Source organism: Mucilaginibacter pocheonensis (assembly GCF_031456535.1).
GTDB classification, from domain to species: Bacteria; Bacteroidota; Bacteroidia; order Sphingobacteriales; family Sphingobacteriaceae; genus Mucilaginibacter; species Mucilaginibacter pocheonensis.
In genome coordinates this window covers 115,344-157,304 of the sequence record NZ_JAVDUU010000006.1, presented here as the reverse complement: position 1 = coordinate 157,304, position 41,961 = coordinate 115,344, and the positions used below count along the sequence as shown (strand labels likewise).

32 protein-coding genes (1 of these 32 cut by a window edge) are annotated in these 41,961 nt (G+C 42.5%); 10 read left to right on the top strand and 22 right to left on the bottom strand.

The window, feature by feature from the left end; genetic code table 11:
- Positions 1-71: 71 nt before the first annotated feature.
- The 19 genes from J2W55_RS25700 to J2W55_RS25610 all read right to left on the bottom strand — a co-directional run bounded on the left by J2W55_RS25700 (position 72) and on the right by J2W55_RS25610 (position 26,787).
- Positions 72-1,892 (bottom strand): glycoside hydrolase family 2 protein, encoded by a 1,821-nt coding sequence (locus J2W55_RS25700; RefSeq protein ID WP_310103460.1) that lies wholly within the window; start codon positions 1,890-1,892, stop codon positions 72-74.
- Between the two features lie 214 nt (positions 1,893-2,106).
- Complete coding sequence (locus tag J2W55_RS25695; protein ID WP_310103457.1) at positions 2,107-2,994, bottom strand: NmrA family NAD(P)-binding protein; 888 nt, start codon at positions 2,992-2,994, stop codon at positions 2,107-2,109.
- A 26-nt stretch (positions 2,995-3,020) separates the two neighbouring features.
- A complete protein-coding gene (locus J2W55_RS25690; RefSeq protein WP_310103454.1) occupies positions 3,021-4,085 on the bottom strand; it encodes an alkene reductase in 1,065 nt (354 codons plus the stop codon).
- Between the two features lie 96 nt (positions 4,086-4,181).
- Positions 4,182-5,168, bottom strand: coding sequence for a helix-turn-helix transcriptional regulator (locus J2W55_RS25685; RefSeq protein WP_310103451.1), 987 nt, complete (start codon positions 5,166-5,168; stop codon positions 4,182-4,184).
- Between the two features lie 88 nt (positions 5,169-5,256).
- Positions 5,257-5,724, bottom strand: coding sequence for a hypothetical protein (locus J2W55_RS25680; protein WP_310103450.1), 468 nt, complete (start codon positions 5,722-5,724; stop codon positions 5,257-5,259).
- A gap of 4 nt (positions 5,725-5,728) precedes the next feature.
- The gene (locus tag J2W55_RS25675; RefSeq protein ID WP_310103447.1) at positions 5,729-6,145 is read right to left on the bottom strand and encodes a DUF4267 domain-containing protein; all 417 of its coding nucleotides are present in this window, start codon (positions 6,143-6,145) and stop codon (positions 5,729-5,731) included.
- Positions 6,146-6,207: 62 nt separating this feature from the next.
- The gene (locus J2W55_RS25670) at positions 6,208-6,786 is read right to left on the bottom strand and encodes a Crp/Fnr family transcriptional regulator (protein ID WP_310103444.1); all 579 of its coding nucleotides are present in this window, start codon (positions 6,784-6,786) and stop codon (positions 6,208-6,210) included.
- A gap of 86 nt (positions 6,787-6,872) precedes the next feature.
- Positions 6,873-6,995, bottom strand: a complete 123-nt coding sequence (locus J2W55_RS25665) for a hypothetical protein (protein WP_310103441.1) — start codon at positions 6,993-6,995, stop codon at positions 6,873-6,875.
- 88 nt (positions 6,996-7,083) lie between these two features.
- The gene (locus tag J2W55_RS25660) at positions 7,084-7,587 is read right to left on the bottom strand and encodes a transposase (RefSeq protein WP_310103438.1); all 504 of its coding nucleotides are present in this window, start codon (positions 7,585-7,587) and stop codon (positions 7,084-7,086) included.
- Between the two features lie 11 nt (positions 7,588-7,598).
- Positions 7,599-8,069 carry a MarR family winged helix-turn-helix transcriptional regulator gene (locus J2W55_RS25655; RefSeq protein WP_310103435.1) on the bottom strand — a complete coding sequence of 157 codons (471 nt, stop codon included), beginning with the start codon at positions 8,067-8,069 and terminating at the stop codon, positions 7,599-7,601.
- Between the two features lie 347 nt (positions 8,070-8,416).
- Positions 8,417-10,549, bottom strand: coding sequence for a GH92 family glycosyl hydrolase (locus tag J2W55_RS25650; RefSeq protein ID WP_310103430.1), 2,133 nt, complete (start codon positions 10,547-10,549; stop codon positions 8,417-8,419).
- A 147-nt stretch (positions 10,550-10,696) separates the two neighbouring features.
- Positions 10,697-12,391 (bottom strand): RagB/SusD family nutrient uptake outer membrane protein, encoded by a 1,695-nt coding sequence (locus J2W55_RS25645; RefSeq protein WP_310103427.1) that lies wholly within the window; start codon positions 12,389-12,391, stop codon positions 10,697-10,699.
- Between the two features lie 18 nt (positions 12,392-12,409).
- Positions 12,410-15,640 carry a SusC/RagA family TonB-linked outer membrane protein gene (locus J2W55_RS25640; protein ID WP_310103424.1) on the bottom strand — a complete coding sequence of 1,077 codons (3,231 nt, stop codon included), beginning with the start codon at positions 15,638-15,640 and terminating at the stop codon, positions 12,410-12,412.
- Between the two features lie 246 nt (positions 15,641-15,886).
- The gene (locus J2W55_RS25635) at positions 15,887-16,966 is read right to left on the bottom strand and encodes a FecR family protein (RefSeq protein WP_310103421.1); all 1,080 of its coding nucleotides are present in this window, start codon (positions 16,964-16,966) and stop codon (positions 15,887-15,889) included.
- Between the two features lie 82 nt (positions 16,967-17,048).
- On the bottom strand, positions 17,049-17,618 hold the full coding sequence (locus J2W55_RS25630) for an RNA polymerase sigma factor (protein WP_310103418.1): 570 nt from the start codon (positions 17,616-17,618) through the stop codon (positions 17,049-17,051).
- 407 nt (positions 17,619-18,025) lie between these two features.
- Positions 18,026-19,744 carry a glycoside hydrolase family 26 protein gene (locus tag J2W55_RS25625; protein WP_310103415.1) on the bottom strand — a complete coding sequence of 573 codons (1,719 nt, stop codon included), beginning with the start codon at positions 19,742-19,744 and terminating at the stop codon, positions 18,026-18,028.
- Positions 19,737-23,489: a glycosyltransferase family 2 protein gene (locus J2W55_RS25620; RefSeq protein WP_310103412.1), complete on the bottom strand. Its 3,753-nt coding sequence runs from the start codon at positions 23,487-23,489 to the stop codon at positions 19,737-19,739. Before J2W55_RS25620 ends, J2W55_RS25625 begins: the two co-directional genes overlap by 8 nt.
- Positions 23,486-24,865, bottom strand: coding sequence for a glycoside hydrolase 5 family protein (locus tag J2W55_RS25615; RefSeq protein WP_310103410.1), 1,380 nt, complete (start codon positions 24,863-24,865; stop codon positions 23,486-23,488). The genes J2W55_RS25620 and J2W55_RS25615 overlap by 4 nt, the downstream gene beginning before the upstream one ends.
- Before the next feature lie 437 nt (positions 24,866-25,302).
- Positions 25,303-26,787: a lipase maturation factor family protein gene (locus tag J2W55_RS25610; protein WP_310103407.1), complete on the bottom strand. Its 1,485-nt coding sequence runs from the start codon at positions 26,785-26,787 to the stop codon at positions 25,303-25,305.
- A 239-nt stretch (positions 26,788-27,026) separates the two neighbouring features.
- Here J2W55_RS25610 and J2W55_RS25605 point away from each other — a divergent pair, with 239 nt between their 5' ends.
- Together J2W55_RS25605 and J2W55_RS25600 are read left to right on the top strand one after the other, a co-directional pair.
- Complete coding sequence (locus J2W55_RS25605) at positions 27,027-28,097, top strand: hypothetical protein (RefSeq protein ID WP_310103404.1); 1,071 nt, start codon at positions 27,027-27,029, stop codon at positions 28,095-28,097.
- 134 nt (positions 28,098-28,231) lie between these two features.
- Positions 28,232-29,275, top strand: coding sequence for a DUF4097 family beta strand repeat-containing protein (locus tag J2W55_RS25600; protein ID WP_310103401.1), 1,044 nt, complete (start codon positions 28,232-28,234; stop codon positions 29,273-29,275).
- 91 nt (positions 29,276-29,366) lie between these two features.
- On the opposite strand, the gene abc-f is transcribed toward J2W55_RS25600, so the two are convergent.
- Positions 29,367-30,956 (bottom strand): ribosomal protection-like ABC-F family protein, encoded by a 1,590-nt coding sequence (abc-f, locus tag J2W55_RS25595; RefSeq protein WP_310103398.1) that lies wholly within the window; start codon positions 30,954-30,956, stop codon positions 29,367-29,369.
- Between the two features lie 302 nt (positions 30,957-31,258).
- On the opposite strand from abc-f, the gene J2W55_RS25590 reads away from it, so the two are divergent.
- The 8 genes from J2W55_RS25590 to J2W55_RS25555 all read left to right on the top strand — a co-directional run bounded on the left by J2W55_RS25590 (position 31,259) and on the right by J2W55_RS25555 (position 39,303).
- Positions 31,259-32,533, top strand: coding sequence for a CehA/McbA family metallohydrolase (locus J2W55_RS25590; RefSeq protein ID WP_310103395.1), 1,275 nt, complete (start codon positions 31,259-31,261; stop codon positions 32,531-32,533).
- A 242-nt stretch (positions 32,534-32,775) separates the two neighbouring features.
- A complete protein-coding gene (locus J2W55_RS25585; RefSeq protein WP_310103392.1) occupies positions 32,776-33,183 on the top strand; it encodes a hypothetical protein in 408 nt (135 codons plus the stop codon).
- A gap of 50 nt (positions 33,184-33,233) precedes the next feature.
- Complete coding sequence (locus J2W55_RS25580) at positions 33,234-33,827, top strand: penicillin-binding protein activator LpoB (RefSeq protein WP_310103389.1); 594 nt, start codon at positions 33,234-33,236, stop codon at positions 33,825-33,827.
- 62 nt (positions 33,828-33,889) lie between these two features.
- Entirely contained in the window at positions 33,890-35,317 is a 1,428-nt protein-coding gene (locus J2W55_RS25575) for a COG3014 family protein (RefSeq protein WP_310103386.1), read from the top strand.
- A 93-nt stretch (positions 35,318-35,410) separates the two neighbouring features.
- Complete coding sequence (locus J2W55_RS25570; protein ID WP_310103384.1) at positions 35,411-35,830, top strand: DUF1801 domain-containing protein; 420 nt, start codon at positions 35,411-35,413, stop codon at positions 35,828-35,830.
- Between the two features lie 105 nt (positions 35,831-35,935).
- A complete protein-coding gene (locus J2W55_RS25565; RefSeq protein ID WP_310103381.1) occupies positions 35,936-36,343 on the top strand; it encodes an HYC_CC_PP family protein in 408 nt (135 codons plus the stop codon).
- Positions 36,344-36,499: 156 nt separating this feature from the next.
- Positions 36,500-37,015, top strand: a complete 516-nt coding sequence (locus J2W55_RS25560) for a DUF3347 domain-containing protein (RefSeq protein ID WP_310103378.1) — start codon at positions 36,500-36,502, stop codon at positions 37,013-37,015.
- A 17-nt stretch (positions 37,016-37,032) separates the two neighbouring features.
- Positions 37,033-39,303 (top strand): multicopper oxidase domain-containing protein, encoded by a 2,271-nt coding sequence (locus J2W55_RS25555; protein WP_310103375.1) that lies wholly within the window; start codon positions 37,033-37,035, stop codon positions 39,301-39,303.
- A gap of 135 nt (positions 39,304-39,438) precedes the next feature.
- Here J2W55_RS25555 and J2W55_RS25550 read toward each other — a convergent pair whose 3' ends face one another.
- Together J2W55_RS25550 and J2W55_RS25545 are read right to left on the bottom strand one after the other, a co-directional pair.
- Entirely contained in the window at positions 39,439-40,338 is a 900-nt protein-coding gene (locus tag J2W55_RS25550) for an NAD(P)/FAD-dependent oxidoreductase (RefSeq protein WP_310103372.1), read from the bottom strand.
- 131 nt (positions 40,339-40,469) lie between these two features.
- Positions 40,470-41,961: the 3' portion of a TonB-dependent receptor gene (locus tag J2W55_RS25545; protein ID WP_310103369.1), read on the bottom strand. 1,070 nt of this gene lie beyond the right edge of the window; only the last 1,492 of its 2,562 coding nucleotides appear in the window; the start codon falls outside the window, past its right edge; its stop codon occupies positions 40,470-40,472.

Below are 41,961 nucleotides of genomic sequence, written 5' to 3'. Positions count from 1 at the left end.
AAATATTAGCAGGCAGGTATATTCTGCCTTGGGAAATAAACACAGGGATTACTAACTCAAAACAGCATTAATTAATTCATGTCATATCCCGATTGGATAACCGCCTGGTTAACTTCTTTGATCCGCCTGGTTTCCATTTTTTCAACCTGGCGGTCATAGGTCAGTACGCCGTTTACTTCATGCTCTACGTCCGTAGTTTGGGTGTAGATGGCAACGCTTAATCCTTTGTATTTCATTAATTGTTCAACACGATCTAACAGGAATACATATTTATCGGTTAGTGCGGAGCGGGTTGGTTCGTAGTCATAAGCGTTATTTTCAACCGGCCACATATGGCCGCGCACAAATAAACCAACGCCACCAAACTCACCTAATGATGCGGCACGTTTACCATCAGGCACCGATGCACCATACGGACCAACGTAGATATGGGTGTCCACATAATCGCCATTACCCGGGTCGCCGTAGGGTTTTTGATAGTCGGGATTGTTGTTGAAACCAGAGTTTCCATTCACCAGTCGCGATGGATCATACTGCTTTAACCAGGCTGTGATATTTTTTACATCAAAGGCGCCCCAGTTTTCATTAAAAGGCACCCAGGTAATGATAGATGGTGAATTGTAGTGATCGTCAATGATTGCCTTTAGCTCTTTACGGAAAACGCGGCGGTTAACAGTCGTATCTTCATTTTGGTACCAGATAGCCGGCATGTCCTGCCAAACCAGTAAGCCAAGTTTATCAGCCCAGTAATAAAACCTTTGTGGCTCGGTCTTCATGTGTTTTCTGATCAGGTTGTAGCCGGCGTTCTTGGTATATTCAATATCAAATTTCAACGCTTCCTCTGTTGGGGCAGTCAATACGCCATCAGGCCAGTAACCCTGGTCGAGCAAACCCAGTTGCATCATAAATTTGCCGTTGATGAATGGACGAACAACACCATTCAGTTTTGCTAGCTTAATATTGCGCATACCAAAATAGCTCATTACTTCGTCAGCAACGCTGCCATCGTTGTTATGCAGCGTAATTTTCAGATCATATAAAAAAGGATTCTCCGGCGACCATAGCTCCGGCTTTTCTATCGGCAAGTAGAAATAAGTGCCTGTAGCCGCTTTAGCCTGTGATACTTCTTTTTTACCGTTTAGCGCAACAGCTGTAACACTACCCGGGCTGCTGGTATTTACCAATACTTTTAAACGCTTGCCACCCACATCGGGCAATAGCTTAATGTTTTTGATGTGGGTATGTGCAACCGGCTCCAGCCAAACGGTTTGCCATATGCCAGAGCTAAAAGTATAATCACCCCGCGGACCATTTTTGCCCGATGGAGCTTTGCCATCATTCGGGTCATGCGCCGCAACCACGATGGTATTTTTTCCCTTGCTCAGATATGGAGTAATATTAAAGCTGAATGCGTCATACCCTCCCGAATGACTACCCGCTTTTTTACCATTGATAAAAACCGTAGCATCATGATCTACCGCACCAAAATTCAGCAAAACATCTTTACCTTTCCATGTTGCCGGAATCTCAAATGTTCTGCGGTACCACAGGTTGATCTCCTGCTTTTTCTGCACCCCGGAGAGGAAAGATTCCGGGCAATAGGGTACCAATATTTTCTGACTCGCCCCTTCAAACGAGGCTTCGCGCTGTGGATTCAATGCATCCGGAGCTGATTTGCCACCTGTGTAATCCCATTTCCCATTCAGGCAAAGCCAATCGGCACGCTGCATTTGCGGGCGGGGATATTCGTTTAGGGGCACTTCCGCCTTTTGGGCCTGCTCCGTCCATCGTGTGGGCAGCTTGGCAACCTGGGCGTAACTATGGACACCAGGCAAAAAAATCAAGATCAGGAGATAAGCGATCGTCAGGAATTTTTCTTTAAAAAAAGGCATTTGTTGATAAATTAGAGCCTTAAATATAGTTGTTTATGTGCAAATACCCAGTTCTTTCAAACATCGGCTCATACGCAGGCAAATCGTACCGGGTGAAATCGATGGCCATTTTCCGACAAAAACCAACCTGGTATTGGCATTTCCAATCTTTGCAAATCTCAACCAATCAGCTATCGAGACCGCACTTAAATATGCGATCCCGATAGTACTATTCTTAAGCTTGCTCGTACCTGTTTTTAAATTCTTCTGCAAATTGTTCCAGCCTGATTTTTCCGGTCACCTTGCCGCCGGTTGTAAAAAAATCACGTGTCACAATACCTGCCCTTACGCCCTGGCCCAACTCAGTGATCAAGCCGGCTAATTCGGGCGGCATGCCCGCGCCCTGCATACCTTGTTTCAGTTGTTCGTCTGGTATTTCCGACCAGGTAAGGTCAGGTTTGCCTATCGCCTTGCCAAATAGCGAGGCTATTTGGTTGCCGGTAGCAACGTCGCTAACGATGTACTTAACCTCAAAACCATTGCCTTTAACCTGCAAATTGTCGGCGATGGCTGATGAAAGATCATCAGGATGAGTCAGTGCCAGCTTGTCGCCGCCACTGTAATTATTGCCAAAAATGTTCCTGTCCCTGATCAGCGGAATATCCCGGAAAAAGTTCACATAGAAAAATCCCGAGCGCAGCACTGTAATGTTTACGCCTTCCAGCTGTTTAAATATTTGTTCAACCCGGTGTACGCCCTGTACCGGACCGGTTCCTTTATCGGCATCGGCACCAACGCTGCTCAGCATTACAACACGAGACACACCCGCGTTTTTAATGGCATCCGCGTATGCCTTGCCGGCATCGGCTATATTCTGGATCATATTGGTGGCGCCCATGGCCGGCGGTACCATGGTATAAACCGCATCTGCTCCCAGAAAAGCATTTGTCAGGAATGCCGCATCACTAACGGAGCCAATGGCAGCCGTGGCGCCTAATGCCTCGATCTCGCCCTTGCGGTCATCCCTGGTAGAGATAACGGTTACCTGATGACCTGCTGCAATCAATTTTTTAACTAATGGTTTGGCTACATTACCTAATGAGCCTGTTGTGGTAATTTTCATGTCTGTATGTTTTTATCGGTAAATAATTAATCTAATTCGGGGTAATCGGTGTAACCCTGTGCACCAGGCGTGTAAAGCGTATTGTAGTCGGGCTCATTTAAAGGCACGTTTTTTTCAATCCTCCTCATGAAATCGGGGTTCGCGAGAAAACTACGGCCAAAAGCCACCAGATCAGCCGAACCATCAAGTAGTTTAGCTTCGGCTGTTTCTGCGGTTAAGCCATTGCAATAAATGATGGTGTTAGCGAAGGCATCACGTATACGCTGATGTGTATCTTCGGGGATGCCGGGATTGTTGGATATATGCAGATAAGCGATATTCAGGCGGCTCATTTCGCCGGCTAAATAAACATAAGTTTGATGCACCTCTTCCCCATCATAAACCGGCATATCGTTAGAGGTTAAATAAGGCGAAATGCGCAGGCCAACCTTATCAGCGCCGATAACGGCCGCGATCTGTTGTATTATTTCCAATAATAGGCGGCTACGATTTTCTATCGATCCGCCATAGTTATCTGTTCGATTGTTTACATGCGGGTTTAACGATTGTTCCAACAGGTAGCCATGTGCGCCGTGCAATTCCACACCGTCAAAACCTGCGGCGATAGCGTTTTTTGCAGCCTTAACGTGGTCACGTATAATGCGTGCGATGCCATCCGCATCCAGCGCTGCGGGCGCTGAGTATTCGTACATGCCAGTATCGGTATAAATTTCACCAGCGGCTTTCACATCCGACAAGCCAACTACCTGATAACCATCCGGCAAATTGCTGCTATGGGCAATACGACCGGTATGCATCAGTTGCAGGAAAATCTTGGAACCGCCCTGATGCACCGCATTGGTCGCCAATTTCCATCCTTCTACCTGGGCATCCGAAAAAATACCCGGAATACGCGGATAGCCCAGGCCGTCAGGGTTTGGCGAGGTACCTTCAGTAACGATCAGCCCAGCTCCTGAGCGCTGTTTGTAATAAGTGGCCATCAGGTCATTGGGCACGTTATTGATCGCCCTGCTTCTCGTCATGGGCGCCAATACAACGCGGTTCTTTAACTGAAAGACGCCTTTTTTATAATACTCAAATAACTTTTTCATTTTGCATTGTATTTGTTTTACAATGCAAATGTGATGGTTATCTAAAGCTGATAATAGCGCAAAAAGACGCAAAATAAGTCCTATCCGGCAGAATTATTAAGCTCGTGCTGAAAATCGTTTCGGCGTGAGGCCGTAATACTTCTCAAACAGCCGGCTAAAGTGGCTAAGGTTGGAAAAACCCAGTTCATAACCGGTTTCGGCCACAGAGTGTTTACCTTGTTTTAACAGAAAAGCCGCCTCTTCCATGCGGTTGCGCTGATAATAATTATAAATGGTATCTCCGAATATCTGTTTGAAAAGTTGTTTGAGTTTGGTCTCACTCATGGCGGCAATTGCCGACAGTTCGCTAAGCACCGGCGGCACGCTCAGGTCGCGTAACATCTCATTCCGGATATGCAACAGCCGTTCCACATCCGCACTATTAACGCTGTAATGGGCATTCGTGCTTTCCCGCAACACCAATTGCTGAAACAGTAAATAAATCAGTTCCTGTACCTTGATCTGCATATAAAAATGGCTCAGCTCATCCTCCATATTGACTGCTGTAATATGTTTCAGCAAGTTCTTTGTTTCTACCGACATATTTTCAAAGAAAAGGAACGAGCTTTTGCTGGTAGTAATCGTTTGTAGTGTTGAATTTGGCGTTTTAACCGCTAATATTATTTTTAAATAGGCCGGTTTTATTGCAACAACCATGTAATGAACGTTGTGACCCGCTGGAAAACGAATGGCCGAACTAAGATCATTCGAGGTTACCTGTATGGCCGCATCTTCCCGCTCAGAGAAACGCACTTGAGGGTTATCATTAAAAGCAATCTCGAGCGCTTCTTCATTGCTGTAAAAAAAGATGGTGATCAGTTCATTCCCCAGTCCGGATGAATTGCGTTTAATCACCAGATCTTCCTTTAGCGTATAATGGTGAAGCGTAATTTTGAAGTCAGGTCCGAAAATCAGTTTACGGATATAACCTTCGCCTAAGTCCCCTGGTATATGTAAGATGTTATTTTCCGCTGATACGCCTATATGACGGGCAAAATGCGTTAGAAAGTCAAAATCAGGCGTGGCGGAAAAACTGAAAATCATTGAATTACATTAAGCGTAATAAACCTACAAAATTTCATCTACGGTGAACACATTTTGCCACCCCAAATTAAAAAATTATAATCGACGATCAGCAATAATTGATCACAACAAGACTGGTGATTGCCAGGAGCAATAATAACGCCCGCAAACCGATCACCTTATCCCATCGTAGCTGCAATTCCCTGATATTGTTCACCAGCCGGCCGAATTTTATAGCATCGACCATGATATTGTTAACCGGCTTGGCCACAGTTAGGTATACGATAAGATGCACCAGCAGGGCCAGTAAAGCTAAGCCGGCCAGTTGACCCTGGGTGTTGTGTAAACCGGCAATAATCAATTGTAATAACGAGGCAAGGATTGCTGTAGCCCCGAAAAAGGGCATCCGGGCGTCCGCAACTTCATGAAAATGCCCCATGAGGTCAGCTATGGATCCGTCCTTACTTTTAGCTGCAGCTTTTTTACCTACCACTGCGAAGAACACATCTGTTCCAAAAACAACGGCCGTAGCAACTATCGCCACGCCGTTTAATATATGCATTAATAAGGTGCTCATTATATTAGCTTTTAGGGGTTGCATTGAATAAAAAGAAGGTGGTAATGATCATATATGCCGCTGTAATACCGTGGATTAGTAAATGTGTTACGTCTTCCGGGCCATTAACGGCCAGTACGGTTAGACAATCGGACACAGGGATAATGATGGCTGTCCCGAACGCGAACGCTGTAGCGCGGGGATTGCTCGAGATGAGGAAGATGAGTACCACGATCCCAGAAAAGATGTCCCTGATGCCTTTGACCTGGCCATAGGCCATAGCCTGTTTGGTATGTGCCAGCGGAATGCCGAAACCTTCGGCGCCGGCTTCCGGATACAGCATAAACCGTACACCCAGAAAAATGATGCCTATAGCTACCAGGGCGGTGAGCCAGTAAGAGGCCGAACGAGGGCCCCAGAATTTGATTGGTTGAGTTTTCATTTGCCTTATTGATTTGTTTAAGCAAATGTCGCCCCGCCAAATTCTTTACGCATTCACCCAGGTTAATTAATGCTACCGGTCGCTCTTTTTCTTATCCGGGATAAGGATTGTGGCTTAATGCCTACGTAAGAGGCGATATAGTATTGCGGTACGCGCTGACTGATATCAGAAAATGTTTGGAGGAAACGCTGATAACGCATTTCCGGCGAATCTTTGTAAAAAGAGGACAATTGCTGCAGCACATTGACAAATATCTGTTCTATACCAAGCCGGCCCAGGCGTTCACCTGTCCTGACTTCTTGATAAATCCGTTGCAAACCGTCATGACTGATAACATAAAGTGTGGTGTCCTCTAATGCTTGAATGTTCTTATTGCTTGGCTCCTGGGGAAGAAAGCTTTCGTAGTCGCATACAAAATCTCCCTCTCTGCCGAAATAATAGGTACCCTCGTTGCCATCCTCATTAATATAATATCTCACCAAGCCCGTCCCAATCAAGGCCACCGAACGGCACACCTGCCCTTCACGTAAGAAATGTTCGCCTTTCCCTAGCTTTTTCTGCGAAAAAAGCTGATTGATGAGGTGAGCCTCATCATCCGAAATAGTAATTATTTCTTTGAGCCTATCAATTAGTAATTGCATAGCTGATATTGTTTAATAATTGTTATACTTAGTCATAGCTATTTTCTGAAACGAAATTAACATACGCTCTGATTTTTAAAAAGCAATTAATTGGCTGTTGTAGCCAATTCTTCGTTTGCTGCCGCCAGCTCTTCATTGACGACCAAATATTCTTCGTTGGTAGCAGGCAGTTCCTCGTTCAGAGCCGCTTCAGAATTTTTTAAATCCATATAGCGGTCCGGGTTACCTTACCTCCAGGATGATGAAAGCCGCTCTGAGCTCTGCCTTGCTTTACCAATACCTTGTTATCAAATCGTTTTAATGTTGAAGGTTAAACAACTTGATGCACAAAGGAATAAGCCCAATCGAAACAGCCATAAAAATTGCCACTCGCACATGGTTGAGAGTTTGCCAAAGTGATGTTCTGCTGATCAAGTCCTTTGCTAATGATGGTGTTTCGGCCACTTTTTGAAAGTCTATAATATTCGGTGCAAAATATGAGAGTGTCCAAACCCTAACTGCAAAATGGATAGTGAACAAGAGCAATAGCCAATTTCTTACGGGATCAATTTTCCAACAAAAAAAGATAGCAAGTATGAACGTGATTTCGTGTATTGAGTGGATGATGATCCAAAAGTTTTTCAGGCTTGTTCCTCGTCCGTCCAACAAAAGTTTGAAGTTGTCGGGCGGTGAAGCCGTCCATTTAGGAACAAACACAAGAGTTTCAAAAATTTGCGCACCATTCATTAAAAAATAAACAAGTGTCGAAATACAAAGCCATAGTTCGGCTCTTGTTAAGTATGATGTTGTTATATTTTCCATGCTGGTCATTATTATTTGCTGTTTAAATTAACAGTGGTTTCATTCATGATAGCGGTTGCTTCTGTAAAATATCGTTCAATGATTTGAATTTCTTTTTCGGAAAAAGAAGCGATAAGTTCAGCTGTTTTTTTTTGTAGTTCGCTGAAAATCGGTTGCAAAAGTTTCATGCTGTTTTCCGCATTTGGAACTATAATTACCTTTCGCCGGTCGTTCTTAGTGAACTGTCTTTTTAGTAGTTTCTTTTTCTCCAAACGGTCTAATAACCCTGTAACAGCACCCGTTGTTAACCCTGTTAGTTTAGAAATGTCACCTGCGGTTAGCTCTTTGTGTTGTAGTATAAGTCCTAAATACTTGTGGTCTGCGCTTGATAAGCCTGCTTTTCGTGCAATGGCTTCGTGCATAAAAATAGAAGCGTCAGAATATTGTCGACTTGCGGCTCTGAATTTGTCAATTGTACTGCCCGTTTGTTTTTCGCCCATCATCTAATTATCTTATTAACAAAGATAGTTAGTTCATAAACAATAATCCTAATATTTTGAATAAAATTTAAAAATTGGTGGGAAATGTTTGTATGATGTTTTAACAGGGCCTCCCTGTCTGCTGATCTTCATATCAAACAAGCTAAGAGCCTGAAATAATTTGATTTTCAGGCTCTTACTTTTTTTATCGTAAGTTTTTTTATTGATTACTCCTCAGGAAAAAGCGAGTAGTTCGGGCAGTTAAATAGCACAATTCAACTCATCGAATTTCTTTTAAATCTCTGACAACAACATCCAGCCTGTTGTTAATGATGAGTCAAAAACACAGGTAATTTATTCAATAAAGTTGATTATTGAGTGGTAATTATTAATGTTTGCCCCTTTTTTAACACTTTATCATCAATAAAATAACCATTAATTTTTTGGCCCGCGTAACTGATGTTACTTATTTTTTTACCGGAATTCTTTTTAAGGATTGTAAACCCGGAATTAGTCCCGTCCAATTTAAAATCTATCCTGTTAAAAATCGGCACGGAAACAATGTACTTCGGATCGGCCGGAGAGAACGGATAAAATCCCATCGCGTTAAATACATACCATGATGACATTTCGCCGGCATCATCCATCCCCGCGTAGGCTAGCTTATCTTTACCCATGTCGTAAAAATGGTTCATAATGCTATCCAATATGACCTGTGATTTCTCCTGTTTATTAACAAAATAATACATGAACGGGGTACTATGGTCAGGCTGGTTCCCCTGGCAATATTGCCCAATAAAACCCGAGAAATTTTCGGCTTCATATCCCTTCCACGGCACAGTAAAAAGAGAATCTAATTTTTGCTCAAAAGCAGCTTTGCCTGGATAAAGGGCAACTAAACCTTTTGGATCATGAGGTGCAAAAAAGGTAGACTGCCATGCATTTGCCTCCCTGTACATGTATTCAAAATAAGGATAGTCAGGTTTGAAATTTTTCACCCAATCGCCATTGGCAAGGCGTCCTCTCATAAACCCGGTAGCCGGGTCGAACACGTTTTTATAGTTACTGGTCTTGCTCATCAACATCCTGTAATTAGCAGTATCTTTTAGCTCTTTGGCTAATAAAGCCACCGCATAATCGTCATAGGAGTATTCCAACGTTTTGGTAACTGCAGCCTTAGTCACTGTAGTGGTTACAGGATGCTCCACTTCAAGTTCGGCTATGTAACCCCTGGTGTTAAATTCTGTAATGTAGGGCCGGGTTCCGCCTTCAACGGTGGCATTTCTTAATAATAAATTGTAGGCACTTTTTACATCATAATCTCTTAGCCCTCTTAAGTATGACCCTGCAATAAATGCCGACGCATGGTCGCCATGGAAAAAGGTAGGCATAAAACCTCTTTTCTCACCCTTATCTATTAATGATTTGATCACATCATTGGTTACTTTAGGCGAAAGCAAGCCTAATAGTATCAACTTGTTACGGTAGTCGTCCCATAAGGATGGCTCTGTATAATAATTGAACCCTTTATTTACAACCTGACCGCTTATATCTGTAAAATCGCCATTTATATCGCTTCGCAAAGCAGGCCACAGAAATGAGCGGTATAAGCAGGAATAAAACAGCCCTTTTTGCCGTTCTGTGCCACCAGTTACCTTGATTTTTGAAAGCAGATTGTTCCAGGTGTCCTCAGCCTCTTTCCTCACCTGCTCAAAACTTTTACCAAGCATTTCTTTCTCCAGGTTTTCCTTCGCATTTTTTATGCTTACAAATGAAAATCCTATCCTTATTTCCAGCGGTTTACCTGCATCATTAAAGTTTACAACAGGAACTACCTTCGCATTACTTTTTACCGAGTCGATGTTTTTTATTTTGTGATTGGCTACCGCGTAGAAATACATTTTCTCCCCGGCTTGTTGAAAACCTGTAAAAACATCTTCGCCCTCCTGCGAAATGTTCCAACTCCTCACCCTTTCATTTGACATTGAAAGATCGGCAATAAGTTTTTTGCTCTGCCCTGTTTTAAATGTATACTTATGAAAGGCGCACCTCAACGTGGAAGTCAGCTCGGCGTTAACGCCATACCGGTTCAGATAAACCTGGTAATAACCAGGATGAGCCGACTCCCTGGTATGGCTAAAGGTAGATTTATAATCGTCAGCCGATATAGTGCCTGTTGCAGGCAGTAGTGGGATATAACATAAATTCCAATGCCCTTTGCTTGTATGACTAAAGCCATAAATAACGGTATCTTCATATTGATAGCCCGAACCGCTGTGGAATTGTGTAACAGGAGTTAACTGAACCATGGCATTTGGCACAGATGACCCCGGAAATACTTCTGCTCCCCATACTCTTTTTGTGGGTACAAATCCCGCGTCTTTAGCATTCCATAAGGTGGCTGTGCCCAACAAAGGGTTAACATAATTAGCCGGCGTTTTTTGAGCCTGTGAATACCTCATTGAAAACAAAAGAAAAACGACTAATACTATACTTTTTTTCATATTACGATGTTGCTGAAAGGTTTTACTCTAAATCAAAATAAGACAAGATATCCTTTTTGAGATACCTTATCTTATTTTTTGAAATACCTATTTACCGCCATATTGCGACCGTAAATATGCTTTATTTTATAACAATTCCCTTACGTTTTACCAGCCTGGATTTTGCGTAAGGTTTGGATCGGTTTGTAAGCTTTCTGTTGGTATTGGCCACAAATAATGTTTAGCCGGGTTAAATGTTCTAACCACCAATTTTATAAAAGCCGTATTACCGGCGGCAAACTTGGCGCCGCGCACTTCATTACCCGGCTGATGATTCAGCACTGTTTCTGCAATTTTCCATCTTTTAATGTCATCATATCGCAGGGATTCAAAAGCCAGTTCGCATCTTCTTTCATTTCTAACCTGGTCAATCATCTTCATGGTAGTATTACCCGGATAATTTAAGGCCGTGTTTTTTGTAAAGCCTGCTCTTACGCGTAATGGTTTTATTGTTTTATCCCAAACGGCTGCATCCATTTGTCCCAGCATCGTTTTTGCTTCGGCCTCCATCAGTAAAACCTCGGCCCAGCGCTGTATAATTAAGTTTTCGCCAGAGCTAAAAGTGCCCTTTGGGGCTGTGGGGTCATAATACTTTCTCCAATAATATCCGGAGGTTGTAGCGGTAGGACCAGCTTCATTCTTTTTGTTGGTAGGATCAGGCGCGGTGCCCGGTTTAATGTAAATTACCTGCGAATTGCCTAAGTTATTTACCCATACATATTTATCATAAACAACGGTATAACCCAAACGTGGGTCGCGGTTTGCATAGGGCGCGTTATTTTCATCATAGCCTGAGCCCGGCTCAAATATATTTTTACCGTCAAGTGTGAGGAAACTTTCTACCAGGTCTTGTGTAGGGACTAAGTTACTTACACTTGAGGCAGTAGCACCGGGGCCGGTATAAAAAGGCCCAAAATCGCCCCAATCGCCCCAGGTACGGTCTGGCTGCTGATATCCCAGATCAGCAATAACTTCAGAATTATACTTATTGGTAGCAGAGAAGATATCAGGAAAAGAAGCCTGTAATGCATAGGTGCCGTTCTCGGCCTGGTTATTCATCAAATCCTCGCAAACTGCAGCACATTCTGCCCATTGGTTATTGTACAATAACACCCGTGCCTTCATAGCTTTTGCGGCGCCTTTAGTTACACGTCCGCGGTCGGCGGCAGCCAGATCCTCTTTTTTTGGCAAAGCAGCCGCGGCTGCATCCAGTTCGCTCAGAATAAACTTCACCACATCGGCTTTAGGTGTTTTGGCAATAACCTTGGCCTCCTCCGGAGTTAAAACTTTGGTGATCAGCGGAACGTCGCCAAAAAAGTTTGTTAATCTGAAAAGCGCATGCGCACGCAGGTATCGGGCTTCGCCTTTCATTCTGCCTATAAGCGTAGCACCCAGGGTTGTATTCTTATCTATGTTCTCCAAAAAGAGGTTACATGACCTGATATTGGTATAATAACTGCCCCATTCATATTTTACTCTGTTTATGCCGGGATTAAAATTAGCATCGCTGCCGCTTGATATCTGGGTTGGTGTACCAACGTTAACATCCAGGGGGCAAAACGCGTTATCAGAAAGGGCTTCGTTATAAAAATAAGCCTGTGCGGCGCTGCTGGAGCCCGGCTGCCCACCGCTAATTTGCTGGCTGTAACACGTAGCCAGCGCATTAAATGCATTGGCATTTACCTGCCAAAAGTTGTCATCTGTATACCTGTCCTTTGGAGTGAGATCGATCTTTTTACAACCAACTGCAACAACCGCAAAGAATATGATGAATTTTATTTTACTAAAATGTCTTAAACACATAATAATTAAGTTTAATTGTTAAAAAGTCATGTCTAAACCCATACCATAGAAAACGGGCACCGGATATCCGCGCGGGCTGTTTGCACCCACTGTGTTATCCAGGTTATTACCGAACTCCGTTCCTTCCGGATCAGTAAACTTCAATGGCGATATGGTGAGTATATTCTGAGCTGTAAAATATACCCTTGCTTTTTTTACACTTATTTTAGATAGTAAACCTACAGGCAAAGAATACCCTATCTGCACATTTTTAAGCCTTCCATAGGCGGCATTAAATAAATACATGTCAGACCCGGTACGGTAATCATTATTGTTGGCTACCGTTCCGTTTTCGGCTAAACGGGGATATTTGGCATTGGTGTTTTGTGGTGTCCAGAAATCACTGTTGCTATCATATATGGTGCCGCCGTAGTTGCTAAAGTGATATGGCTCAATTAATTCTCCCCGTATCAGCGCGCTTCTCTTTAGTACACCTTGTATAAATATGGTGAGATCAAAGCCTTTATAAGCAGCATTGTAATTAAACCCAAAAGTATATCTTGGGAAAGGATCACCTAAAACAAATTTATCCTGCGCGTCAATTTTGCCATCGTGGTTTTTGTCGACAAACTTCCAATCGCCCGGACCGAGCCCTGTGGTATAATTCGCGAATCGGGGATAGCTGTCAACCTCAGCCTGTGACTGATATAAGCCGGCGGTTTTATAGCCCTGATAAACGGTTATAGGATAACCAACCCTGCGAACAAACTCAAACTCCTCTCTTTGGAAAACATTTTCGGTTTGCCCATAACTGAATGCCAGCAATTTGCTCTTGGCATCAGAAATACTGAACGAAAAATTTTGTGCAAATGTGCCGCGGGTTGCATACGTTATTTTCACTTCCCATCCCCTGTCTTGCACTTTAGATACGTTGTACGAAGGGAAACCAGATCCGAAGAGCGTTGGAACGTCCTGTCGGGGCGCCAGGATATCCCTTGTTATTTTATTAAAATAATCCGCACCTAACGTTAGCTGGCCGTTAAAGAACGTTGCATCGGCACCAATATCAAGCGTTGCCGCCTTTTCCCAGGTAAGGCCCGCGTTGGCCAGGTTACGTGTAGCGCCTGCGGTTGCAGTATTGTTAAAGGCGTACACATTGGCATTAGTGTTAAAAGAAGATATAAACTGATAAGCATTAACATTCTGGCTTCCTAACACCCCGTAGTTTGCCCTCACCCGCAAATCGCCTACTTTTTCTTTATAGTTGCTCATGAACTCCTCTTCGCTTAAACGCCAGGAGCCGCCTATTGATGGGAAAAATCCCCAGCGCTTGTTTTTAGGGAAATTTGATGACGCATCGCCCCTGAAAGTACCATCTAAAAAGTACTTATTGGCAAAGGCGTACGATACACGGCCAAAATAGGAATTAAGACTCGTTTCAATGGTGTTGCTCAGGGAGTTGTATGAACCGTTGTTAGTATTGCCGGGGTCTATTATGGTGCCCGTAGTTGGAATACCTAAAAGCGAATCAGTTAATGATTTGCGTATACCGTTACCTTCTGACGTGTACGATTCATTAGCTAAACCCACCAAAACATTTAAATAATGTTTGCCAAAGTTTTTGGTGTATTCGGCAATTAAGTTGGTATTGGTAGCAAGTGATTTGGTGTTATAGTTAGCGGTTTGCCGGCTTTGGTTTGATTGTCCCGTAGGATAATAGTCTAATTCAACCTGCCTTTGTAATTGCGTATTTGCTTTTACCGTACCACCAAATACAGCCCTTATTTTAAATGCAGGTGTAATGGAATAAGCCACATTAAAGCTTCCGTTTATTTCATCGTTGTTGGTAAACTGAAAACCGCCGTTACGTAAAAGATCTAACGGATTAGATGGCACAAACCCGGTGATATAACGGCCCTGAGCATCCTGAAAACTGTCAGTTAACGGTGCACGAAGCACATCGCCAACAACATCGTTAAAGGGTTCGTTATACTGGATCTTTGCATAGGTTAAATTCCAACCGGTACTAAAGTTGCCAAGTATGGCCGTCTGGTTTAAACGAAAGTTAAACCGTCTTAATCCGTATGTACCATTAATGAGGCTCCTTTCTAAATAATTACGCTGATCAAAATAGCCAAAGGACATCAAATAAGTATTTGTTGGCGACCCACCGCTTATGGTTAAATTTTGATTGGTTTGGGGCGCGTTGTGCATGATGGTTTCCAATCGCCAGTCGCCGTCGCCTTTAGCTTTAATGTCTGCCAGCTGCTGATCAGTATATTGTGGGGGTTTGCCCGAATTTGCCATCGACATGTTTTTATCAAGCGCATTTTCATAGGCACCTACCGGGTGAAAGGTAAAATGTGGAACCTGTGTGCCATATATGCCATTGTAAGCTATACTGGGCTTAGTGCCAAGCTTTCCTTTCTTTGTAGTAACCAAAATTACCCCGTTAGCTGATCGCGAACCATATATGGCCGCTGATCCGGCATCCTTTAAAACGGAAATATTATCAATGTCACTGGGGTTCAGCGTGTTAATATCGCCACCGATAATTCCGTCAATAACAATGAGCGGGTCATTATTACCTGTAGTTCCGGTACCCCTGATGTTGATGTTATAAGATCCTCCGGCCGAAGGGCTCCAGCCCCTTTGCTGGATAATAAGATTGGGGGATTCTCCCTGCAAGGCCTGGATAGCTCCCGTAACCGGGCGGCCATCTACCGCCTGTGAGCCTGACACCCTATCAACAGCACCTGTTAAGGAAACTTTTCTCGCCGTTCCATAACCAATAACTACAACCTCATTCAAGTTTTTGTTGGAGGGCTGCATGGTGACATTTAATGTTGTCTTTCCGTCAACAGGAACTTCCAAAGGCTCATATCCTATACTCGTAAATACAAGTATTGAGTTACTTTCCGCATTAATGGAAAATTTTCCGTTGGCATCACTGATTGTAACTTCCTTTGTTCCCTTTACTGTAATACTAACCCCGGGCAATACGCCCTGCGGATCTGAAACCACGCCTTTAACGGTTATTTTGGCTGCTGCAACTATGGGTGCAACGGCAATAAGACCGTTATCATATACCTTAAGTTTCAGATTTAAGTTAGTTATTGCTTTTTCCAGTACATCAATTACGGGTATGCTATCTGCTTTTAATGTAACAAGCTTATCGGGCATATCCTGTTCGCTGAATAAAATACGGATGCTTCCTTTTTTTTCTAATACAGAAAATACCTCCCTTAACGGCATATTCTTTAAATCCACGTTGATTTTAACGTTTTGAGAGTAACTTTTTGCCGATACTTTAATGCAAAGAGCAAAAGTTAAGATAATGGTCCATTTCAACATTAAGGAAAATTTATTGGAGCATAGGACAGCGAGTAGAACTTTTTTTAATAGTTCCGTTTTTTTCATAATTTTGTTTTTTACGGTTAAAAATTGGATTTTGCAGTTATACTGCACATGAAGATGAAAGGCAGGGATGTTGACGCATTCCTGTCTTTTCTTTTTTTAGTAAATGTTTACGTCATTGCCTTCTTTTTTAAAGTTAAATTGTTTAATTACCTGCATCGCTTTTAAAGCTTCTTCAATTTTTTCGTCAGTAAATACCCCGGTAAACCGATATTTTAACGCATTGTTGTTATTTATGCTGATGTGAACCCCAAACCATCTTTCAAGCTTGGGAGCCAACTCTTTAAAAGATTCGTTTTGAATAATGAGCCGGTTTTCTTTCCAGGATGTTTCCGTGGTATACTGTATATCACCAACCTTTAAGGGAATAATGTTATCCAGCTTGAGGGTTATGTTACGTACCGAATCCGGACCGGTAGCTTCCTTACTTAATTCTTTGTGCTCAATCAGATCAAATTTTTCCGAAGGCTTAAGTTTTATTTTCGAATGGTCAATATTTTTGACAGACAGTTCAATAGAACCCCTGATAAGCGTTGTTGTTGATTTTTCCTCATTCGGATATGCTTGCACGTCAAACGCTGTACCCAATACTTTTATAGATATTTTGTCGGTATTTACAATAAACGGATGGTTTTTATCATGTTTTACATCAAAAAAAGCCTCGCCAACCAACTTAACCGATCTTGTGTCTTTACTCAACATATCCCCTTCATAGGATAGCCGGCTTTCAGAATTCAGCCAAACCTTAGTGCCATCGGGCAGTTGAAATTGCTTGCGCATCCTTTTTCCCGCCACAATTGTAGTGTAGGTTCCATCAGGGTTTATCTTAATTTTTTTTTGCAGTAAAAAACCCGCAATAAACAAAACCGGTATAATAAGCAGCAGGTATTTAAGCTTGTTGCTTTTTGAAGCCCGCTCCGTTACAAAAACATTTTCTTCAATTGGGTGAAAGGTCAATTCTTCCTTAAACCTTAACAGATGTTCATCGTATTGCTTATCAATTTCAGCCTGACTAAGCGTAGTTTTATCGGGCGACCGCCATAATTCGTTTAAAAATTCTTCGTAATAGATTATATCACGGTTAGCTTGAAGAAGTTCCTCCAATTCCTTTAATTCATCGGCCGTTGCTTCGCCAGCAACTTTACGGGTAAGTAATAGAGTAATTCGTTCTTCGCTCATAATGGTTATGACATAATTGGGCAACCGGACAAGGACAATTAATTTTGCCTCATTCCTTAGTCTGTTTGAAAATAAATTTTAATTATTTAGACAGGTTGAATTCGAGCTTTAGCTCGGCGGTAATTTTTCTGACAGCGGTAGCCAGATGCGCATCTACTGTCTTAACCGAAATATTTAAGATCTCGCCCACTTCTTTATAGGTAAAGCCTTCTTCACGTACAAGCTTAAAAACAAGCTTGCACTTATTTGGCAAGCCTTCCGTAGCCACTTTTATTTTTCCTTTGAGCTCCTCATACATCAAAATTTGCTCGGGCGAGCGCTCAAAAAATGATAATTCCACGTTAATATCGTCAAGGTTGACAAACTTGTAACGCGCGCGTTGCTTTAAAATATTCAATGATAAATTTTTAGCGATCACAAACGCGTATACTTTTAAATTTTGCACATCGCTCAGTTGGTCTTTTTTTCGCCAGATGGTCATCATTACATCACTGGCAACTTCATTGGCTAAATCCTCGGATTTTAACAGGGAATACGCAAAGCCTTTTAAACAAGGGAAAAGCACATTAAATAATCGCCTGTAAGCTTGTTCACTTTGGAACACAGTAATATTACGCAGCAAATCATTTAAATTGTAATCCTGATAGGCCATGGATTTTTGGTTATGGAATTGGCATTGCAATCTATAAAATATAAATGTAATCAAAAATTATTTGTATCATTTCTGTTGCAAAGCTATCACTGCCGGCTTCGCTCCTCTTTTTGATTTTCTTATCTCAAAACTCAGGAGGTAAGTTTATAACTTATTGAATATAAAAAACTTAATTAGTTAAGGCTCAGTTTTTGAGTACCATTCGCCGTTCAATATGTGTAAAAATTGTGCTTATATTTCCCACAATATATGGCACCAGCAGCCATCCTCACCACCCCATGTTTTTATGTTGAGGATGGCAATATATCTACATCCCGTTGGGCAGGATTAATGAAGCATACTCTTTAGGAGATGTAAAAGATCAGTTTGATATTTATGGGGAAATTGTTTCTACCCGCTTTTTGATCTTACTTGTTCACTTCCTTGCAGAAAAAAGCCATATTCTGCCGGGAAATACTCCAGTCGGGCGCTTTAATATGCCCCCAGGCTTTAGGGTTGTCATAAAGATTAAAGTAACATATCCCAAATACCGCGGGGTTAAGATTAAGCGTAGCCGCAGCGCCTTTCAACCAGTTACGCTGATAGTTTTCAGGCCCCTTCACACCAAACTCGGTAATAAAAAGCGGGCGGTCAAAAAAACGCATGCGATAAAATTTACGGTTAAAAATTGTACTGAAAGGTTCTTGTTTATTGGGGTCGGTAATATTTTTATCCGGCAATCCATAAATGGCAATGCTGATGAAATCAACCACATCGCTGCCCGGCCACCAGTCTGCAGAACCGCGGTCACCCGCTGGTCCCCATACCCTTTTTATATTTTTGGCGTGCGTTTTATTATCAAACAGCATAAAATACCGGTACGCGTTAATATAAGTTAGCGGATTTTGTGACTGCCAGGCATAACGGTGTATAGGGATCTCCATTTCATGCGCAAAGCGCAGATAAACGGTTTGCCCGCAATTACTGATAACACTATATAACTTCTTTATTAAAGCATCGTAGCGGCCATTTATGGTACTTTGCAAAACATTTACATCCGCAACCTTGCTGGTATCGCGCCAGGGCTCCATCGTTACCACCGCAGCATGACGACGCGCTATGATAGCATTAAACTTTGTAATAAACTCCCCGCGCTCTATTTCGCCCCAGTCTGTAAATATATGCTCAACCGTCACATTCGGATCATGGAGCAAACGGCTGTTCGGATCAAAAACGCCCACGCTCAGCTTATCGCGCCTGGGTTTATTTACTGTATCCTTAACATAGTTTTGAGCAGAATAAGCCGTATTTATATATTGCTGCCGCAGCGCATATTGTTGTTTAAGCCAATTGCTGTCAAATGTAGTGGCACGGCTCGCTTCAGCGCCAATAATCATCACCGGCTTTTTTATAAAACGCATACGGTGAAGCTTTAACGCCAGCATTTGCGGTAATTTGGATATATACGGATAGGCGTCACTGCTCATTTCGGAGAAACTGCCAAGCGTAATACTTACCATATCTACTGTTTGCAGCCCGGGCCAAAATTCCGTATCACCCGGAAATCCCGAAGGCCCCCAAACTATTTTTACTAATGGCGCAATTTTTTTTAATCTTGATGCAACATAGTTAAAAGCGGCTATATATTGACCGGGCGACCGGAACTGCCAGGGGTATTGGCTAACAGGCACTTCCATATCAGGATTCCAGCGAACATAAACGATGTATTTGCTTTTTGCGATCAGGCTTCCAAGGGCGGCAATGTTATGGTCAAACTTGCCATTAACCGTTGCTTCAAGCGGGTTACCAGTATCCCCCCCGCCTGCATAGTTTTTCAACCAGGTTTCTATGGTGATCAATACACCCCCATTATTCATTGCTGCAGCCAGCCGTTTCTCATTAAACCTTACAGAAGTGTTTTTCCAGTATAAGGTATAATGACTGATATTGGCGGGAGCAGATGATACGCTTGGATGTTCAGTATCAAAAAAAGCGAGCACAGGTTCGTTAGTGCGCTCACTAAAGCCATCAAAAAAAACATTGCGCAGGTACCCCGGCCCAATGGTGGCGCCAACAGCCAGCAAAACGACTACCGCTCCCCACCATATATATTTAAACTTGCTTTTTGGTGCTTTTCGACTAATCATTTAGCGGTATATTTAAAATAGACGATGCCGTTGTGATATCATTCCCTTTAGATGCCACCAAATACAACCTGTATTGGAAAGGGTTTTCGGGGACTTTGTAATTAATATAAGCGCCTTTTTGCAATAACTTTATCTCTACCGGATTTCCCCAGCCATCCGTTCTTATCTGATACCATTCAAACTGCAATCCCGTTTGCAAACTTTGGGCTAAATGCCAGTTATTGTCACGGTTAACCAGGGCGTAATAAGGAAGTACCTCACGGGGCACAGTTGTCATGGCGGGCCTTAGTATTTTAATATCCGGCAACTGGTGATTGTCACTGTAACCCTTCCAATGATTAAGCAATTGATAATACTCAGGCTTATTGCGTCCCCATATGTCTTTTAATCCATTAAAGCTTACTCCCGATGCTGTTTGTTGATCCTGCCAGTTTTCAATAAATATGCCTCCTTTTGCGGTTTTGGATTTAAAATATTGCTTGGGGTTGGCACTGCTGAAATAATGAGGCACCGTAAGTTGATCTGTTTGTATGCTGTCGGCCGGAATTTTATCGCTATGAACCAAACCAAAAGCGTCAATTTCAGGTATTTCGTTATGCAGTCTTCCAACGGTTTCCTTCATCGACGGTGATACCAAAACATCGGCAGTGATCATACGGCTGGGGTCGGCCAGCCTGATATCATGTACCAATTGCTTAAGCCAGTTGATATAAATTTGCTGGCGGTAAAAAAGCTCTGGTTTAAAGTAGTAATCTGACAGTTGCTGAAGCGAATAGTTGCCAATATCCCAACTGATGATGTCCGGATTGTTTTTGTACCGCTTAACCGTTCGTTTAATTTCAGTCGCCAATTGCGTCAGATATGCCTCATTATTTATAAAAGTTTTAGGATTGGGTACCCAAAAGCTATAATGTACCTTTAATCCGTATTGTGCCGCTACGTTGAATGTGGTCCTGTCGTACACGCCCGGACCATAAATTCGCAGCGTATTGGCGCCGCTACTTTTTATAGCGGCAAAGTCGGTTGCAATGCTCTTTTTTGTAAGCGCATCAGTATTACCATACCAGTTTTGGCTTTTGAGGTAAACCACCCCCCGTAAAGTGTCAAGGCTTTGTTGATAGTTTTGCCTGTTACCGGTAACAATGGTTTTTATATCAGCGGCGGCCGGGCCAGTCAACATTGCCCTGTAATTGGTTTGTTTGGCAGCACCGGGCAGGCTATCAGACTGCCAGTTAATAACCTGGGTAGATCCATCCGGCACATTTTTGTCAAAAGCTGTGTTAAACAGTACCATGCCCTTTATTTCGGGGAAACGTTTTTTAGCGTTAAAAGCCTCTGTTAGCCATTCCGCTTGTCCGCCTGCCTGTTTTACAGAACCCATTTCGGCAATCATTACCGGCAGCCCTGAACGCATTACCGGCAACTTATGAAAGGGAGCATATAACTGCCCGAATGAGTATGATTTTTTATCCGTACCATAACCGGCATAATTAAGACCGGTTATGCCAATCCAGTCCACATAGTTTTTCCCGGGGAAGTACCGGGCCGCTCCTTTGGGTTTCCACGGATTCCACACCCATACCACGTTGTATGCATGATCATCAATAAACATATCGTGCACATATTTCCAGGCCGCTTTAAAATCCGCGGCGTTATTATCACCCCGTGCCGACCAGGGGTAAAAAGGATTATCGGCTTCGTGGGCAAAACGCAGAAAAACCGGCTTATCAAGCGCCCGTAACTGTTTGGCTATAGTATGTATATAACCGTCATAAGTACCTGCTGTAATGTTCGCAAAAACGTGTTTGTCTGGAGCGCCTTTTGTTACAGGGCCATTAGCAAACAGGTTTTGCCAGGGTTCCCAGGTAATCATTGGTATGGAGTTATTTGCATAGGTGTGATGCATTTCGGCATTTGGCACAAAGCATTGGGAGCTATCTCCCCAGGGTATATAATAGGACACGATGTCAAAGTGTGCTTTATGCTTACTTTGATAAGCGTTAACATTTTGTACCGAACTATGGCCATCATCGGGCCCGGCCGGATCAAAAATACCTAACAGGAAAATATCTTTACGTTCAACAACCGCGGTTTTGCCAATACCCGCCGAGGGCCAGTTAAGAATATAAAGCGTAAAACAAACCGATAGCATGATAAGCATTAAACTAATGCTGCGTACGCCGGTATATAATTTGCGTCTGAGCAGCCAAAAACGCCGCTTAAAAGCGCCTATGTTATTTGAAACCGCCGACAGGCTTTTATGCTGTTGTTGGTATGACCTTACTTTAAACTGCGCACTGGCTACCAGCATAAAAACCATAAACAGGCAATTAATACTGCATATAGCGGCCATGATAAAAGTATATGGGTTCCAGTCAGTAAGCAACCCGTAAACTATCGCAATAACCGAGATTGTAAGGACAATGATATTAGGCAGATTGATCTTAAAATTCCGCTCTTCTGAAACATCCTTTGGAGTTGGGATGTATGGGACTTTTTTACGGATAATGGTGTAAATAAAACCAATAATAAATACCCACCAGGTACCAATAAGCAAAAGGCCGCCAATAACATGAAAGCCTCGTTCGGTATCTTCCATTACCCAGCGTTGAACGTAGTGCCTTATCAATATAACAGATGTAATAAAAGGCAAGCTGATAACGGCGAATGCCGAAAAATCCATGTGCAAGGGATAAACATCAGCAAAAAGCGATACGATGGGAATTACAAAATTGATGAGGTAAATAAACCCCGACAGGTAAAACAGCGGTATAAGGCCATAATGCAGCTTTTGCCGCCATGTAAATTTTGTAAAAAACTTTACGTACGATGTTACCAGTAACTCAAATACCCCCCTTGACCATTTTAACTGCTGCTGGTAATAAGCCGACAATGTAGCGGGAACCAGTCCACGGGCCTGCACTGCCGGTACATAAACAGATTTCCATCCCTGGGCATGAAGGTGCATGGCGGTATTCATATCCTCGGCCAAACCGGCTGCATGGCCGCCTATTGACATTAGGGCCTCGCGCCTGAAAGTACAGTTGGCGCCAATAGCCTGGGCTGTACCATAAGCGTTCATGGTCATCATCATTGGGCCGTAATACTGATAGGTTTGCTGAGCCGCGCCTTTGGCTATCAAACTCTGGTCCTGGTTAAAATAGGCCTGCACAATTTGAACGTACCCTATTTCGGGATTATTAAAATGGCCGACAATAGGGTCCAGAAAATTTGGGAACGGTACATGGTCAGGGTCCAGCACAACGCAAAGTTCGCCTGTGGATTGCTTTAACGCGTTATTGATATTTCCGGCCTTGGCATTAATTTTTTTATCGCGGGTTACATGATGTACACCCAGTTGCTCACATATGCCTTTTAAATAAGGGTCGTTGGCCTCATCACATAAATAGGTTTGATGCGGATAGGTAATTGCCTGGATAGCTTCCAGTGTTTCAACTATCATTTCATAAGGCTCACCAGCGCAAAAGGTGGTAAAAATATCAACCGTATAATTTTTTTGGGGCGTGGGGGTAGGATCTATACTTATTGACCAGTAATGGTACCATTCATATAAAATTTTACCAGCTGTAAAAACAAATGTTATTATCAGCAAATAATAAAGCGGGCGGTAGCCTATCACTTCATTACCAAATAAACGGTACATAAAGAACGCCATACAGCAAACGCCAATAACGATCATTAAACGAAGATGAAACAACTGTTTTTTGGTTGGCTGTGCAATCATTTATTATCAGTTATTTTATCTTCAACAACATAAAACGGGGTGTTACATGAGGCAAAATATCCGTTTTTATCATATATATTCACAAATATGCGGTAAGGCCCTTCCTTTAAAGGGGTTTTAAAAGTGGCAGTCTCCTGGTTTTCCGAAACGCACAGACTATCAAGTGTTTTCCGCGCCTTTTGATTATAAAAATGCTGAGTCCTGAACCAATCCTCCGGCTGAATGAACCATTCAAAACGCAAGTTTTTGTTAAGCGAAGGATCTGCCATCCAAACCTTTGACCTTAAAGTTACTTTTGGCCTATAAATGGGGTTGTCTCTGGCGCCCCGGTCATCTACCAGCATATATTTAATTTCGGGTGCTTTATGGGCGGGCCATTTACCCGTCCAAAGGTATTGCATTACGTTTACCGACGCCGATTTGTTGCCGTATTTATCAAATAAACTGAACCATGTGGGTGTTGTTTCTTGTTTTTGCCCCCAGTAAAATGCAAGCGAACCCAAAAAATGAGGATTTTTAAGTGGCATATAGCGTTGGTAAAGGTTCAGGTATTGTTCGGCTTTTTTATTACTCGTGTTTTCTATATATGCCCCCCAGGCAGTGTGCTCCTGTCCGGGCCAGGGGCCGTCAATGGCCCATTCAGTTATCATAAACGGCCCGTTCCAGGCGTGCTTAATACTTTTAAGATCAGCATCGAGGCTGCGCAATGCGCCAAAAATATTAAATGATATGAGATCAATATTGGTCCTTAGCTTGATACTTATCAAATTTCTATTGCTAACATTAATCATGGTTGTAGTTACCGGATGATCAGGATCGTCATGATGTATCATATCTACCAGCTGGTTAAAAGCTTTATAAAAATTCAGGTATTGCGGCTTTACCGGGAACGCCAACTCATTGCCCACGCACCAGAATAATATTGCCTTGCTTTTTTTATATCTGGCAACCAACTCGCGGTATTTTATAAATTGTGCCTTAACCTCTGCATCATTGTTATAAAAAGCGTCCATATCATCATTATAGGGCATGGGCAAGCCTACAACTACCGCGATATTATTGGCTTCGGCGTCTGCAAGTAAATGTTGCAGCCCTACGGTATCCCAGGCGCGGATGGTATTACCGCCTGCCTGGCTTAATTCTTTTAAATGCGAAGTGCCTGCAGCTCCCCGTATAAAAAATGGCTTCCCAAAACGATATAGCGTATAGGCACCATTATCATAGCGGATAGAAACAGCGCGATTGGAAGATTTAGAAAACTTTTTAGAGTAAGGATCAGCGAAGAAAAAGACCGCAGCCGCACTTATCAACAAAACAATAATAACAATCAGAATATATTTTAATCGCACCAGGTCAAGATTTGATAATAAGGTCATGAATATAGTACAATACCGCCGGAAGTGCAAAGAATGATGCCGACAAATCCAATAATAAAATGAAGTAATATCTGTTTAGCGAATTACTCGCGATCAGTGTATCCATAAATTCTTGTTTTTCAGTGGCATATTCTTAGTAAAAGGCCAAAATCGTATTTGAATATTAGTGATTTTTTTTACTGGATATATACGTGTTTAGTGATTAAAAGGTTTAACTCTGATTTCAAAAGGCTCGTCACTTCAATATACGATAAAACCATATACTGAGGTGACGAGCCGGAATTGTCTGCTTCTTATTTTTTTTAAATCGCCACATATCTTTTTATATATGATTAAGTATGCGGCTGGTAAGTTTATATAAACCGATTCTAAGGGATCCAGCCTGCGTTTTTCAGGAATTTGATCAATTGTGGGTCATTAACTGAAGTTGGCGGGAGTCAGTTGCCAATTTCCTCACGGGTCCACCATAGATGCCCGGGGGTGCCCGGCTTTGCAAACTTATAACGATATAATACGGCCCTGATATATCGCGGCGGCTTGTTTGGAAAAGGATTACCGGCAAACAAACTTAAAGCGCCCTGATCATTATGCAGGAGCTTCCAGATCAGATTCAGCGTCCAGGGATATTCATCAGGGGTAGACATTGCGGCGAACCACATCTGCCAGTCTAACCGTGGCTGATAGGGGGCTATCTGCGGCGAAGGTTTATTTAAGGACACCGGCAAACCTTTGTAGATATAGGGTTTCCAATGGGCCTTGCCATCAGGAACCGCATCTGTTGTTCCTTCAAATATCACATTATAGCGCTCCCTCCCCACAGATCCGAATGCTCCATAAGTATTTACAAGATCAAGCGGAACAAAAGAGGAATTCATGATTTGCCCCGGCGATAGTATATTAAGCGCCGGCTGGATGCTCAGGATTGCGACAAGCCCCGTTACCACCCACGCGGTAGTTAACATAGGACGAGATAATTCGGCCCGGGCAGCCGCCACCTCAGCCTTCCGGACAAGCGCCCGGGGAAGGACCCTGGACCAGAAGCCATCATCAAAACAGGCCAGTGCAGGGATAACAGTTAGCCAGTTTAAAAAAGAGAGGTTGCCGCTAAGCATAATGGTGATCTGGAATAAAATGATCACCGCCCCTGCGATATGACGTGCGATGCGCGGCCAGAATACAAACCACGGCGCTGCGAGTTCGGCCAGGAAATTGAACCAGACGCCAATTTTAAGGAATATACGCGGCAAAAAATGAAACCATCGGCTCAGCGGACCAGGAATTGGTTGCGTTTCGAAATGGTAATAAAGAGCCGTGCCGTTACGCCAAACCTGATCACCCCGAAACTTGATCAATCCGGAACCCAGCATGATACGGAAGATGAGCCACCGGAATAAAACGATAACAGGCATCGGCGGCGCGTATTTAGGGAACGGGCGCAGATCAAACAGCGGACAGAGAAAGATGGCCAGAAAGCCGGTTTCGGTAAGCTGGATCTCCCAGCCATAGCCATACCAATCTTGCCCCACGTGAACAAATGACATGTAAAGGAACCACAGAACAGCAAGCAGCGGCGCATTCGCGAAACCTGCTGCTACTATGCACGAGAGCACAAACCCTATCCAGGCGACAGTTAAAAGTGCCGTGTCAGAATGCCAGAACCAAAAGAGCGACGGTAACCGCATAAAACCTGCCCCGGCCGATCCCAGCGCCTGTGTTATATGCTTCAGATAAATATCTACCGGAAGTAGCCCATTGGCGCCTATGAGCGGAATGATCTGATTAATTGCCACAAGAAAGGATACAGCATAAGTAATTCCCAACAGGCGAAGAATGAGAAAACGGGTGAGCCAATAACTTGGCGGGGCACCAGGCTCATTAGCAACCCATTCGGGTTTAATCTCCATGTTGTTTTTCGCTTCCATCCGTAGTTAAACAAATTTAACTAAAACGACTAAATACCCGCCGGTGAATTTGAATCCCTGCAGGCAGTTGTTTAATTAAAAAGCAACCCTAAGTAGTCAGCACATCTGTATACTTTTAATTGATGTGCCATGTAACATATGGAACGGCCATATTACACAGATATACACAAAGAAGTATCATTTTCCCCAATGTTAAAAATTTGCCTTTTACTAACATTAACTTTAATAAAAACTATATTATGAAAAAACATAATTGCTTATTATTGTTGGCATTAAGTATTCTTTTTGCCTTTTCGGCCTGTAAAAAAAGCGATGATGATCTTAGGCTTCAGGCAAGCAATGCGAAATCAAATCTCGCGCTAAAAGCAGACAGCTCTCACCTTCCCTTTACTGTTGTAACAATTGCAGGCGATCCTATCCAAACCGGCTTTCAGGACGGTGCAGGTAACCAGGCAAGGTTCTATTATCCATTCGGAATTGATGTTACCGACGATGGTACTATTTATGTAGCCGATTTTGACAATCATAAACTTCGGAAGATAACGCCACCAAATATTGTTTCAACTATAAACATACCTCCAAGCAGCGACGGCCAAAGCTTTTTATTTCCCGAGTATGTCCGCAGGTCAAGTGATGGCACGCTCAATATTTTAACCCAAAGCGGCACGCGTCGTGTATGGATATTAAAACCCGATGGATCATTGGTCACCCCTTTGCCGCCAAGTCCGTACGGGAGCACCTGGGCATTTTATAGCGGGCTTCAAAAAGACCCATTCGGCGATTTTTTATGGTTTTCACAAATATATTATCGGGCAAGCAGTACAGTGACTGTTCCAACCTCCCTAAAAAAATTCTATATTGACGCAAATGGCCGTATAGGTACCAACGCTTTTTACCCGCCAAGAGATTCATTATCTCTGCCGGAAAGAACAGGCGATTATAGCATTACAAATTTTTATTGCAGCTACAATGGTGTAAAGTATATTGTAATAAACAATAATCATATATATAAATTAACACCAGCTGGTGTTTTTACCCAGATATACAGGGACCTTAAATTTACACACATATTTAGCCTTACCGGTTCAAAAGATAGCCGTGTATTATATGTTGCGGATAATGGAGCTATTAAAAGCATTGTAAATGGCAAGCTTCAGTTTCTTGTTGGCCCGCAAAAATATGATGTAACAGCGGTTGACGGTGTTGGTTCAAGTGCAAATGTTTATGCCCTTTATATGGTATTATCAAAAGACGAAGGCACCCTTTATTTTAGCGATCATTCAACTATCAGAAAATTATTATTGCGGTAAGGAGTATTATACAAAACTTAAATATGGAGCTTTAATAACTATAAGTTAGCAGCTATCAGCCAAATAAATATTGCTTCCTGTGCAACGGATAGCTCAAAACGGATGTCTTCTGTGTATAAACTTATATCAAACTCATGAAAACATACCTTTTACTATTTGTACTTGCTTGCAGAACGGTTGTAGCAACCGCACAGGACAGTGGAGACAAAACTCCATATTTAACCAAATCATTGGCAGGCAACGCTATCAACAGTGTTATTGTAAATACATCGGCTGGTGGCATTTTGGTTAGCGGACGGAGCGGAGAAGCATCAAGGGTTGAAGTTTACATCAAAGGCAACAATGGCCGGGAACTTTCAAAAGAAGAGATCAAAAAACGCCTGGACGAAGACTACGACCTCAGCGTTTCGGTTACCGGGCATGAAGTACGCGCCATTGCTAAAAACAAACATAATTTTTCAAATTGGAAAAAATCTATCAGTATATCATTCAAAATATATGTCCCGGCACAAACATCTACTGACCTGCAAACCAGTGGAGGCGGTATAGTCCTTGATAACTTAAAAGGGAATGAAACTTTTACAACCAGCGGCGGCGGATTAGTAATTGACCGGCTTAGCGGAATGATACATGGCGTAACATCAGGCGGTGGTATACAAGTTACAAACTCAGACAACAACATTGACCTGCAAACCAGCGGCGGCGGCATTATCGCAAAAAACTGCTCGGGCAAAATTAAGCTGGAAACCAGCGGCGGTGGGTTACAGTTGGAAAAACTGAAAGGGAATATAAACGCCAGTACCAGCGGCGGCGGCGTTCTGGGTAATAATATTACAGGAGAACTGATCACCAGCACCTCGGGTGGCGGTATCGACCTGAAACAAATGGATTGTAGTTTGAACGCGTCTACCAGTGCCGGCAGTCTGCGGGCGCAAATGAAACAGGTTGGTAAATATTTAAAGTTAGAGGCAAGTTCTGGAAATATCGATCTTGAATTACCACTAAAACAAGGGCTCGATCTTGATATCAGGGGCGATGCGATAAGCCAGCATCCGTCAAAAATAAGCGGGTTTAGCGGCGAATGGGAAAAAGATCATATAAAGGGACGTGTAAACGGTGGCGGTGTACCCGTAAGCGCGGATGCTTCCAGCGGAAATGTAAGTTTAAGATTTAACTAAACGAGCAAAAGCCTCAGATTCTTTCAATCTGAGGCTTTTGCTTTGTATTGCAGCACCATTGCTTGGTAACGATTTTAAAGTACTATGATCACTACCCTATCACAATTGAATGTTCCACGTTTATCTGCTTTAAAAAATATTCATCGTGAGAGACCACTAAAAGTGTTCCCTGGTATTCGTTGATGGCAGCTGTTAAAATTTCGATGTTCTGAATATCCAGATTATTTGTCGGTTCGTCCAATACAATCAGGTCCGGTGCTTGATTGCTGATGGTTAGGGAGCAAAGCATTAATCGCATTTTTTCGCCGCCGCTAAGGGCCCTACAAGGCTTGTCCCAGTATGGCTTGGTAAACAAAAACCGGTTTAAACGGATCTTTATCTCATGCTCCTGCAATTGGCCGGAGTTAAACTCCTGTGCCTGTTCATAAACATTGAGCTTATCGTTAATTAATGAATAGTCCTGATCAATGTAAATGGCTTTAACGCCTGCTCTGTTTATAGTGCCTGACTGAGGCTCAAGTTCACCCAAAATCATCTTGATCAGTGTTGTTTTACCTGAGCCGTTTAACCCTTTAATGGCTATACGTTCGCCACTCGTAATTTGAAAATTCAAGGCCGGTTTCCAAAGCTGCCGACCATCGTATCCAAAATTAATTTCGTTTGCAGCAATCAATACCTTCCCTTTATGAAGTACTGAATTATCAAAATCCATCTTTATTTTATCAATATCAGGCAATACTGACCGCAACTGGCTCAACTCTTGCGAAATAGCGCCTACTTTTTCGGCATGAACATCTTTTGTACGCGAGGTACTTTTCTCCGCATTGTTTTTAAACGTTTTCATTGAGATGGTCGGCAGCCCGGCCTTTTCCTGTTTTTTCTTTCCGCGGGCATCCAGTTTTTGTTGCCGCTCCAAAGATTCACGCTCAGTTTCCTTAGCCTTGCGAAGCGCTTTTTCCTTATTCTTCAGGTCCTGATTCAAGGCGTTACTCTGTAATGTTTTCTGTTCAGCATAAAAATCATAATTACCGCCATATACCGTTATACCGTGTTTACCAAGTTCATAAACAGTGTTAAGAAGGTTTAATAAAGTTCGGTCATGGCTTACTACCATTAAGGTATTTGAAGTGGATCTGATATAATTATAAAGGATCCCCCGGCTGAGTGTATCTAAATGATTGCTTGGCTCATCCAGCAAAACTATCCCGGGGCGATGAATATTTATTCCGGCAAGAAAAACTTTTGTTTTTTGGCCACCACTTAAAGTTCCCAATTTTTGAGTTAAATCCAACCCGTCGAGCTTCCAGTGCATGAAAGCTTCTTCGCAGCGTTCCTCAATAGCCCAGTCGTCATCAAGCAATGTCAGGTTTTCATCTGTCACGTTGCCATCAAGAATTTCTTTTAAAGCTTTTAACTTATCTTCTATCTGCAGCGCGCTGGCAACACTGTGATCATTAAACTGGCCGAAAAGCTGCGGTACATAATAAGGCCTCGATCCGGTTTTTACAACGCCATTTGAGGGATGCAGGTTTCCGGCTAAGATCTTTAAAAGGGTGGATTTTCCAGCACCATTATTGCCTATTAAGGCTATTTTATCCTGGTTATTAACAACGAGATTCAGTTCATCAAATAACAAATCTCGGTTTGGATGTATATAAGTAATATCTTGAAGAATAAGCATAATTTCTTTCTTTAAAGAGTGAATATTGCAGGTTCCGCCGGTGGCGTTCCCGTTTATTTTCCTGAAAGAAATTATGGTATTACATAGAGACTATATTTTTGATGATACGCGCAAAAGTAAGAAAAAAAAATTATTGACAATAAATGGAACGGGGTGATCGGTTTTTACCGAATAAACTGCCGATCATTCCCTGGCACTAACAACTGTCACATTTCTATATCATTTACCTGCTTTAACAATTTGCTAATATCAAAGGCGTAGGTTGCCTGCAAAAACGTATTACTTATTACAAATCAAAACAAATGATTGCACACAAAACCCTTAAGCCCAATAATAATTATGATATAGTGTTTAACAATAACAGAAAAACGCCCATGCTCGTGAGCATAATTCGTATCGGATTATTGATGATGACGACTTATTGTTTCAGCGGTACCGCGCGGGGCCAGTCAAACCATAGCAACCCCTGGGCTGTTACCGATGTTGGAGTACTGCCGCCCATTGCCAGTATTACCGGCGGTGTATGGTTAAAGGGTGAACTTCACGTACACTCACGGCATAGCAAAGAATCATCAAACAACCCTATCTCAAAGATCCTCGCCTTTTCAAAGGCTGTTGGTATGGATTACATCTGCATTACTGACCATGACAACCATGTAAACGGCGATGTTGCCAATAATACCTGGGCCGATCCGGAGTTTAAATCAGACTCGATCCTGCTGCTTTATGGCGCAGAATGGACAACAACACGGGGGCACGGCAATGTGTTCTCGGCCCGCCCTTATGATCATCAGCGGCTATATGATGTTCGTGATCAGCGCGACGTAGTGATTGGCGCCGTGAAGAAGCAACTTGGGGTTCACCTGTCTGCCAACCACCCGAGCGGAAAGGATCATTTTGGATATTCGTATGATATGGTTAACTCAATTGAAGTATGGAACTCAGCGGTATGGTCCAAAAATGCCAATGCGATCATGATCTGGGACGATATGCTGTCTTCGGGCCGTAAACTGACCGGCAGGGGCGGAAGCGATGCGCATCATGGCGTTCCTGATAAGCCTGAGCAGGCAACAACAAATAGCTACCAGGCAAAGGCCAACTATGTGGGCACGCCAACAACCTGGGTATTTGCGACGGCACGTACTTCACAGGCAGTTGTAGATGCCCTGACAAACGGCCGGGTTTCCGTTAGCGCGAATCCATATGCGCCGCGCGTAGAATTTTATGCCGACCTGGACCAGGATGGTAAAATGGACATGATGATGGGCGATAACGCCAGGCCTACGGGCAAACCGGTTAAATTCCGTGTTCAACTAACAGGGCAAACGGTTTCGGGAGCTACCTATACGGTTAATGTGGTAAAAAACGGCGACAAATTTGGCACGTTCCAGGCAACTGGCAAGCTACCCACTGTAGAATTCACCGATACGCCGGCAACATCCGGGCGAACCTATTACCGCGTTGTGGTGGAAGGGCCGCCAACAGCATATCCGCAGGTTCCGCAATCAATGGCGCTAAGCGGGAACATGGTCGGGCTATCAAACCCTATCTGCTTCAATTTTGATCCAAACTTTTAGTGACATTTACCGTCGTTGTTTTTCATTTATTAATTATAATTTTTGATTAATCCATTGATCACATTTTATATCAAAACCTCATGCTTCCCGTCAGCATAAAGTAAGCTTTTAATCAAATTTTTCAATTTGTTTAAATATGATCGCTATAGTTAAAAAACGTTAAATAAATGACCGTAGGCTAACTTAATGTGGGCATGTAAGATTATATTTTGCTTATTTTTACTAATTATAATTTGAAAGTGATGCAAAGGAAATTAATTGTTATTGCCGGCTTGCTGTTTGGCAGCTTATACAGTGGCATTGTAAAGGCCCAGCAAACTAATTTAGCACCTGATCAAAATCCAAGATACCTGGAAAGCCAGTACAAATATGCACGCAGTGCCGATTCTCTTAACAGCCTGCATGGTACTACTATTCAAAATACATATAAAGCTTATGACTGGTATGAAGCCAGGCTTGAGCGTCGCCGCCAAAACCGCGAATGGAGGCATCAGGAACGCATGAATGGCAGTTACTATGACTATACACCATGGTGGGGGCTTTATGGGGGCTATTCTTATTATCCTTATAGCAATTTTGGCTACAGTTTTGGAAACCACTATGGCAGGCGCGGTGGCCGTACAAGCTTTGGCATTGGGCTTGGCTGGTAACATAATATACATAACACAATCTAACTATCATAAAATCCCGATCAACACAAATGAAATTCAACAAATTTTTAACAATTGCTGCAATAGCAGTTTCAGGAATACTTGTAGCCTCATGCTCCAGGCAGGTAACACGCGTAAGCACTGACGAAACCATAGACATCAGCGGTAACTGGAACAACAGCGACTCAAGAATGGTAGCAGCAGACCTTACAGATAAAATATTAAATGCCAACTGGATAAATACTCACTTGCAGGAACATCAGGGTAAAAGGCCCGTTGTTATAGTTGGCTTTGTTCAAAACAAAAGTCACGAACATATTGACGCCGAAACATTTATAAAAGATGTGGAAAGCGCGTTTATCCAAACTCAAAAAGTACGTTTGGTACAAGGCGGCAAAAAACGCGACGAGTTGCGGGCCGAAAAAGAAGACCAGCAAACCAATGCTACTGTTTCAAGCATGAAAAAATTTGGGCTTGAAAATGGTGCCGATTACATATTGCAGGGCTCAATAAATTCAATCGTTGATTCGCACAAGCGCCAAAAAGTGGTTTATTACCAGGTAAACCTCGAACTTACCAACATCCAAACCAATGAAGTGGTATGGATAGGAGAAAAGAAAATAGCCAAATACGTAAAAAACTGATCCGGTAATTTCCTTTGCCCTGAACGTGACCTTTTCATGTTCAGGGCAGTTTATTTTTTATAATGATAAAAATTCGTACGCACATTCTCCGAGCATCATCTGTTATAGGATTGATGCTTTTTTTGTTAGGATGTGCATCCTATAACGACCGTATTCTTCCGTATTATAAAAATGTTTCGGCAGGAAATTATAAGGAAGCAGAAACTCAGCTCGACAAAAACAGCCTGATTCAAAAGCCGCGCAATAAACTGCTGTACCTGATGGAAAAAGGGAGAGTATGCCATTTGAATGCAGAATATGAAAACAGCAACAAATATTTTAATGAGGCAGATTCATTGCTGGAACAAGGCTTAACAAGTACTGCCGACGAGGCTGTTGGGGTATTGTTAAACCCGATGGAACAGCGATATAAAGGTGAGGATTTTGAGAAATTCATGATCCACTATTATAAAGCGCTCAATTACTTGTATTTGCACAACACGGAAGATGCTATTGTGGAAGCGAGGCGCATTACCCTGCAGGCACAGGAACAGGGCGATAAATTTAATAACAAAGATAAACGTTACTCAAATGATGCCTTTTCTCTGATGTTGCAAGGCATGCTTTATGAAAGCAATAACGATGTTAACAATGCTTTTATATCTTACCGCAACGCGGCTGAGATTTACTTAAAAAATCCTGATAAAACCTATTATGGCACCAGGATACCACTTGGCCTTCAGGAAGATGTGATACGTACAGCATCGTTAAATGGGTTTACAAGTGAAGCCGATCAGTTTGAAAATACGTTTGGTATTAAATATGAACCAAAAAAACCTGCGGAGGGCGGCGAACTTATATTTTTTTGGGAAAATGGCCTTGCACCTGTTAAAACCCAGGTCGACTTATTTTTTAGCCTGATCAGGAATAGTGATGGTGATCTTTTCTTTACTGATGCGGCAGGCGGGCTATTGATACCTTTCAATTATAACGGCGACAGGAACAGAGTGAACACCAAGTCGGTTGAAAGTATGCGGGTAGCGTTTCCAAAATATACAGCGCAAACGCCTTATTATTCCGGCGCGGTAATTACCAATAACCAGCAACAAATACCGCTTGAAAAAGCTGAAGACATCAATGAACTTGCTTTTAAAACTTTGCAGCAACGCACATTAAATGAAATGAGCAAAATACTCTCCAGGCTGGCTGTAAAAAAAATAGCAGAATACGCCGTACGCTCAGCTGCTAAGGATAACAACGGCAAAACCAACTCATTGATAGAAGGCCTGGGTTATGGATTACAGCTTTACAGCTTACTGTCTGAAAAAGCGGATACACGCAACTGGCAAACCTTGCCGTCCTATATTTCTTACGCGCGTATACCCTTGCAAAAAGGCGAAAACCAGATTACTATTACTCTGAAAAATGCCCGTGGAACTGATGAAACCAAAACCATTAAAATAAATGGCAATGGCAGGTTACAGTTTTATAATTACTCAACCTTACGATAATTCAGGAGGTTTTTTTCTTAGTTATTAACCTTATCTTTAAATATTGTCGCGACTGAGATTCGCACGGTTCAGGATAATATAACTTAACATACAATGGCTAAGAACAAAACAACTGAAACCACCGGCAGTGTAGCTGATTTTATAAATTCGGTTACCGACAATATCAAGCGGGATGACAGCTTTCGCCTGGCACAAATCATGGAAGAGCAAACCGGTTACAAAGCTAAAATGTGGGGACCGGCAATTATTGGCTTCGGCAGTTATCATTACAAATATGAAAGCGGCCGTGAGGGCGATGCGCCGCTGGCTGGCTTTTCGCCCCGCAAAAATGAAATTTCCCTATACCTCTACCTGGAGTCTGCAGAAAAGGAAAAATTGCTCGCAAACTTAGGCAAACACAAAACCGGGAAGGGTTGCACTTACATCAAAAGGCTACAGGATATTGATGAAGATATACTTAGAAAAATGATCAATGAGTCTGTTAAATACTTACAGAAAAAATATCCAGCCTAAGCGGTACCTAAATGATAATACTCCCGTGTTACCGAAAAATTTTATAAATAGCATTCAAAATTTTATAAAACTGAATAGCTTAGAATAATTTATCTTTGTAATTAAATGAAAAAAGCGGCCATTTTAAGCATAGCAGCATTTTACCTTTTACTTACAACAGGGATGTTTGTATGTATAGTACATTGTGCGGGCGAGCGATTTTTTAAACCGCAAATGGCTATGCAAATGATGGGGCATCACTCATCAGGCAACAAACACCATAAACATAATACCGAAACTAACGATTGCGATTGCTGTAATAAACATGGCAATTTTGTGATCAAGGAAAATATAAAACCGGCAACTGTAAGTATTCAGTCGCCAATGCCGGCTTTTATTGTCCAGCCATTTAATTATATACCTGTAACACCCCAATACGCCACCTTAAATATATTTAAGTCGCTATGCGGCAAGGCCCCTCCCAATTTATCAGGCAAGGCCATTTCTATTCAATTACACTCCCTCCAGATCTGATAACACGCGAACTGCAAGTTGTGCAGGTGGGCTTTTATTGCTCCATTTTCCCCAATCCCAACCCAATTCAAGAATAATAGATTTAGGATAAGCACGGTTATTGTGGCTTTCCTTACTATATCATAATAAATTTTAAAACTCTTTAACAATAAAACCATGAAAACGCTTAAAACATTTATCATACTATTAACCATTGTTGCTTCCTACTCAACCGTTAATGCACAGGATAAAGCTGCCGCAACCGCGGTAAACAATGTATTAACTACTTATCTGGATGTTAAAAACGCCTTAACTGCTGATAATAAGACTGAAGCAAAAAGCAAGGCTGCCGATTTGTTAACCGCGATCAATAACGTTCCAATGAATAAGTTAACGCCGGAGCAGCACAAACTATGGATGACTTACAGTGAAAAACTGCAGTTTGACAGTCGCCACATCAGTCAAAGTGATGCCATTGACCACCAGCGCGAGCATTTTGCCAGCCTTTCAAAAAACCTTTATGAAGTGGTAAAAGGCTTAAAATTAAACACAACCACTGTGTATGCACAATACTGCCCTATGAAAAAGGCTGCCTGGTTAAGCGAAACCAATGCTGTCAAAAATCCTTACTATGGCAAGCAAATGCTTACCTGCGGTAAAACAACGGAGATATTGGCCCCAGCTACAAAATAAATTAACAGGTTTTATTTATGAAGAGTTTCCTTTTAATATGGGTAAACCTGTTGCTTTCTTTTTTTGCTTTTGGGCAGCATCACATGTCTGGGAGTAAGGATACTGCCCAAAAAAGATTGCCCTTTTATACCAAAATTGGCAACAGGGAGATTTACCATTTATATATTGGTGATACCACCGTGAACTATACCGGTAAATCAAGACCGGCTATGGCTATTAATGGCTCAATCCCGGCGCCTACCCTTACATTTACAGAGGGCGATACCGCCGAAATATACGTGCATAATGATATGATGATGGAAACATCCATCCACTGGCATGGATTGATACTGCCCAACCGGTATGATGGGGTTTCGTATCTGACAACCTCACCCGTGAAAGCTGGTGAAACCCATTTGTATAAGTTCCCCCTGGTTCAAAATGGTACATACTGGTATCATTCACACACCATGACCCAGCAGCAAAGCGGCATGTACGGGGCTTTTATCATCCATAAAAAACAGCCATCGGCGGTAAAGGATTATACCCTGTTGCTTAGCGATTGGACCGACGAAAATCCAGAACAGGTGCAACGTTCTTTGCATAATGCTACCGACTGGTACGCCATACGCAAGGGCAGTACACAAAACTACCTGGAAGCTATAAAAGAAGGCCATTTTAAAACCAAAGTGGCCAATGAGTGGAAAAGAATGCTGGCCATGGATGTAAGCGATGTATTTTACGACCGCTTTTTTAGCAATGGCAAGCCTGAAAATACCGCGCCGCAATTTAAAGCCGGCGACCAGGTGAGGCTACATGTGGTTAACGGCAGTTCATCCACCTATTTCTGGCTCAATTATGCCGGCGGTAAGATCACCGTGGTTGCCAACGATGGCGAGGATGTTGAGCCGGTTAAAGTTGACAGACTGATCATTGCTGTTGCCGAAACTTATGATGTGCTGGTTACTATGCCCCATGATGGTAGCTACGAATTTTTGGCTACGCCGGAAGATCGCACTAAATACACTTCGTTATGGCTTGGCACCGGAACACAGCATAAGGCCAAACATTTACCCAGGCTTAAATATTTTGAGGGCATGAAAATGATGAATGGTATGATGAGTATGAACGGCGACATGAAAGAAATGGACGGCATGGTAATGACTAACCAGGTAATGGATATGAACACCGTAATGTATCCCGAAATTACCGGAGATGCTGATACCACCGCACATCACAAAGACTCAACCGCTAAAATGGCTGATATGCCAGGCATGGATATGGGCGGAAGTAAGTCGGCCGACCTGGTGACGCTTAACTATAACATGTTAAAATCCGTCAAAGCCACCACCCTGCCAAAGGGGCCAACCAAACTGTTAAGGTTTAATTTAACCGGTAACATGAACCGTTACGTATGGACCATTAATAATAAAACAGTATCTGAATCAGATAAAATACTGATCAGGGGTGGTGAAAATGTAAGAATTATTCTGTACAACAATACAATGATGCGTCACCCTATGCACCTGCACGGTCATTATTTCAGGGTATTGAACGGGCAGGGAGAATATGCCCCTTTAAAGAACACGCTGGATATTATGCCGATGGAAAGAGATACCATTGAATTCAGAGCGACGGAAAGCGGCGACTGGTTTTTCCATTGCCATATACTTTATCACATGATGAGTGGCATGGGGCGTATTTTCAGTTATGAAAATTCGCCTCCCAACCCCGAGATCCCTGATCCTGCTTCAGCTATCAAAAAGATCTATGCTGATGATCAGCATTTTTATGCAGCCGCAAAGGTGGGGTTGGAAAGTAACGGAAGTGACGGAAATGCCGCGATTGCCAATACCCGTTGGAAACTCTCAACCCTATGGCACCTGGGCATAAACAGCCGCGATGGTTATGAAAGCGAAACCATGATCGGTCGGTATTTTGGACGAATGCAGTGGCTATATGCTTATGGCGGTTTTGATTATCACTATAAAAAAGATAGCGAACAGGAAAAAAATCTTTTCGGCCAGATCAGCAATAAGAACAATCGTAAAACAGTGGTAGCCGGTTTGGCTTACACCTTACCCATGCTGCTGGTTGCCGATGCACGTATTGACGGGAATGGCAAGCTCAGATTTCAACTAAGCCGGGACGATATACCGCTTACCAGCAGGCTGCGTTTTACTTTGATGGGTAATACCGATAAAGAATACGCCGCAGGTTTCAGGTATATTTTTACTAAGTACTTCTCCTTGTCAACCCATTATGATAGTGATATGGGTTTAGGCGGCGGGTTAACGCTTACTTATTAACAACGGTCGCCATATGCCAGGTTTCCGCTTAGAAAAGAAAAGCACCATATTCTTTCAATAAACCATTGATTGAACCAGGATATGACTGCATTACCGGATAAGGTAAAATTTACCTTATCCGGTAATTAATATTTTTTAAAACCGTTCGCCTATTACCGCCTTGTTTATAGCTACCGCGGCTACCATGCCTGCCGCTACAACAACAGATACTGACCGCACCATCGTTATATTATCACCCGCGGCATAAATACCTGGTATGCTGGTTTGATGAAAACCGTCTACCGCTATATACCCGTCGTTTGTAAAGTCACATCCTAATTGTTGCGGCAAGTCGCTATGCTGGGTAAACGGCAGCCGGGCGTATAAGGCATTTAATCGGACGTCATCATTATTTTTAAGTTTTATACTTTTTATCTGGCCGCTTTCATGAACAAAATGCTGTATTTCAGCTTCTACAATTTTAATGTGGTGCGATGTTAACTGTTGCTGCTGTTCAGCTGACAACGTCGATTTCCCGTTTGTAAACAGCGTAAGATCATCTGTCCAGTTGCTGATAAGCTTTGCGAGCTCAAAGCCACCCTCCCCATTACCCAAAATGCCCGTAGGTTGATGGCGTACTTCATATCCGTGGCAATATGGGCAGTGTAATACCGAAATACCCCAGCATTCCGCAAAGCCGGTTATAGAAGGCATTATATCAGTTATGCCTGTAGCAAACAATACTTTTTCTGCGGTATAGGTTTTCCCTGAAAGCGTATTTATTTGAAAACCATTGCTCAGTTTTAATGCACCTGCAGCGAAATCGGTAACCAATTCAACAGTTTTATATTTCTCGAGCTGCTCCCTGGCAATATTGGTTATTCCGGCAGGCGTTTCGCCATCGCGGGTTAAAAAATTATGTGAATGAGGCGTTTGGCGGTTACAGGGTTTACCCCCATCAATCACTAAAACCTTGCGAAGCGCCCTTCCCAATGTCATAGCAGCAGACAGACCTGCATAACTGCCTCCTACAATAATTACTTCAAAATTACTCATCACTTTATTTTATTGATAAGGAAGCAAATTACTCAAAAGTATTTTAAATGCAACGCAATTGCATTTAAAATACCCAGGGATGGAAAAAACTGACAGTTATGTGATTATCCGGCATTTCTTTCATTACAATTCTATTTAACAGCCAGTGTAAGTGTGGTATAATAAAACCCACCAATGGCTGGTCCTCCTAAAAACGAATTGTAATATTTATTGGTGAGATTGGTTGCCCCCACTTTAAGATTAAGGCCGGTCTTTAAAAAATCATAATTCACCTGCGCGTCTATAGTACCATAGGAGGCTACATTGCCATTAACCAAAAACGACTGCCAGTAAAAGCCGCTTTGCCATTTATAAGTTGCATTAAAACCCAGGTTACCCACAACCCTGTTACCGCCAAATGAAAAATTGGCGATCCATTGCGGGGTGTTAAAACCATCTTCCAGCGCATCCTCATTGGCAGTGCGCTGTAATTTGGCATAAGATACATTACCTGTTAAAATGTACATCTGAAATAATTTATAGGATAGCCCCAAACTGCCCCCTATATTATACACTGTGCTTTGAGAGTTTGTCCAGGCCCGATAACGGCCCTGTTTGGTTTTATCATTCAGGTAATAAGGTATGGAATCAGGTTTTGTGGTGTTGGGTACATTGATCTCTACCTGTCCTATAAAGTTGTTGTATTTATTATAATAAAAGTCGGCATCAACACTCAGTTGCCCATCAAACAGTATTGATCTATAACCCGCCTCAAATGAATTAATATGTTCAGGCTGCAGGTAGGTATACGTATTTTTTTTCAGTAAGCCTTTTTCCTTTTCAATGGCAGCATCTGTACCTATGCCAGCATTAAAATCGTTCTTTACCGCGGCCTGAAATGCATCTATAGAAGTTCGCAAGTACGAGTTTTCAAATATTCCGTTTGATACTACCCTTAAGCCGCCAATACGTTTAACACCGCCGCTATTCACGTTAGAAAATGCCTCGAATATACTGGGAAAACGGTAACCGCTTTGGAACGATACCCTGAAATTTTGCTCAACCACCGGTGAATAAACGGCGGTAAAACGCGGATTCAGTTTCAGATCAAAATAATCGTTCCTGTCTGCGCGCAGGGTGGCCGATAGCTTAAGCTCATTGTTAAAAAGTTCTTTGGCCACCTGCACAAAGCCGCCGGTTTTGCTATAATCTATATCACTATATTCCTTATGCGGCACATAATTAATAAAGTAGTTACCATCCGGGTGAATAATATACGTACGATGGTCAAAGCCCGCCAGTAAGTGAAGGCCCGTTTCTTTTTGAAAGTTTGTTGATATGGCATCAGAGATATTTACCTGCCCTTCCGCATGCAGCAGATCATCTTTTACCCGTAGTGCGGCCCCAATGTCCCAGTTATTGATATTGGTAAGTTTATCAAGCGTATTTTTGAAAGAAGCCGTTCCGGGCTGATACCTGCCTGCATCAGCCAGTTGCCTGGCTTGCTGCAAAGCTTGTGAAACCGATGCTCCTTTCTCTATAGCCGCATTAAAACCTTTAGTTAAATCGGAATACCAGGCATTATCATCTTTATAGTTCCTGTCTATATTTTCACTGGCAGAGCGCAGATTATATGATTTACCG

Coding starts and splice junctions, on each gene's coding strand:
- J2W55_RS25700 (WP_310103460.1), bottom strand. CDS start 1,892: ATGCCTTTTTTTAAAGAAAAATTCCTGACGATCGCTTATCTCCTGATC.
- J2W55_RS25695 (WP_310103457.1), bottom strand. CDS start 2,994: ATGAAAATTACCACAACAGGCTCATTAGGTAATGTAGCCAAACCATTA.
- J2W55_RS25690 (WP_310103454.1), bottom strand. CDS start 4,085: ATGAAAAAGTTATTTGAGTATTATAAAAAAGGCGTCTTTCAGTTAAAG.
- J2W55_RS25685 (WP_310103451.1), bottom strand. CDS start 5,168: ATGATTTTCAGTTTTTCCGCCACGCCTGATTTTGACTTTCTAACGCAT.
- J2W55_RS25680 (WP_310103450.1), bottom strand. CDS start 5,724: ATGAGCACCTTATTAATGCATATATTAAACGGCGTGGCGATAGTTGCT.
- J2W55_RS25675 (WP_310103447.1), bottom strand. CDS start 6,145: ATGAAAACTCAACCAATCAAATTCTGGGGCCCTCGTTCGGCCTCTTAC.
- J2W55_RS25670 (WP_310103444.1), bottom strand. CDS start 6,786: ATGCAATTACTAATTGATAGGCTCAAAGAAATAATTACTATTTCGGAT.
- J2W55_RS25665 (WP_310103441.1), bottom strand. CDS start 6,995: ATGGATTTAAAAAATTCTGAAGCGGCTCTGAACGAGGAACTGCCTGCT.
- J2W55_RS25660 (WP_310103438.1), bottom strand. CDS start 7,587: ATGGAAAATATAACAACATCATACTTAACAAGAGCCGAACTATGGCTT.
- J2W55_RS25655 (WP_310103435.1), bottom strand. CDS start 8,069: ATGATGGGCGAAAAACAAACGGGCAGTACAATTGACAAATTCAGAGCC.
- J2W55_RS25650 (WP_310103430.1), bottom strand. CDS start 10,549: ATGAAAAAAAGTATAGTATTAGTCGTTTTTCTTTTGTTTTCAATGAGG.
- J2W55_RS25645 (WP_310103427.1), bottom strand. CDS start 12,391: ATGTGTTTAAGACATTTTAGTAAAATAAAATTCATCATATTCTTTGCG.
- J2W55_RS25635 (WP_310103421.1), bottom strand. CDS start 16,966: ATGAGCGAAGAACGAATTACTCTATTACTTACCCGTAAAGTTGCTGGC.
- J2W55_RS25630 (WP_310103418.1), bottom strand. CDS start 17,618: ATGGCCTATCAGGATTACAATTTAAATGATTTGCTGCGTAATATTACT.
- J2W55_RS25625 (WP_310103415.1), bottom strand. CDS start 19,744: ATGATTAGTCGAAAAGCACCAAAAAGCAAGTTTAAATATATATGGTGG.
- J2W55_RS25620 (WP_310103412.1), bottom strand. CDS start 23,489: ATGATTGCACAGCCAACCAAAAAACAGTTGTTTCATCTTCGTTTAATG.
- J2W55_RS25615 (WP_310103410.1), bottom strand. CDS start 24,865: ATGACCTTATTATCAAATCTTGACCTGGTGCGATTAAAATATATTCTG.
- J2W55_RS25610 (WP_310103407.1), bottom strand. CDS start 26,787: ATGGAAGCGAAAAACAACATGGAGATTAAACCCGAATGGGTTGCTAAT.
- J2W55_RS25605 (WP_310103404.1), top strand. CDS start 27,027: ATGAAAAAACATAATTGCTTATTATTGTTGGCATTAAGTATTCTTTTT.
- J2W55_RS25600 (WP_310103401.1), top strand. CDS start 28,232: ATGAAAACATACCTTTTACTATTTGTACTTGCTTGCAGAACGGTTGTA.
- abc-f (WP_310103398.1), bottom strand. CDS start 30,956: ATGCTTATTCTTCAAGATATTACTTATATACATCCAAACCGAGATTTG.
- J2W55_RS25590 (WP_310103395.1), top strand. CDS start 31,259: ATGATTGCACACAAAACCCTTAAGCCCAATAATAATTATGATATAGTG.
- J2W55_RS25585 (WP_310103392.1), top strand. CDS start 32,776: ATGCAAAGGAAATTAATTGTTATTGCCGGCTTGCTGTTTGGCAGCTTA.
- J2W55_RS25580 (WP_310103389.1), top strand. CDS start 33,234: ATGAAATTCAACAAATTTTTAACAATTGCTGCAATAGCAGTTTCAGGA.
- J2W55_RS25575 (WP_310103386.1), top strand. CDS start 33,890: ATGATAAAAATTCGTACGCACATTCTCCGAGCATCATCTGTTATAGGA.
- J2W55_RS25570 (WP_310103384.1), top strand. CDS start 35,411: ATGGCTAAGAACAAAACAACTGAAACCACCGGCAGTGTAGCTGATTTT.
- J2W55_RS25565 (WP_310103381.1), top strand. CDS start 35,936: ATGAAAAAAGCGGCCATTTTAAGCATAGCAGCATTTTACCTTTTACTT.
- J2W55_RS25560 (WP_310103378.1), top strand. CDS start 36,500: ATGAAAACGCTTAAAACATTTATCATACTATTAACCATTGTTGCTTCC.
- J2W55_RS25555 (WP_310103375.1), top strand. CDS start 37,033: ATGAAGAGTTTCCTTTTAATATGGGTAAACCTGTTGCTTTCTTTTTTT.
- J2W55_RS25550 (WP_310103372.1), bottom strand. CDS start 40,338: ATGAGTAATTTTGAAGTAATTATTGTAGGAGGCAGTTATGCAGGTCTG.